Origin of the sequence: Dysgonomonas sp. PH5-45 (genome assembly GCF_029893235.1) — a bacterium.
GTDB lineage: Bacteria > Bacteroidota > Bacteroidia > Bacteroidales > Dysgonomonadaceae > UBA1309.
Window position 1 is genome coordinate 57,672 of record NZ_JARXWE010000004.1, and the last position, 57,671, is coordinate 115,342.

General features: G+C 41.3%; 47 protein-coding genes and 1 tRNA gene (2 of these 48 cut by a window edge). 24 read left to right on the forward strand and 24 right to left on the reverse strand.

Annotated elements, in window-relative coordinates; translation table 11 throughout:
* Both M2132_RS02675 and folD read left to right on the forward strand, forming a co-directional pair.
* On the forward strand, positions 1–1,047 hold the 3' portion of the coding sequence (locus M2132_RS02675; protein ID WP_280671084.1) for a winged helix DNA-binding domain-containing protein. 9 nt of this gene lie to the left of the window's left edge; the window shows 1,047 of its 1,056 coding nt (coding positions 10–1,056); the start codon falls outside the window, past its left edge; its stop codon occupies positions 1,045–1,047.
* 49 nt (positions 1,048–1,096) lie between these two features.
* Positions 1,097–1,978: a bifunctional methylenetetrahydrofolate dehydrogenase/methenyltetrahydrofolate cyclohydrolase FolD gene (gene folD / locus M2132_RS02680; RefSeq protein ID WP_280671087.1), complete on the forward strand. Its 882-nt coding sequence runs from the start codon at positions 1,097–1,099 to the stop codon at positions 1,976–1,978.
* 286 nt (positions 1,979–2,264) lie between these two features.
* Here folD and M2132_RS02685 read toward each other — a convergent pair whose 3' ends face one another.
* Positions 2,265–2,432: a hypothetical protein gene (locus tag M2132_RS02685; RefSeq protein WP_280671089.1), complete on the reverse strand. Its 168-nt coding sequence runs from the start codon at positions 2,430–2,432 to the stop codon at positions 2,265–2,267.
* Between the two features lie 621 nt (positions 2,433–3,053).
* On the opposite strand from M2132_RS02685, the gene M2132_RS02690 reads away from it, so the two are divergent.
* From M2132_RS02690 to M2132_RS02705, 4 genes are all read left to right on the forward strand, one after another.
* Positions 3,054–4,226, forward strand: coding sequence for a hypothetical protein (locus M2132_RS02690; RefSeq protein WP_280671091.1), 1,173 nt, complete (start codon positions 3,054–3,056; stop codon positions 4,224–4,226).
* Between the two features lie 29 nt (positions 4,227–4,255).
* Positions 4,256–5,365 carry a hypothetical protein gene (locus M2132_RS02695; RefSeq protein WP_280671093.1) on the forward strand — a complete coding sequence of 370 codons (1,110 nt, stop codon included), beginning with the start codon at positions 4,256–4,258 and terminating at the stop codon, positions 5,363–5,365.
* Positions 5,366–5,461: 96 nt separating this feature from the next.
* Positions 5,462–6,325 carry a BatD family protein gene (locus tag M2132_RS02700; protein ID WP_280671095.1) on the forward strand — a complete coding sequence of 288 codons (864 nt, stop codon included), beginning with the start codon at positions 5,462–5,464 and terminating at the stop codon, positions 6,323–6,325.
* A gap of 199 nt (positions 6,326–6,524) precedes the next feature.
* Complete coding sequence (locus tag M2132_RS02705; protein WP_280671181.1) at positions 6,525–8,831, forward strand: cation:proton antiporter; 2,307 nt, start codon at positions 6,525–6,527, stop codon at positions 8,829–8,831.
* A gap of 96 nt (positions 8,832–8,927) precedes the next feature.
* Here the strand turns inward: M2132_RS02705 and M2132_RS02710 are convergent, their stop codons facing one another.
* Positions 8,928–10,412 carry an acetyl-CoA hydrolase/transferase family protein gene (locus M2132_RS02710; RefSeq protein ID WP_280671097.1) on the reverse strand — a complete coding sequence of 495 codons (1,485 nt, stop codon included), beginning with the start codon at positions 10,410–10,412 and terminating at the stop codon, positions 8,928–8,930.
* A 271-nt stretch (positions 10,413–10,683) separates the two neighbouring features.
* On the opposite strand from M2132_RS02710, the gene M2132_RS02715 reads away from it, so the two are divergent.
* The 10 genes from M2132_RS02715 to M2132_RS02760 all read left to right on the forward strand — a co-directional run bounded on the left by M2132_RS02715 (position 10,684) and on the right by M2132_RS02760 (position 19,144).
* Entirely contained in the window at positions 10,684–11,784 is a 1,101-nt protein-coding gene (locus M2132_RS02715) for a PCMD domain-containing protein (RefSeq protein WP_280671099.1), read from the forward strand.
* A 30-nt stretch (positions 11,785–11,814) separates the two neighbouring features.
* On the forward strand, positions 11,815–12,567 hold the full coding sequence (locus M2132_RS02720) for a porin family protein (protein ID WP_280671101.1): 753 nt from the start codon (positions 11,815–11,817) through the stop codon (positions 12,565–12,567).
* A 14-nt stretch (positions 12,568–12,581) separates the two neighbouring features.
* Positions 12,582–13,049: a methylated-DNA--[protein]-cysteine S-methyltransferase gene (locus tag M2132_RS02725; RefSeq protein WP_280671104.1), complete on the forward strand. Its 468-nt coding sequence runs from the start codon at positions 12,582–12,584 to the stop codon at positions 13,047–13,049.
* Between the two features lie 360 nt (positions 13,050–13,409).
* Positions 13,410–14,765, forward strand: coding sequence for a tRNA (N6-isopentenyl adenosine(37)-C2)-methylthiotransferase MiaB (miaB, locus tag M2132_RS02730; protein ID WP_280671106.1), 1,356 nt, complete (start codon positions 13,410–13,412; stop codon positions 14,763–14,765).
* A 108-nt stretch (positions 14,766–14,873) separates the two neighbouring features.
* Positions 14,874–15,077 (forward strand): YtxH domain-containing protein, encoded by a 204-nt coding sequence (locus tag M2132_RS02735; RefSeq protein WP_280671108.1) that lies wholly within the window; start codon positions 14,874–14,876, stop codon positions 15,075–15,077.
* Positions 15,067–15,447, forward strand: a complete 381-nt coding sequence (locus M2132_RS02740; RefSeq protein ID WP_280671110.1) for a hypothetical protein — start codon at positions 15,067–15,069, stop codon at positions 15,445–15,447. Before M2132_RS02735 ends, M2132_RS02740 begins: the two co-directional genes overlap by 11 nt.
* Entirely contained in the window at positions 15,437–15,778 is a 342-nt protein-coding gene (locus M2132_RS02745; RefSeq protein WP_280671112.1) for a hypothetical protein, read from the forward strand. Before M2132_RS02740 ends, M2132_RS02745 begins: the two co-directional genes overlap by 11 nt.
* A gap of 566 nt (positions 15,779–16,344) precedes the next feature.
* The gene (locus tag M2132_RS02750) at positions 16,345–17,535 is read left to right on the forward strand and encodes a MalY/PatB family protein (protein WP_280671114.1); all 1,191 of its coding nucleotides are present in this window, start codon (positions 16,345–16,347) and stop codon (positions 17,533–17,535) included.
* Between the two features lie 132 nt (positions 17,536–17,667).
* A complete protein-coding gene (locus M2132_RS02755) occupies positions 17,668–18,246 on the forward strand; it encodes a peptidylprolyl isomerase (protein ID WP_280671115.1) in 579 nt (192 codons plus the stop codon).
* 160 nt (positions 18,247–18,406) lie between these two features.
* Positions 18,407–19,144: a porin family protein gene (locus tag M2132_RS02760; protein WP_280671116.1), complete on the forward strand. Its 738-nt coding sequence runs from the start codon at positions 18,407–18,409 to the stop codon at positions 19,142–19,144.
* 86 nt (positions 19,145–19,230) lie between these two features.
* On the opposite strand, the gene M2132_RS02765 is transcribed toward M2132_RS02760, so the two are convergent.
* The 4 genes from M2132_RS02765 to M2132_RS02780 form a co-directional block, all read right to left on the reverse strand.
* Positions 19,231–19,860: a hypothetical protein gene (locus M2132_RS02765; protein ID WP_280671117.1), complete on the reverse strand. Its 630-nt coding sequence runs from the start codon at positions 19,858–19,860 to the stop codon at positions 19,231–19,233.
* Positions 19,861–19,892: 32 nt separating this feature from the next.
* The gene (locus tag M2132_RS02770) at positions 19,893–20,585 is read right to left on the reverse strand and encodes a hypothetical protein (RefSeq protein ID WP_280671118.1); all 693 of its coding nucleotides are present in this window, start codon (positions 20,583–20,585) and stop codon (positions 19,893–19,895) included.
* Positions 20,586–20,664: 79 nt separating this feature from the next.
* Positions 20,665–20,737: transfer RNA gene (locus M2132_RS02775), tRNA-Met, on the reverse strand.
* 119 nt (positions 20,738–20,856) lie between these two features.
* Positions 20,857–22,263, reverse strand: a complete 1,407-nt coding sequence (locus M2132_RS02780; RefSeq protein ID WP_280671119.1) for a DUF3078 domain-containing protein — start codon at positions 22,261–22,263, stop codon at positions 20,857–20,859.
* A 210-nt stretch (positions 22,264–22,473) separates the two neighbouring features.
* Between M2132_RS02780 and M2132_RS02785 the strand changes: the two genes are divergently transcribed.
* Entirely contained in the window at positions 22,474–22,734 is a 261-nt protein-coding gene (locus M2132_RS02785; protein ID WP_280671121.1) for a type B 50S ribosomal protein L31, read from the forward strand.
* Between the two features lie 313 nt (positions 22,735–23,047).
* Here the strand turns inward: M2132_RS02785 and M2132_RS02790 are convergent, their stop codons facing one another.
* The 3 genes from M2132_RS02790 to M2132_RS02800 form a co-directional block, all read right to left on the reverse strand.
* Positions 23,048–23,545: a ClbS/DfsB family four-helix bundle protein gene (locus tag M2132_RS02790; protein WP_280671123.1), complete on the reverse strand. Its 498-nt coding sequence runs from the start codon at positions 23,543–23,545 to the stop codon at positions 23,048–23,050.
* A 26-nt stretch (positions 23,546–23,571) separates the two neighbouring features.
* Complete coding sequence (locus tag M2132_RS02795) at positions 23,572–24,825, reverse strand: PLP-dependent transferase (RefSeq protein WP_280671125.1); 1,254 nt, start codon at positions 24,823–24,825, stop codon at positions 23,572–23,574.
* Between the two features lie 94 nt (positions 24,826–24,919).
* Positions 24,920–26,674, reverse strand: coding sequence for a S41 family peptidase (locus M2132_RS02800; protein ID WP_407932409.1), 1,755 nt, complete (start codon positions 26,672–26,674; stop codon positions 24,920–24,922).
* Positions 26,675–26,912: 238 nt separating this feature from the next.
* Here M2132_RS02800 and M2132_RS02805 point away from each other — a divergent pair, with 238 nt between their 5' ends.
* From M2132_RS02805 to M2132_RS02815, 3 genes are read left to right on the forward strand one after another with little or no spacing between them, the layout of a single operon-like run.
* Positions 26,913–28,766 carry a 2-oxoacid:acceptor oxidoreductase subunit alpha gene (locus tag M2132_RS02805; RefSeq protein ID WP_280671129.1) on the forward strand — a complete coding sequence of 618 codons (1,854 nt, stop codon included), beginning with the start codon at positions 26,913–26,915 and terminating at the stop codon, positions 28,764–28,766.
* Between the two features lie 6 nt (positions 28,767–28,772).
* Positions 28,773–29,798: a 2-oxoacid:ferredoxin oxidoreductase subunit beta gene (locus tag M2132_RS02810; protein ID WP_280671131.1), complete on the forward strand. Its 1,026-nt coding sequence runs from the start codon at positions 28,773–28,775 to the stop codon at positions 29,796–29,798.
* Positions 29,799–29,813: 15 nt separating this feature from the next.
* Positions 29,814–31,139, forward strand: coding sequence for an MFS transporter (locus M2132_RS02815; protein ID WP_280671133.1), 1,326 nt, complete (start codon positions 29,814–29,816; stop codon positions 31,137–31,139).
* A gap of 161 nt (positions 31,140–31,300) precedes the next feature.
* Here the strand turns inward: M2132_RS02815 and M2132_RS02820 are convergent, their stop codons facing one another.
* From M2132_RS02820 to M2132_RS02835, 4 genes are all read right to left on the reverse strand, one after another.
* Positions 31,301–31,588, reverse strand: coding sequence for a hypothetical protein (locus M2132_RS02820; protein WP_280671135.1), 288 nt, complete (start codon positions 31,586–31,588; stop codon positions 31,301–31,303).
* A gap of 219 nt (positions 31,589–31,807) precedes the next feature.
* Entirely contained in the window at positions 31,808–33,715 is a 1,908-nt protein-coding gene (gene dnaK, locus M2132_RS02825) for a molecular chaperone DnaK (protein WP_280671137.1), read from the reverse strand.
* 191 nt (positions 33,716–33,906) lie between these two features.
* A complete protein-coding gene (locus M2132_RS02830; protein WP_280671139.1) occupies positions 33,907–34,953 on the reverse strand; it encodes a tetratricopeptide repeat protein in 1,047 nt (348 codons plus the stop codon).
* Between the two features lie 93 nt (positions 34,954–35,046).
* A complete protein-coding gene (locus tag M2132_RS02835; protein ID WP_280671141.1) occupies positions 35,047–35,538 on the reverse strand; it encodes a hypothetical protein in 492 nt (163 codons plus the stop codon).
* A gap of 291 nt (positions 35,539–35,829) precedes the next feature.
* On the opposite strand from M2132_RS02835, the gene M2132_RS02840 reads away from it, so the two are divergent.
* Both M2132_RS02840 and M2132_RS02845 read left to right on the forward strand, forming a co-directional pair.
* Positions 35,830–36,495, forward strand: coding sequence for a DedA family protein (locus tag M2132_RS02840; RefSeq protein ID WP_280671143.1), 666 nt, complete (start codon positions 35,830–35,832; stop codon positions 36,493–36,495).
* 82 nt (positions 36,496–36,577) lie between these two features.
* Entirely contained in the window at positions 36,578–37,903 is a 1,326-nt protein-coding gene (locus M2132_RS02845; protein WP_280671145.1) for an NAD(P)/FAD-dependent oxidoreductase, read from the forward strand.
* Between the two features lie 74 nt (positions 37,904–37,977).
* Here the strand turns inward: M2132_RS02845 and M2132_RS02850 are convergent, their stop codons facing one another.
* Positions 37,978–38,739 (reverse strand): zinc ribbon domain-containing protein, encoded by a 762-nt coding sequence (locus M2132_RS02850; protein WP_280671147.1) that lies wholly within the window; start codon positions 38,737–38,739, stop codon positions 37,978–37,980.
* Between the two features lie 194 nt (positions 38,740–38,933).
* Between M2132_RS02850 and recO the strand changes: the two genes are divergently transcribed.
* On the forward strand, positions 38,934–39,722 hold the full coding sequence (recO, locus tag M2132_RS02855; protein WP_280671149.1) for a DNA repair protein RecO: 789 nt from the start codon (positions 38,934–38,936) through the stop codon (positions 39,720–39,722).
* Positions 39,723–39,852: 130 nt separating this feature from the next.
* Here the strand turns inward: recO and M2132_RS02860 are convergent, their stop codons facing one another.
* The 9 genes from M2132_RS02860 to M2132_RS02900 form a co-directional block, all read right to left on the reverse strand.
* Positions 39,853–42,144 carry an NADP-dependent malic enzyme gene (locus tag M2132_RS02860; protein ID WP_280671152.1) on the reverse strand — a complete coding sequence of 764 codons (2,292 nt, stop codon included), beginning with the start codon at positions 42,142–42,144 and terminating at the stop codon, positions 39,853–39,855.
* Positions 42,145–42,300: 156 nt separating this feature from the next.
* A complete protein-coding gene (gene tpx, locus M2132_RS02865) occupies positions 42,301–42,801 on the reverse strand; it encodes a thiol peroxidase (protein WP_280671154.1) in 501 nt (166 codons plus the stop codon).
* A gap of 142 nt (positions 42,802–42,943) precedes the next feature.
* Positions 42,944–45,718: an excinuclease ABC subunit UvrA gene (gene uvrA / locus M2132_RS02870; RefSeq protein ID WP_280671156.1), complete on the reverse strand. Its 2,775-nt coding sequence runs from the start codon at positions 45,716–45,718 to the stop codon at positions 42,944–42,946.
* A 59-nt stretch (positions 45,719–45,777) separates the two neighbouring features.
* Positions 45,778–46,749: a lytic transglycosylase domain-containing protein gene (locus M2132_RS02875; RefSeq protein WP_280671158.1), complete on the reverse strand. Its 972-nt coding sequence runs from the start codon at positions 46,747–46,749 to the stop codon at positions 45,778–45,780.
* Positions 46,750–46,906: 157 nt separating this feature from the next.
* Positions 46,907–48,814, reverse strand: coding sequence for an ATP-dependent DNA helicase RecQ (locus tag M2132_RS02880; RefSeq protein ID WP_280671160.1), 1,908 nt, complete (start codon positions 48,812–48,814; stop codon positions 46,907–46,909).
* Positions 48,815–48,877: 63 nt separating this feature from the next.
* Positions 48,878–50,602, reverse strand: a complete 1,725-nt coding sequence (gene recJ, locus M2132_RS02885; RefSeq protein ID WP_280671162.1) for a single-stranded-DNA-specific exonuclease RecJ — start codon at positions 50,600–50,602, stop codon at positions 48,878–48,880.
* Positions 50,603–50,806: 204 nt separating this feature from the next.
* A complete protein-coding gene (locus tag M2132_RS02890; RefSeq protein ID WP_280671164.1) occupies positions 50,807–51,883 on the reverse strand; it encodes an LptF/LptG family permease in 1,077 nt (358 codons plus the stop codon).
* Between the two features lie 4 nt (positions 51,884–51,887).
* The gene (gene tgt, locus M2132_RS02895; protein WP_280671166.1) at positions 51,888–53,018 is read right to left on the reverse strand and encodes a tRNA guanosine(34) transglycosylase Tgt; all 1,131 of its coding nucleotides are present in this window, start codon (positions 53,016–53,018) and stop codon (positions 51,888–51,890) included.
* 29 nt (positions 53,019–53,047) lie between these two features.
* Positions 53,048–54,388, reverse strand: a complete 1,341-nt coding sequence (locus tag M2132_RS02900; RefSeq protein ID WP_280671168.1) for a hemolysin family protein — start codon at positions 54,386–54,388, stop codon at positions 53,048–53,050.
* Between the two features lie 213 nt (positions 54,389–54,601).
* Between M2132_RS02900 and M2132_RS02905 the strand changes: the two genes are divergently transcribed.
* Positions 54,602–55,489, forward strand: coding sequence for an alpha-1,2-fucosyltransferase (locus M2132_RS02905; RefSeq protein WP_280671170.1), 888 nt, complete (start codon positions 54,602–54,604; stop codon positions 55,487–55,489).
* A 20-nt stretch (positions 55,490–55,509) separates the two neighbouring features.
* On the opposite strand, the gene M2132_RS02910 is transcribed toward M2132_RS02905, so the two are convergent.
* Positions 55,510–57,671: the 3' portion of a glycosyl hydrolase family 95 catalytic domain-containing protein gene (locus M2132_RS02910; RefSeq protein ID WP_280671172.1), read on the reverse strand. It continues 289 nt past the right edge of the window; only the last 2,162 of its 2,451 coding nucleotides appear in the window; its start codon lies off the right edge, out of view — the gene reads right to left on this strand; its stop codon occupies positions 55,510–55,512.

Sequence of the window (57,671 nt, forward strand, 5' to 3'; positions counted from 1 at the left end):
ATAAAGAATATACGGACAGTCAGCCAGCAACTTAGCAATCAGAAATTCACCAATCCGAAAGATGTAGTTGCATGGATGGGGGCTATCCAAGCGCAAGAATACAATATGGCCAAATGGGCTGTGGGCATAAGAACAAAAAATGCAACATTGCAACTTGTTGACGAAGCCTTGAGCCGGGGTGATATCCTGCGCATTCACCTCTTACGCCCTACATGGCACTTTGTTACGCCCGAAAACATCAGGTGGATGCTCCAACTGTCGGCTCAACGAATCAAATCGGCCTTTGCCTCGTACAACCGGAAAATGGAAATAACAGAGTCGATGCTTATCCAAACCAACCGATTAATAGAAAAGCTACTTGAAGGCAATAAAAGCCTTACACGGGAGGAAATAGGGATTGAATTCAGCAAAACAGGAATAGAGGTCGATAACCCGCGAATGAATCACTTCATGATGTATGCCGAAACAGAAGGCATTGTGTGCAGCGGTATCGACAAAAATAAAAAGCCCACTTACTCCTTGCTCGACGAGAGAGTTCCACCTGCTGCCCCTCTGCACAAAGAAGAGGCTTTAGCTAAGCTGGCTTTAATCTATTTTCAAAGCCATTCGCCTGCCACGCCGCACGATTTTGTGTGGTGGTCGGGGCTGTCTTTAACCGAAAGCCGGCAAGCCATATCATCAATAAAAGATAAACTTATTGAAGAACAGATAAACGAACGAACCTTCTATATCCATGAGCATTTTGGCAAAATAACGGAAACGCCGCAAATAGCCCATCTCTTGCCCTCGTTCGACGAATATCTCATTAGTTACAAAGACCGTACAGCGGTTCTGGACATGGAGCATCACCCAAAGGCATTTACAAACTTTGGAATATTCTATCCTGTTGTTATGCACCGTGGGCAGATTATTGGCAATTGGAAGAAATCCGTCAAAAAAAATAGTATCAATTTAGACATAAAAACTTTTGAGCCGGATACCCCTGTTAATAAAAATATGCTCGAAAGTGCAAAAAATAAGTACCGAAAATTCATGCAGAATTATTAACTTTGGTTTCATAAATATATATCAATCCTAAAACCATAACGAATATATCATGCAAATAATTGACGGTAAGACGATTGCAGAGAAAATTAAAAAAGAGATCGCAACCGAAGTGGCTCAGATGAAAGCCAATGGAGGAAGAGCGCCCCACTTATCCGCCATCTTGGTAGGGCACGACGGAGGTAGCGAAACTTATGTAGCCAACAAAGTGAAGTCGTGCGAACAGGTAGGCTTTAAATCTTCTCTTATTCGCTTTGATGCCAATGTAACCGAAGAAGAATTGCTGGCTTGCGTTAATAAACTCAATAACGATCCCGATGTAGACGGATTCATTGTTCAACTGCCATTGCCTAAACATATTTCGGAACAAAAAATCATTGAAACCATCGACCATCGTAAAGATGTGGACGGTTTTCACCCAATAAACGTAGGACGCATGGCTATCGGCCTGCCTTGTTTCGTATCGGCTACTCCTGCCGGTATATTGGAGCTGCTGAAGCGTTACGAAATACCTACACAGGGAAAACATTGTGTTGTACTTGGCCGTAGCAATATTGTTGGGAAACCCGTTGCCAATTTGATGATGCAAAAAGGTTATCCCGGCGATTGCACCGTTACCGTTTGCCATAGCCGTACACCAAACATAAAGGAGATTTGTCTTGAAGCCGACATTATAATAGCCGCATTGGGTGTGCCCGAGTTTCTGAAAGGCGATATGGTGAAAGAAGGCGCTGTTGTGATTGACGTGGGTACAACCCGTGTACCTTCGGCCGATACTAAGTCCGGATTCAGACTGACAGGCGATGTAGCCTTCGATGAGGTTGCTCCTAAAGCCTCATTCATAACCCCCGTTCCGGGTGGCGTTGGCCCTATGACCATCATTTCCCTGATGCGGAACACACTACTTGCCGGAAAAAAAGAAATATATCAATAAAAAGCGTACTTCAGCTAAAATAAAAATAGAAGAGGCTATTTTCCTTGTTTTCAGAAATAGCCTCTTCTTGTCTTAACTCAAATTATTACATACAAACGAATGAGCTTGTGCGAAGCACTTTCGGTTTATCTTCAAAAAAAACATCGGTCCGGTTCAGGCTGAACACTAAAAGAATCGTCTCACAAAATTTATTTACACTACACAAAACAAGCGCATAATCAAAACCATACAAAACATGCCCTACACCGAACCAATGTTATTTCATTTCATTTTTCCTTGTGCGTACTTACTGTTCGCCAACATAGTACCCTCTGTTGTTTTCGCGGCCATCCACCAAAGCTTCTTCGTCCATGTGTTTTTCTTTATTTTCTTTGTGTAGTTCCTCGTAATCTCTTGTATAAAGAGCATTGGGAACAACATTCAGGTCGAACGAGATTTCGTGCTTATGTGCCAACTCCAGATTTGCGAAAATGGTTATATAAATACTCTATATAAAGCATATAAGAATATTGGAGAGAATAAACATATAAAAAATACAGCCACCCTTATTATAAAAGGAAAACCCAAGAAAGTATAATAAACATTATATAGATAATACTCTAAAAGCATATTTTTAAGTGTTAATTGTACATTAAACATAGTATAACAAATGTTACTATCGGAAGATTTGCTAAAACAACAAAACAGTAACTAAATAATTTATTCAACCTATTATTCTTTGAATTTCGATTATAAAAGTACATCAAGGCATTACGAAAAGAAAGTAAAAAGATACAAATGCGCCGTGACAAAACATCAAACACTGACAAAACATCAATAAAAATAACCTTTCTGCGGTTACGCTTCTGATTTATTGTTTATTACAGTTATTTGTTTTTTCTTGAAATCAATAAATTATTAGAAATAATTATTTAATTTTGTTCAACAATTATCTTAGTTTTGTTTTAATTTCGTTATTCAAATGCAGTGTATCTTATTTTCCGAGAACCACACCTGTATGATATGTGTCAGACAAAGCATTTAGGATATTTAAAAGCGAATTTTCCTTACGTAATTGTTTAAATTCTAAAACTTGATGAACATAGAGACAGTTATAAGACTTTTTTTTAGTGCAGTCCCCACCTTTTCGGCTTTAGTCTGTTTCATTATTCTATTTATGTCGTACCGGAGCAGCGTATCTGCTTCCGCACCGCCAACAGACATTCGCCTCAAAAAAATTATGCTCTGCTATCTGACGGTGTTGGCATTTACTTGGTTTTCGGTGATGTGCTATTTCTTCTTTATTTCGTTTTTTATACATATAATTCCTTTTTACTATTTTGCCTGCCTATGCGTTCCTATCAGCTTTTACCACTTTGTATATGTTATCACGCAAGACAGAGATGATAAAGGCTTTTCGCCGTTGCATTACCTGCCCCCGTTGTTGCTCAGTACTTGGTTTCTTATCTGGTCGTTGTTCATACCATTCGATGTACGTTTGGACTTGACCGAAAACAATAATATGGCAATAGTACCGGAATATGGCTATTTTTCTTTACTATCGGAGTCTACGCAGATTATCTGCTTCTTTTTCTCTTTTATTTATGCTATTCTCTCCATCAACAGGGTGCTGAACTATTGTAAGAAGGTTAAGATGCTCAACAAGAAAACTCCGCGTTGGTTTTTAATAGCAACACTGCTTATTACTGTTCAGACAATAAGCATCATCGTATCCATTTCTTTTTATTCCAATCATATAGTATTTACCTGTGTGTTCTTTTTTTCGGTTTTATTGCTGTTAGGACAGATAATTCTGATTGTTTTCAATATTATCAACAGAAACTATATACTCCTTAAGGAGGAAGTAAACAACATTCCTAAAACTGAAATAGACGAAACACAACCCCGTGCAAATCAGGAGTTATTATTGATAAGGCATGATGTGCACAGCAACAACAAGACGATTTTGACAAAAGAAACCTTCGAGAACGTTTTCCTGAAAAACAAGCTATACACCAACCCAAACCTGAAAATAACCGATCTGACCGATTTATTGAAAACCAACCGCACATACCTGTCTTCGTTTATTAACAACACGTATGGCATGAATTTTAAAAATTATACCAATCACTGCCGGCTAAAGGAAGTGGAGCGGCTAAAAAGACAGCCTTCGTCCGCAAATATCGAATTTACGGAAATTGTATCTAAAGCCGGATTTGGATGTTACAGGAGCTATCTGCGGTCAATAAAAGGAGAAAACGAAAAATGATAAACTTAACCTTAAATTAATATCAGAAAATGCACTCAATAAAGACGATATACGTATTGGTGTTTACAATACCGGCAATTACTTCGTTAATCTGTGCGCTTTTGTCCGTTCTCTATTATAATTCCAGAGAGAATAATGAATTATCCCACAAAGAGCTTTCCGTCAGGCTCATTCATTTTTATATTACTACCGGCTTTGGCTGGTTGAGTATGATATGCTATATAGCCCTGCCCAGCGTATTTATTTACCTTAATGCTTTCTCTTATCTGTCGGTATTGCTGACACAAGTTATTTTATACCACTTTGCATTTTGTTTAACTAAAATCAGCAGAAATGAAAAATTCACCTTTATTCATTATCTGATTCCTATTATAGTTTTTATTGCATTTTTGTTAGCTTCATTGTTGGCTCCATTCGATATTCAAAGATCGGTAGCGTATGGTAATAAAATAGACCATTGGTTTTTTATTTTTTCGTATTCCAAACTCCCGTTGTTCTTTTTCTACAACTTAATATACTCTATACTGTGTATTTATCGCATCAATAGGTTTAAACGGCAAGCAACAAAACAGCCCTCAAACAAAAGATATTTTTCTACTTTCTGGCTTTATTCGCTCATTCCTATTGTTTTATCGACCCTACCCCTACCCTTTGTATTATATTTTTTAGCAAAAGAACAGATCTTTAACATTATAATCATAATTATACCTATAACCATTACCATAGTAAAATATATTGTTCTGTGTTATAATACCATCGCAGGTAACTATGTTGTTGTGTATCCCGACGACAGAAAAAAACACCATGCCGAAGAACATCAAAAGCAAGGATTAAACAAAGAGCGGTTCGAAAAATACATGTGCGAAAACAAACCCTACCTAAATCCGAAACTAAAAATTGCCGATCTCATACTGCCACTCTATACCAACCGCACATACCTGTCTTCGTTTATCAATTGCAATTATGGCATGAGTTTCAATCAGTTTATAAACGCATGCCGGCTGCACGAATTTACACAATTGCGAAACAATCCCCTTTACGCCTCACTTAGCGAACAGGAGCTTGCCGAAAAAGCAGGTTTTTGCAATTACCGAAGTTATCTGAGAACTAAAACGAACCGCAGTAAAGAATGCAAATAGAATACAGAAAATAGCTCTTTCTTCCGGATTTTTGTTTTAATTTTAAAGCCAAAATCTGATTGTTGCATATAATTCTGTTTTATAAATTCAGTGATCATGAAAAAGATAATTTTGTATATCTGCCTTATTTCCTTTTCGTTGGCCTTAAAAGCCCAATCCGAAAAGATAGATTTTGCGATAGAAGTAGCAAGCCAGGAATTTGTGGTAGGCGATAAGATAAGCGTAAACTATATATTGACCGGAGCCCGGGGGAAAAACTTCAAACTCAAAACCAAAGAAATAAAAAACGCCGAAATTCTGTTCGGCCCCTCTATTTACACTTCAAGCCAATCGGCGCCTAATAAAAAAACAGGAAAAATAGAAACTTCCATAACCGAAAAATACACCTATATTATATTGCCATCGGCCAAGGGAACTATCGAACTGCCGGAAGCAACGATAGAAGCACAAGGGAAACAATATACCGCCAAGTCCATAAAAATAAAGGTATCGGGCAAGCAAGACAAAAAGGAAGCCAAACAGGAAAAACAAACGAAGAAAAAGAAAAAAGAAGAATACTTTGTTCGGGTTATTGCCTCTAAAAAAACAGCTTCGATAGGTGAGCCGGTAGAAATACTATACCGCCTCTACGCAACCAGCACCGAAGGGCAGATAGTAGATATAAACTATCCTTCGTTCAGAGGGTTTCGGGTTGAAGATAACAGTCGCCAGTTGAGCAACGATTTTTCGGAAGAAAAATACAAAGGAAAAAACTATAAGACATTCGACCTGAAATCATTTACTCTCTACCCCACAGATGCCGGAACATGGACTATATCTCCGCTGAAGATTACGATTGCCACCGAATCGGACGACGATAGCGAAGCCGAGTACGACTGGTGGGGCAGAAAACGCAAACACTACGAGCAGAACAATATTGAATCGGACGAATTGACCATCTCGGTGGGTATATCCATGTAAAAAACAATCCTATACAGAAAACCTTGTTTTTGTCAAAAAGCAAGGTTTTTAACTTTTTAATAACTTTCTTCTGGCATAAAGAAAATTAAACATTTAAAAAAGACGCTTTCTGATATAAAATATTTAATTTTGTAAAAACAATTAAATGGTGGGAGGTATAACCTACACACAACTTCCCCCTCAAATCAGAAAAAATAATATGGCTCATTTACCCGATTTCATTTCCGATCTGGCTCTAATTCTTATCACAGCCGGCGTTGTAACTATTCTGTTTAAGTGGCTGAAACAACCTGTGGTTCTGGGCTACATAGTTGCAGGCTTCATTGTGAGTGCCGGTTTTTCGGTTTTGGTGGGGCACGTAGAGTTTCTTGAACCTTACATCAACTACATACCTGCGGTTTCTGATATGGAAAACGTGAGTACATGGGCCGAAATTGGTGTCATCTTCCTGCTTTTTGCTTTGGGGTTGGAATTCAGTTTCAAAAAGCTGATGGATGTAGGAGGTACGGCCTCCATTGCAACCCTCATAAATCTGGGCTCTATGATTGTGATAGGGTACATTGCCGGGCTGCTGCTGGGATGGTCGCAAATGGATAGCCTTTTCTTGGGGGGAATGCTCTCTATGTCGTCTACCACTATTATCATTAAGGCTTTCAATGACATGAGTCTTTCAAAAAAGAAGTTTGCGGGAATCGTATTCGGGATGCTTATTGTTGAAGACCTTGCGGCCATATTGATGATGGTTTTACTTTCCACATTAGCCGTAAGCCAGCATCTGGAAGGCAAGGAGCTGCTGGACAGTACCCTCAAACTCATATTCTTTATGCTCATCTGGTTTGTTGTGGGCATTTATATGATACCTACTATACTGAAAAAACTGAAGAAATACCTGAACGACGAAACCCTGCTTATTGTTTCCGTAGGGCTTTGTTTGGGTATGGTTCTGTTTGCATCGGCAGTCGGATTTTCTGCCGCGTTGGGAGCTTTCATTATGGGTTCTATACTTGCCGAGACTATCGAAGCCAAGCATATAGAACACCTCATTGAACCACTGAAAAACCTGTTCGGAGCCGTGTTTTTTGTTTCGGTGGGTATGATGATAAACCCCGATATATTGGTCGAATATATAATACCTATCGTCATTCTGACAGTTATAGTACTCGTTTTCAGGGTTATTTTTGCTACAATAGGAGTCTTGGCCTCAGGGCAAGGACTCAAGGTTGCCGTACAGTCAGGGTTCAGTTTAGCACAGATAGGCGAGTTCTCGTTCATTATCGCTTCGTTGGGGATGAGTCTGGGGGTTATCAGCAACTTTCTTTATCCTATCATCGTTGCCGTATCGGTAATCACAACCTTTACCACTCCATACTGCATCCGCATTTCCGAGCCTGTTTACAGATTCTTGGAAAAACGGATTCCTGCAAAATGGGATAAACTGCTGACAGGATATGCTTCGTCAAACTACAAGAATATAAATACCCAAACAACGTGGAATAAACTTCTGAAAAGCATATTGGGCGTTGTTGCGGTTTATTTCTGCCTGTCGCTGGCAGTACTGTTTGTTAGCCAGCGGTTTTTCATGCCTTTTGTCTTGGACAAAATACCCAATGTATGGGGGCATATCATTTGTGCCATAATCACTCTGATACTGATGGCACCATTTATGCGGGCTATAATGATGCGTAAAAACAAATCGAAAGAATTCCGTGAATTGTGGGACGATAACCATTTCAATAAAGGTGCTTTGATTTCGCTCACAGTACTCCGCCTTGCCCTCTGTATGGTTTTGGCTCTGATGGTTTTGATTCCGCTTTTCCCCGAAGCCACTGTACTGATGTGTGTTATTGCCTTGGCTGTAATTATATTCATCATATTCTCGCAAGGATTTAAACGGCAGTCTAAAAAAATGGAAGCCCGCTTCTTCGAAAACCTGAATATGAAACAAAGTATAGAAGAGCGCAAGTCGCCACTTGATAAACAGTTTGCCGACGATTTGCTTTCTAAGAACGTTCACGTAGAAGTGTACGAAATACCTCAAACATCATCCATTGTGGGTAAAACCTTGCAGGAGATGAATTTTAAACAGAAAACAGGGGTTAACATTGTCCGTATAGTAAGAGGGAACATCAAAAACAATATACCAACCGGAAGCGATTGCCTCTATCCTTTCGATAAGATTGTTGTTGTAGGTTCGGACGACGAACTACAAAAGTTTGCCCTTATAATAGAAGAAAAACACAAAACGGCTGCCAATGCACAGGAATACGAAGAGGATATACAGATAGAAATGTCGCAATACGTAGTGACCGTCAATTCTCCGTTAGTAGGTAAATCGCTCCGCGATACCCAGATAAGAGAAAAAACCGAATGTATGGTAATAGGCATCGACCGCGACGGGCATTCCATAGCCGATTTTTCGGCCGATACGGTGTTTGAAGTGGACGACGTTTTGTGGCTTGCCGGCGAACCCGATAAACTCAGCGAATTTGATAAAAATATAGAGTAAACCCATCGCCATATATTTCATTCTATATATCAAAAGGGTTGTAAACGCGTATGCTTACAACCCCTTTTTGTATAAGAGAGAGATTCTCAAAGAATCTTACTTTTCTATTTTGGCGTTTTTCATGTCGCCAGTTTCCATCAATGCTTTGTGGAAAGCAAAAGTATTGTTCAGGTTAATTGGCGTGTGTCCAACAGGGCAAGATGCCAAATATTCCCTCAACAATGGGCGATAGTCTGGATGAACGCAATTATCTATTATACATTCGGCACGTTGTCTTGGCGATTTTCCACGAAGGTCGGCTATACCGTATTCCGAGATAATAACTTTCACAGAGTGCTCGCTATGGTCAACATGCGAAACAAAAGGAACAAAGGCACTGATTGCGCCGCCTTTGGCCACCGAAGGGGTCACAAAGATTGATACATAAGCGCTTCTTGTAAAGTCGCCCGAACCACCAATACCGTTCATCATCTTTGTTCCCAACACATGCGTAGAGTTGATATTACCAAAGATATCGGCCTCAAGAGCCGTATTTATAGAAATAAGCCCTAAACGGCGAACGATGCCCGGATTGTTCGAAAACTCCGAAGGACGAAGCACTACTTTTTCTTTAAAGAAATCCAGATTGTTGTAAATTTCGTTCAAAACAGGGTTACTTACCGTAAGCGAGCAACCGCTCGCAAACTTAACGCGACCTGTTTTCATCAAACCGATAACAGCGTCTTGAATTACTTCGGTATATACATTAAAGTCGGGGATATCCTTGTTGTCGCCCATTGCCGCCAACACGGCGTTAGCCACATTACCCACACCCGATTGTATTGGTAGGAATGTTTTTGGCATACGGCCTTCGGCCATTTCTTTAACAAAGAAGTTTGCTACGTTATCGCCAATCTTCGCTGTAACCTCATCTACTGGAGCAAAACCACCACCATCGTTAGGAGTGTCGGTTTCTACAACAACAATCTTTTTAGGATCTACTTTTATGCAGTCCGCACCGATACGATCGTCCGGTTTAAATATTTCGATGGCTTTGCGGTGAGGAGGGTCTTGAAACTCAACAATGTCGTGCATTCCCCTCATTGCTTTCGGATGGCAAGAGTTCAACTCAACAATCACGATATCGGCCAAGCGGCAAGCTGTTGGAGAAATACCTACACCGCAGGTAGGTACAATTTCGCCGGCTTCGGTAACCTCGCAAGCTTCTATAACAGCAACATTTATCTTACCGAAAAAACCATAACGTATTTCCTGAGCCAATTGCGAAAGGTGCATATCAAAATAAGCGACTTCCTCGTTATTGATAGCGGCACGCATGTCTTTGTTAGACTGGTAAGGCGTGCGGCGGCTCACAGCTTTTGCCCGAGACAATGCTCCATCAATATAATCGCCTGTCGAAGCACCCGTAAATACACTTATTTTAAATGGATTTCCTTTCGCATGTTCTTCTTCGGCATATTTAGCCAAAGCGGCAGGTACTACTTTAGGACAACCGGCCGCGGTAAAACCGCTGAAACCAACGTTGTCGTTGTTCTTAATAAGACGAGCAGCCTCTTCGGCGCTCATTGTTTTCAATGCCATTATTCTAACTGATTAGTTCGTTAATGTATATAAATTTTTTAATAGTTATTTTTCGCTTTATATGTTTTTGTTGTACTTTAACCTGTTGTTTCAATACATCCAAAAATATTTCTGAAAAAAACGATGCAAAGGTATAAATTATTGTTCTGACAAAATAGCTTTTCGCTATGAAAAAAGCACTGTTTTATAACCTTTTTTACAGGCTCATAATCACTGGGCTACTAATAAATAAGATTATACTATCAAACCGCAAACCATGAACCGAATAAACATGAAATTAAAACTACTGATAGCTTCAGTTTGTACACTGTTCGTTGTATCGTCCTGTATCAAAGACGAGCCTTTGAACAGGGAAGCCGATATCGTTTCTTTTACGTTTCAGAATATAGCGGAAGAACCCTATATAAAGGACGATGCGCAAAGAATAACCGTAACGTTGAACGATGCCGATATAACACGCCTGACACCTATCATAAAGGTTTCGGAGGGTGCAACCCTCAGTCCGGCTTCGGGTGTGGAGCAAGATTTTTCCGTGCCTGTGATTTATACCGTTACCTCGCAAGACGGGGAGTGGGTCAAGAAATATACTGTCGTTGTGTCTCTCAAAGATTCTGTTCCGCCGGTCGAGATGGACACCATTCGCTACGATTTTGACGACTGGTTGGAGATTAATGACGGATTCGTTTATCCTGCCATCAACGACGATCTTTGGGATAGTGCCAATCCGGGAATCGCCTTGGCAAAAATCGGCAACGTTGACTTCTACCCCACCCGTCCTACCACCGATTCGTATCACGGACCATACGCCGCCCTACTCGAAACCCAACGGGGTGGTACTTTCTGGAATAACCTTATACCTGTGTTTTCTGGTTCATTGTTTAGGGGAACGTTTAATATCAATATCTCAAATTTTGCAAAATCGGCCAAGTTCGGGCAACCGCATCCTAAGGAAAAAGGAAAGCCTGTTGAGTTCAAGGGATACTATAAATACAAGGTAGGAAGCCCTTTTTATGACGAAAACGATAATATTGTGGACGGGAAAATTGACGAATGTTCCATCTATGCCGTCTTGTATAAAGTAGCCAAAAGCAATGCGGGCAAAACCGAATATCTGGATGGCACAAATGTTATGAATTCTGACAAGGTTATAGCCAAGGCCGAACTTTCGGACCGTTCAGCAAGAAGCTCTTACACAGAGTTTAAACTCTCCTTTATATATACCGAAGAGCCCGACTACGATGCTTACGACTATAAACTGGCCGTTGTGTTCGCTTCGAGCAGGGATGGCGACCAATATCGCGGAGCAATAGGCAGCACATTGATTGTAGACAAAGTAGAAGTTATTTGCAGGTCTTATACCGAGAATGAGTAAGAAAGAAAATACAATAAACACTGCATTTCAATGAAAACCATAAAATATAGATTCCTTATCCTGATTATTACCCTCCCTGCTTTGCTGTGGGCTGAAGACAGATATGAGCATAAACTTGTTGCCGGATACAACCTTGGAGCTACGGCTCCCTCTAACATACCCGAAGAAATACGTAAAATAGAAGGTTGGTGGCCTCAGTTTACACCACGTTTAGGATATAATGCCACCTATAAGATAAACAACAATTGGTTTGCCGGAAGTGGCATAATGCTCGATTATAAAGGAATGGGCACGCGGGTACGCGCAAAATATATCCATACACGGGTTAGGCTGGAAAAAGGCGGGGAAGAACTGGAGGGGTATTTTGTAGGAAAGAATGAAACCCGTGTAAAACTGGCTTATGTTACCGTTCCCTTCTTTGTAGGATACAACATAAACCGAAATTGGTCTATCCGTGCCGGGGGATACGCATCGTATGCTTTCAGCACATCATTCAAGGGGTCGGTCTACGACGGTTACCTGCGAACACCAACTCCTACCGGAAAGAAAATTGAATTCACCGGCGATGATGAAGCCACCTTCGACTTTGGCGACGATATCCGTACCTTCGATTTTGGTTTTAATCTGGGAGCCGAATACAGGGTAAACGAACGGTTTGGCATATTCGGCAATCTCGACTGGGGAATACGCCCCATCTTCCCTAAAAAGTTCCGGGCAATGGATTTTAACATGTATAACATCTATTTTTCGGTAGGGTTAACTTATCAATTGCAAAAAACATAAACATTACATACCCCATGAGAAAATATTTTCAAACTTACCAGTCGCCTATCGGCGAAATGTATCTCTACGAGGAAGATGATTTTATTACCAAGTTAGTGTACCGAAAAACATCGGGCGATGGTTTTCAAGAAAAAGAGACTCCACTCTTAAAAGAAACCATAAAGCAGCTTCAAGAGTATTTCGATGGCAAACGTAAGACCTTTAAAGTTCCGCTAAACCTTAAAGGCACAGATTTCCAGAAACAGGTGTGGAATGCACTGCTCAATATACCTTATGCCGAAACACGCTCTTACAAAGATATTGCCGAAGCAATAGGTAACCCCAAGGCATCGAGAGCGATAGGCTTGGCCAACAACCGAAACCCTATTTCTATAATAATTCCCTGCCATAGAGTTATAGGGGCTAATGGCAGCTTAACGGGCTACGCCGGAGGCCTGAGTGCAAAACAAACCCTTCTGGATATTGAAAAACAATACAAATAAAAAAACTTACTCTAACACCACATGGAGCTTGCCCTTCACCGCAAAAGACGGCGACAGCATGTACACACTCTTTGTTGAAAAACAACAACAATTGGGGATCAAGTTTTGAAATTCCATGATTTTCAGATTACCGATACACTTATCATTAAATAAAGCTACCCCATCCGCAGAAAAGCGCATTGAGAATTTTGTCACCCTTAGCGTGAGCGTAGCATCTGTTTTGCTATACACAAGTATCTTCCTATCGTCAGCATGGCAGGAGGATACAAAAAGAATGATTATCTTTGTGCCATAGAAACTGTTTTATGCATCAATTTGCATAATCAAGATAAATAGAAACACTTAAAAAAATCTGAAGAAATGGACTTTAAATCCACGACTGACAACGAACAAAAAAAACTATTTATCGAAACTTATGGATGCCAGATGAACGTTGCCGACAGCGAAGTTGTTGCCTCGGTAATGGAAATGGATGGCTATACCATAACCGATAAATTGGAAAATGCCGATGCGGTGTTTGTAAACACTTGCTCGATTCGCGACAATGCCGAACAGCGCGTCATTCAACGGCTGGAGTACCTAAACGCCATAAAGCGGAAAAAGAAACGAAACCTTATAATAGGGGTTCTGGGCTGCATGGCCGAGCGTGTACGCGAAGAACTGATCGACAAACACCATGTAGACGTGGTTGTAGGCCCCGATGCTTATCTCGATTTGCCGAACTTGATTGGCGCAGCCGAACGGGGCGAAAAAGCCATCAACGTAACACTCTCCAAAACCGAAACGTACAAAGATGTAATTCCTCTGAAGATAGGGGGCAATCATCTGACAGGTTTCATCTCCATCATGCGGGGATGCGACAAGGTGTGTTCTTATTGCATTGTGCCTTACACTCGTGGGCGCGAACGCAGTCGCGAGCCTCAAAGCATACTGAACGAATTGGACGATCTGCGCAAAAAGAATTTCAAGGAAGTAACACTGTTAGGGCAAAACGTCAATTCGTATCGTTACGAAGAGGCAGACGGAACGGTGGTCGATTTCTCTAAACTGCTAAGCATGGTTGCCCAAGCCGCACCCGATATGCGTATCCGCTTCACGACATCGTATCCGACCGACATGACCGACGAAACGCTTGAAGTCATTGCCCGGTACGACAATCTGTGCAAATTTATACACCTGCCCGTGCAATCGGGAAGCTCAAAAATGCTGGACGTTATGAAACGTCGCTACAACCGTGAGCAATATCTGGAGCGTATCGCAGCCATCAAACGGATAATTCCCGACTGCGGACTGTCGACCGACATTATGTGCGGTTACCATTCCGAAACCGAAGAAGATCACCAAGAAACGCTTTCGCTTATGCGCGAGATTGTTTATGATTCAGCTTTTATGTTCAAATATTCGGAACGCCCAGGCACTTATGCCGCAAAGAAACTAACGGACGATATACCCGAAGACCTGAAGGTTAAACGACTGCAAGAGATAATTGACCTCCAGAACCAAATGTCGCACGAAAGTAATAAGCGCGACGTCGGAAAAACATTTGAAGTCCTGATTGAAGGTTTTTCAAAACGTTCCAAAGAGCAACTGTTCGGGCGTTCATCCCAAAACAAAGTGGTTATCTTCAATAAAGGCGATCACCGTATAGGGCAGCTTGTGAAGGTGAAAATAACCGATTGTACTTCCGCAACCCTTTTGGGAGAAGTAGAAGGCTGAACAAAAAAAACAGCACTCTATTAATCTTTTTTCGTTCTAAAACGTTATATTTGAAAACAGTTGAATATACATTATAACGAATAAACCAAAATATAAAAATAGATTATTATGAGTAAAACTACTACAAACCTGCTGTTTATGGCAGCAGGAGCGGCTCTTGGCGCTGCGGTTACCTATGTTGCAACATCCGACAAAAAAGAAGAATGGGTAAGAGAAATCAACAAAATTGTTGCTAAAATAAAAGGAGCCGTTGGCAATGCTGCTTGCGAGTGCGAAGAAGAACTGGAAGACCTTGTGGAAGATGAAGGATAAAGAACAACAACAGGATATAGACCTCGCAACCTTACTCGAATCTATCCGGAGTGAAGTGTTTGCCTATCTGTCTAAAAAGCTTAGTATATTTAAGCTTACAACTTACGAGAAAGGAGCCTTGGCCAGTGGGCATATCGTCTACCTTGCCATTATATCATTGCTGGTAATTGGTGCGTTCTCGTTAGGGCTTTTGAGCCTCGGGCTGTGGCTGGGCGAATGCTTGGATAGCTATGCGGCAGGATTCGGCATTTTGGTTGCGGTTGTGTTGCTCATACTGATTGTTGTTGTTGCTAATGCAAAACGCATAAGGAACAAGATTGCGAATAAAACAATTTCAATTATTAAAAAAGTGGAATCGAATGAAGAGTAGTGTATCTCCCTTAGAAGAGCTCAGAGCCGAAAGAAGCAAGCTTCAGACGGAGTGCGAAAAACACGAGGCCTACCTCAAAGAAGATCTGTTCTACCTGAGCGATAATTGGAGTTCGTTGTTGTTCCGGTCTATATTTTCGTTCAATTTATTCGGGAGCAACAATAATAATAGTAATAGCGCTATATCCGGCATTTCGAATATTGCAGGGTTGGCAGGAGACATCTTCCCCACTCTATGGCGAATAGCAAAACCGTATTTGATAGGAGTAGTAGTGAATCGGGTCAAAAATTCCTTGTTCGGCAGAAAAAAGAAAAAGAAGAAAGAAAAATAAATCCGGTTCTTTAGCAAGAGAAAACATTTATTGCGGCATGTCATATTGAGGGGGCTACGCTCCCCGGGCGTTGTTTCCGAACGAATGTCAAGGATATTCCTTTGGAGGCAGATTGCATGTCCTATGGCCAGTAGGGCAAAGCACAACAATTATTTTATGCTCAGCATAAAAAGCATTTTCTATTATTTACTTTCGGTAGGATAATTCTCCTTTTTTATCTGTTCCCTTTCAATTGATGTCGGGAAACAAAGTTGATAACATCGGTACTAATGAAAAAACGGTATATTAAAATATTGTTGTATTCCATTTCTGTAGTGGCAATGGTATTTGTCACCCTTGTTTTTTTGTTCTTCATGAAAACAGTTATGGACTATTTATACTTCTAATTTCATTTCTATCGGGTTAATACTGTCAGCATTAAGTAAATGGCAATTTCCTGTCACAATCTATAAATATTGTTTATTCAGCATTCCTTTTTATTTTTATCGTCTATAATTATTTATCTTTGTTTGCTAAAAGAAAATAGATTAAACCATTTCGGGGGAATACGATAAATAAGATAGAATATGCCTGTTTTTAATTTTGACGAAATAATTGACAGAAATGGCACCGATGCTTTGAAAACCGATTTTCTGGAGGAGAGATTTGGCCGCAAAGACCTGATTCCGCTATGGATTGCCGATATGGATTTTCCTGCCCCTCCGGCTATAGCCGAGGCCGTAACAGAAAGATGCAAGCATGGTATTTTCGGATACACTCACCACTGCGAAGGATATCACGAAGCTATAATAGACTGGCTATCGGAACAACACGGTTGGCCTGTCAAACAGGAATGGATAACATTTATCCCGGGCGTTGTTAAAGGTATAGCCTTTGTTATAGACTGTTTTACTACACAGCAAAACAGAATAGTGATACAACCACCCGTATACCAACCTTTCAGTACAATTCCGGCCCTGCACCATCGCCACATTGTAACCAATCCACTTATATTGGACGAAGGCAGCGGAGTTTACAATATGGATCTTGAGCATTTACGAAGCATTATCACACCCGAAACAAAACTTCTTATCCTTTGCAATCCACATAACCCCGGAGGAAGGGTATGGACACGGACCGAACTTGCCGAAATAGCCGAGATATGCTATCAAAACGATATACTGGTTATTTCGGACGAAATACATTCCGACCTTGCCATGCAAAACCATAAGCATATACCCTTTGCCAGCGTTTCGGAACATGCCGCTCAAAATAGTATAACACTGATGGCGCCGAGCAAAACTTTTAATATGGCAGGTTTTGTCAGTTCATTCGCAGTTGTGCCGAATCCGGAAATTCGCAAAAAGTTTTTTGCTTTCCTCGAAAGCAGCGAACTTAACCAAGCGCATTGTTTTGCCTCCATTGCCACTAAGGCTGCTTATCGCAACGGACTGCCATGGCTCAAGGAAGTGAAAGAATATATATGGCAGAATTGTTGTTTTGTAGATCAATACCTTAAAGAAAACATCCCACAGATAAAAGCTCTTAAACCCCAAGCATCGTTCCTGATATGGCTGGATTGCAGGGGCTTAAAACTTCCTCAAAACGAGTTGGCAGACCTTTTTGTTAAAGATGCCAAACTGGCGCTCAACGATGGAGCTATGTTCGGCAAAGAAGGCATAGGCTTTATGCGGATGAATGTAGGAACCCCACGCAGAATTCTGGAAGAGGCTTTAAGCAACCTTAAAATAGCGGTCGATAAATGCACAATTAAATAATTAAGCATCCATCGCTCTATGTTTTTAATAAAATCTATCTCAAACAAAAATACTGGTACGTTCTTTGTAGAGAAAGATAAACACTAAGAACGAATTAAATAAATTAATAACAATTAAATAAAACAGAAAACAATGAAAATTTCAACAAATAAATTTGTCTCTTTGACCTACGACTTGAATGTTGGCGAGGGTGCGGAACGCGAGTTGATGGAAAGAGCAACCGCAGAAAATCCTTTAGAGTTTATCTACGGAACCAACTCTATGCTCGAAGCTTTCGAGAAAAACATCGACAACCTATCGGAAGGCGATTCTTTCGAGTTCGCACTTACACCCGAACAAGCATACGGAGAGTACATAGACGAGCATGTTGTTGACCTACCACGCAATATATTTGAAGTTGATGGGAAGTTTGATGAGCAAGTAATATTTGAAGGAGCTACCGTTCCGATGATGGACTCGAACGGCAACCGTATGAACGGTTCGGTGGTAGAGGTTAAACCTGATGTTGTAACGATGGACTTCAATCACCCGCTTGCCGGCGAAACACTTCATTTTTCGGGTAAGGTTATAGGTGTAAGAGAAGCCACAGCCGAAGAGATAGCCGAGATGTTTGCCCCTCAAGGAGGTTGCGGATGTGGATGCGATGACTGCGGAGACGAAAAAGACGGTGCTTCCTGCGGAGGCAATTCCGGAAGTTGTGGATGCCACTAAAAGATTAGCTTTAAATTTAAAAAGATAAACCTTAGCGGTTTCGGTGAAATATCTACCGAAGCCGCTTTTTGCATATTTATTCTAAATAAAAACCAACTTTGATAAAGAAAAGTCTATATTTGTAATAATCATTATAGTCATTACATCACAAAGTAAAATTATGAAAACAATTTATAAAATAAGCCTGATGGCCATAGTATTACTATCGTCTATATCAGTTGCAAGAGCACAAGAAAACACCCTTGCATATGGGATAGAAGCAGGAGCAAACCTTTCTACTTTTGGCGGTGACGATGCCAACGACCTGGATGCAAGGTTGGGTTGGCGGGCAGCCCTTCATTTAGATTATAATATATCAAACAATTTTTACACCCAGATAGGAATAAACTTTCTGTCGAAAGGTGCAAACGGCAAATACTCCAAAATCATCACCCGTAACGACCTTGAACAGGCAGGATTCAGCGTTGACCAATACAGCGATCTAATCAGCGGGAATAAAAACGGACGTTTTGAAATTAATACTAACATGATTTACTTCCAGATGCCTATTCATGCCGGATACCGACTAAAATTGGGAGAAGGTGTGAACGCCGGAGTATTTGCAGGCCCTTATTTCGCTTATGGCGTAGGAGGCAAAACAACAACAAAGCTAACTACCAAGCAAGCTACAATACCGGGATATCCAACACAAGACCAAACCATAGAAAGCAAGATAGATACCTTCGACGACAATAATTACAAGGATTTCGATATGGGAATAAGTGCCGGAGTCAATGGCGAATACAATTCCTTCGTTCTTTCTTTGGGATACGAATATGGATTAACAAACATCTCGGACAAGAAAGACATTAATCTGAAAAACCGGAATGCTTATTGCAAGATAGGTTATAAGTTTTAAGTGTAAACTTATTTTAGGACGAGACAATTGATATAAACTAAAAAAGCAACCGAGAAATCGGTTGCTTTTTTCTTCTTATTCTTATCTTACATCAAATCATTCAGATCTTCTTTATCTCCCTTTAGTTTTTTCTTTGCTTTCTTTTCTGCTTCTTTTTTATGCCATTTAGATTCGGGAGCAACTCCGGTATATATTGTATAGGTATATACATTATAAGACTCATCGAAACTTTTAGCTGCGGCAAAAGTTCTACTTGTGGTCGTTTTTACAGAAACAAGTTCTATTGCCAATTCTACGGTATAGTCTTCATAATCGAATTTTTGCAATACCAATTTACCCGAATTTGTTTCGATAGGTGTTATATCATTTTCTACAATCCATGACGATATAGTATGATAAGTATCATCATTGTAGAACAGCACAGAAGTGAAAGCCGTTTTGTCTTCCGCCCCCTTTTGTATCACAATAGTATAGTCTTCTTTATGAGGTTTTATATCTGCAGTTGAACCACCTATGGCACTAAGGACATTCATAGTTTGGTTTGTTTTATTCGTTTTCGACATTTTATACTGATTCTTATTCGAATCGTACTTGAATTTCTTTTCTTTCAATTCAGCATTAGTCAAATCCATCATTTTAGCATACGGCAATTGTGCAAATATGCTTGTTGTAATAAAAAATAAGATAGCTCCTAATGCAATAATTTTCTTAGACATAGTGTTTTAAGTTTTCGTAAGTATTAAGTTAGTTAGTTATTCTTTAGTGGCGAATCAATAAAATCAGTAAAATACTGCGGCGTAGTTTTATAGAAGGAGTTATTATATAATTCTTCTTTACCTATGAATGTGTATCTGCCCAAATCAACTTCTTCTGTATTCAGCCCGGACAACATACAATTATCCGAAGAGTACAATTCGGTATAAAACAGAAATTTAACCGTAGAGTCTTGTAAAAACTTATATTGAAAAACAAAATAATCACGAGGAGTACTCAACAAATTTGAGACATTTAATCCTAATACATCATTTGTAACCAGTTCTTTTTTCTTGATGGTGACTTGATGGTGTTTAAGTATCGGAAACTTCAACAGCGTGTGTGTCTCCCATTTACTTATTTTTGTTACATAATCGTCATAGTCTAAAATGAATGTATCGAAAACCAGATTCGACTTTATTTTATACTCTTTGATTATCGCAACATAATTTCTGTTTTCGTCATGTAATGAGAGAATGTAATAACCATCGAATCTGTCAATACCTTTTATCTCATTTTCCTTAGTAATCCATTTATCCTTCTTAGAATCATAACTCCACCCATAAACAATAGATAGAGATGTAAACGAATCAACATCAGTCAGATTAGATCTTTCTATTTTATTCTGGGCTACAAGTTGTAAGGATAAAAGAATTACGAATATGACAGAAAACAGCCGGTTAATCATTTTGCAAAGTTCTTAATAATCAATCTATATGTTTTTCACATAAAAAGCAACCGATTTCTCGGTTGCTTTTCTTTCTGTGTTGCGGAGACCGGACTCGAACCGATGACCTCCAGGTTATGAGCCTGGCGAGCTACCAACTGCTCCACCCCGCGATATTTCGAATGCAAAGGTACATTTTTTTTATAGAAATCCAAATTAATAAGAGCTTTTATCCTTAAATATTTTTATCAAGGTGTTTGAATACGGATAGTACACTAAATCAAAATACTGGTTACCACTTATATGACAACCCAAAGCTTATAGATTCGTACCTTTGTAAATACCCCCAATCTCCATCTCTTTTGGCTCCTTCATTGTCATCGAACCGGGCATATATATGGATAGATGTTGATAAAAAGCGATTCAGAGCCATATCAAACCGGTTTTCCAGTTCAACTTCGGCCCTATGGTAATTGGTGAAATATTTGAACCGGGATGTGAGTTTTGCATTCTGGCTGAAGCTTATACTCATATCCGTATTGATGGTAGACCCAAATTCCCATTTTGTTTTCTTTCCTTCGTCCAATCCGAAACTGGTTTCGTCTACATCGTCGCTCCCCACATAAGTTAAGTTAACCGCGATTGGTGCAATATTCTGTGTTAAACTGAATGTACGGTGCTTGTTTTTCTTTGAGGTTGAGTTATGCGTATAACTCATACCAAAACCTAAGTTAGAATACAAGGGCGAGAATAGCGTCGTAGACTTCGCCTTTGAGTTTATCGGGAAGCGGTTGAACAATTGTGTTTTGGTTTCTAATTTTGCTGAATACGACCATTTTTTGAAAGCCGCTACTTCGAGGGTATTTTCCATCCGGAAAAGGTCGTCAGTTATACGTATGGAATGAACAGTATCGGCTTCTTCTTTCTGCAAATCGAGCTTCCATTCCCAAACGTTACGGAACTTAATTTTTTTACGCTCATAATTCAGAGTGAATTTATGGTAGTTCTTCACATAAAAATTATTGGAACCTCCTTTATACCAATTGTCCGAAATATAATTTTGAGCTATAGACAAAGCGTGTTCACCCGTTTTTGTCCAATAGATAATTTTGGGAACATATTTGTCTATATCAGTAGGTGGGGGAGCTATTGTCGGATCTTCGGTGGGCAATACATCTTTAAATACGCTGGTTTTCGCAGCCTCTTTCTCCTTCTCCGCATTTGTCTTACCAAATGAGAAAGCGTTATACTTAACCTTATCCGGATGGCTCATGTAATAGCTTCGGCGGATTTCATTTATTTTATCCCTTTTACTCAATAGGGGTACAAATGTACTGTCAGGATGTATCAACCTAAAAATGGGAGTCGTTTGATTAGTATTTGTGTTTGTAGTAAAAGATAAATCCGGCGACAAAATCTTTCCATCAAAAACAACAGGCAGCATAAATGCTTCTATTAGCATAGTGTCTTTAAAGGTAATGCGGTCAGAAAAAGGAGTCCATCCGCCACCGGGCATAATTATCAAACCATTACTCCCTCTTTGCAAAACAGGCAAAGTATTTTCGTACAGATTGTCCTTCGACTGCGACACGGAAACATTGTCATTCAAAAACGTTCTGCTTGTATTCTGCGCGGAAACATTAAACGCTAAAAAAAAGAGGACTAAAGTAACCGTTATTATCGAATGTATATTTTTCATTGCTTTTTTTACTTATTTATCACTGATTAAAGCCGTGCTAATAAGCTGCAAATATAAATATAATCTACATTAGTAAGAACTGTCTTGATTGCGGATAGATATTTTTGTGTTTTTAACCCTTACTTTATTTCTTTTTTTTCAGAAAAAGATATATCTTTGCCAACCGAAATTACCTAAGAGTAAAGAATAAATAGTAAAACATATATTGCAATGAAAAAAGGAATACATCCAGAAAATTATCGTCCGGTAGTTTTTAAAGATATGTCGAACGAAGAAATTTTTATCTCTCGTTCTACAATCAATGCTAAAGACACTATTGAAATAGATGGTGTTACATATCCGCTCGTGAAGCTTGAAATCACAAGTTCGTCTCATCCTTTTTATACAGGTAAACAAAAACTTGTGGATACAGCAGGACGTGTTGATAAGTTCATGAACCGTTATGCAAAACGCATGCAAAATAAGAAATAATAAAATTTCCGCTATAAGTAAACGAGGGTGTATCACAATGTGATTTCACCCTCGTTTTGTTTGAACACCTATCGGAGAACAAATCCGAATATTCAATTCTCAGAGACTTAATTTCTATTTTGAGACATTCAGCCTCTTTTTTATAACATCTGTCATTGAGTCACCCACGCTCCTCGAACGTTGTTTCTGAACAAAGTAAAGAATCTCTGTATTTAAGATCCTTCGTTGCACTCAGGATAACAAAATGGATATATGTTATTTTTCAGATAATAAGCTTTTATTTTCTAAAGACACCACGGATAGCTTTATATCTTTATTTTATATGCTTCTTCAGCTTTTTTATTGCCCAATCGTAATGGCTTGATGTAGCAGAAATGCAATAGCTCCCTAAGTTGGTTGTCCCTGTCCACGGGAAGTATTTCTTGATAAACAACTCTTCATCGGTAAAGGGTTCAATAAGTTTCATTACATCGGCATGACTTTCCTTTAAGAGTGTAACCGCGTCTTCTAAAGGGGTTGTTTGGTGTTTTTCCCAAAACTCTATATTCATTTTAGGATATGTTTTCCAGTTATAAGGTTCGGGCAAAAAGTTCACCGCATTCCCCGCCCGATTAGAACGGAGCCAATTCTGTAACAGCCGATGCCACTCATACAGATGTATTAACACATCGCGCAGATTCTTGTCTCTATCCTCAAAAGAGAACACAGCCAACTGCTTTTCTTTCGGCATGGAATCTATCAGTTTCCACAGCTTATCGAACTGGCTGTTTGCAGCCTCTATTAAGCCTTGTTTAGTTGTTGGTCTTGCCACATCATTAAAGTTTTAAGCATAATTTTTCACAGGGTATCCAAAGCGCTGATTATATCGTTCTTCAAATCGGCAACATCTTCAAGGCCAACCGACAAGCGCAACAGATTGTCTTCTATGCCCATCACGTCTTTCATTTCTTGCGAAAAAGTGCCATAAATTGTAGATTCGGGGTGTATAATCAGGGTTTTTATGTCGAACAAATTAGTGGCACGGCGAATAACCTGCAAACGATTCATAAACCGAAAACAAGCATCTTTATCTTTCAGACTGAATGTAAGCATAGCTCCGGGATTGCCGGTAAACAGCTTCTCGGAAATGTGTTTATAGGCCGAAGTAGGGAGTTTCGGATAATTCACTTTCGTCACAGAAGATTGTTCCGAAAGGAATAGAGCCAACTCGTAGGCCGACTGCGACATATGCTCGTAACGGAGTTGCAACGACTCCATGCCTAATGCCTGCAATGAAGCCGATTCGGCATCCATGCAAGCTCCCATATTACGGGCTATCTCACGCCTTAGTTTGAAGGTAAAACGGGCTGTTCCGGTGCATGATTCTATTTTTGCCAACTTACGGTTGTGTGCCCAATTGAATGTTCCATAATCAAGAATTGCCCCCCCAAGGCTGGTTGCGCCACCCGAAACATATTTAGTGGTAGAAACGATTTCTAAGTCCACACCAAAATCCTTTGCTTTAAATCCGCACCAGGGTATAATAGTAGTATCTACAATCATGGGAACGTTGCGAGCTTTCAGTATCTTAGAAATTTCGGGCAAGTCCGCAATTTCCATATGCGGATTGGTGATCAACTCACAGAAAAAGGCTACGGTATTGTCATCGACAGCCGCAGCTATTTCGTCCAGATTGTCGGTATCTACAAAACGAACCTCAACACCAAACTCGGTAAGGGTTGTTTGCAACAAAGAAAAAGTGTTTCCGAACAAGTGGGGCGAAGCCACAATATTACATCCGGCATAAGTAATGGTCAGAAACGTATTCGAAATAGCTGCCATCCCCGAACTTACGCACAGTACACCTTGGGCTCCCGATGCCGTTTTTATTTTCAGTTCAAGATTTTCGACCGTAGGGTTCGATATGCGTGTATAAGTATGAGCATTCAGTTTATTCTGAAAAGCATTGGCAATAGCCTCGGCCGATTCAAACTCGAATGCCGCGTTCCTGTAAACAGGCATACTTATGGCTCCATGCGCATCAGGTTTGCTAAACTTTGAAGCAATGACCCTTGTCGAGAATTTTTGGTTTCCACAATTACTCTTTTCCATATATTCTTTTTACTGTTTTTTTTGATAAAACATAGCCGATAAAACACTCGTGTTATACCGACTCCATTTATTTAATATTTTTATTGTTTTCCGCTTAGTTTTCTACAAGCTTTTCTGTTTCTTTGGGTTGTAGCAACTTCTTATATGCTTCTTGGTCTTTGAGCAGCTCTGCCGCTTGTTTAACCGTTTTATCATTTTTAAGGGATTCGAGTATTTCGCCCTTCCTGTAAAAATAGCGTTTTGCTATTTCAACATTAATGCTCTGTATTATTTTCTCTCTGAAAAGGTCTAAATCCCTGTCCAAATCAGGCACCAATTTAGCTTCCAACGCTTTAAACTCGTCGTCTGCCACATCTGTATAGCCCTCAAAGTCCATTACTTCTTTCAGTGCTTTCAGTGTTTTTTCGCTTCCTTGGTCGTATTTAAAGTCTTTTCCTTTCACAAAGATTTTGAAATCGTTGTAATCTTCGTCCGATATCGAAAAAGTATTTATATCCTCTATCGCCTTATGACTACCAACCCATTTTGTAGCATAATCGAAGATTATGTTTTCGGCCATCATATAGAGTATCATTGTCGGAATATTGTCTTCCTCTATTTTTACATCGGGAATTATCCCCCCTCCGTCGCGAACCTCTCTTCCGTTTGCCGTTTTGAAAACGTTGGTCAAACTATCGGGAATACGTGTCAGGCGTCCGCTTCCGTCACGATGTGTATAGTCTATCGCTTGCACGCAACGACCACTCGGAATGTAGTATTTCGATGTGGTAATTTTCAGACTTCCACCGTATGGTAATTCGCGCGGCATCTGCACCAATCCTTTTCCAAAAGTACGTTCGCCCATAATAACGGCTCTGTCCAGATCTTGCAAAGCGCCGGAAACTATTTCGGTGGCCGAAGCGCTTCCGTCATTAACCAGCACTACGATGGGCATGTTTAAGTCTATGGGGTCTTGCGTGGTGCGGTATGTCCTTTCGGCTTGCTTTATTTTGCCTTTTGTGCTCAGTACAACTTCGCCCTTAGGAACAAACATATTTGTAATTTGAACGGCCTCTTCCAACATTCCGCCACCATTATCGCGAAGGTCGAACACCAACGATGTCATACCCTTGTTTTTCAGGTCTAAAAAAGCGTCTTTCACTTCCTTTGCGCTCTTATTGGTAAATCCTGATGCTTGCAATATGGAAGGGTAAAGCGCTATATAGCCCACACCGTCTTCCAACAAGCCGTAATAAGGTACAGCGGGTACTTGTATTATCTCGCGGATGATTTTAAAATCTATCGGTTTCTTTGCTCCCTGACGGGCTATTTTAAGCTGCAATAAAGACCCTGCCTGTCCTTTTAGTTTTTCGCTTACATAAGCCGACAGGTCGCGCCCCTGTTTTTCTAACGAGCCTTCGCGCACCACATTTTCGCCGTCCACTTCAAGAATCACGTCTCCGGCCTTCAGCCCTGCTTTAGCGGCCGGCATGTTTTCGTAAGGGTCTGTCAGTCTTACGGCTATCTTTCCCTCATACTCGCACACGCTGATTACAGAACCTATACCCGCATACTCGCCTGTGGTCATGAAACGAAAATCTTTCATATCCTCTTCCGGTATATACTGCGTGTATGGGTCCAGCCCGGCAAGCATATTATAGATGCCCGTTTCTATGGTTTTTTCCACATCAAGGGTATCCACATAAAACATATCCAACTCCTTTACTATGGTGTTGAAGAGTTCTATATTCTTGTTTATGTCAAAATAATGCTTTTCGGCATTCGTTTTTTCCTGAGCATTAATAAATGCGCACGAAAAAAATAAGGCATATATAATGAGGGGTAGTTTTTTATATTTCATCAACTTCAAAATTATTATAAGTACCTGTTTGAATAAACCTTATATGCTTGCATAAGGAATAAAGCAAAACAAAGGAACAATTTTTTATAAAACAAAAGTAGATATTTTAGTTATAACTTTATAAAATAACAATCGCTCAAACTTGTTTTATTTATATTTTATTCATTATGTTTGTCTTGTTACATTCGTATTTACATTTACGAACATCTTCATCCTATTTTTTGTTTAGCTTAATAAAACACATGCCATGCATTTTCAAGAAAAAGTAACACCTAAGGATGTAAAAGATATTGTTATTCTTTTTTCCGGCGATTCGGGAGACGGAATGCAACTATCCGGAACAATTTTCTCCAATTTATCGGCCATATTGGGCGACGAGATAGCCACATTTCCCGATTATCCGGCCGAGATAAGAGCCCCGCAGGGTACTCTCAGCGGAGTTTCAGGCTTTCAGGTTCATTTAGGAACACATATCTATACGGCTGGCGACAAAGTGGACGTGCTGGTGGCAATGAATCCGGCCGCCCTTAAAGTAAACGCAACCCGGTTGAAGAAGGACGCGATAATAATTGCCGACCTCGACTCTTTTCAGCAGAAAGACTTAGATAAAGCCCTGTTCAAAACCGAAAACCCATTCACAGAAATGGGATTGAACGGTGCAAGGGTTATATCTATCCCCATAACTACCCTGACGAGAGACGGTCTGATTAATTTTGAGATGAGCCCAAAAGATCAGGCCAGATGTAAAAACATGTTTGCACTGGGACTTATTTGTTGGCTATTCAACAAACCTATCGACATGGCTAACCATTTATTAATAAATAAATTTTCCCATAAACCACTTCTGGCCGAAGCCAACATAAAAGTCTTGGCCGATGGTTTCAATTACGGACAGAACACCGACCTATCAGTACCGACATACCGTGTGGAAACAATGAAAACCCGCCCCGGCACCTATACCGACATAAGCGGTAATGTTGCCACCGCATACGGACTGATAGCCGCTGCCGAGAGTGCCGGAAAAGAGCTGTTTCTGGGCTCGTATCCCATCACTCCGGCTACCGATATTCTCCATGAATTGGTAAAAAGAAAAGAGCTTGGCGTGAAAGCCGTACAGATGGAAGACGAGATAGCCGGCGTATGCTCTGCCATAGGTGCAAGCTTTGCGGGAGACTTAGCCGCAACTTCCACATCGGGACCGGGTTTGGCACTGAAAAGCGAAGCGATAGGGTTGGCCGTTATGGCCGAACTGCCTTTGGTTGTTATTGATGTGCAGCGCGGAGGCCCGTCAACAGGATTACCAACAAAGACCGAGCAAACCGATCTTCGCCAAGCCTTATATGGGCGCAATGGCGAGAGCCCCGCCGTTGTAATTGCCGCATCCAGTCCTACAAATTGTTTCGATACAGCATATTGGGCGGCAAAAATAGCATTGGAGCATGTTACACCTGTCATTCTTCTGTCGGACGGATATATAGCAAATGGTTCATCAGCATGGAGAATTCCGGATATGGACGAGTATCCAAAGATTATTCCGCACGATGTTTCGCAATTTAAAGGTGATAGTTGGTCGGTGGGCGCTCGCGACAGTCAAACTTTTGCCCGGTATATTGCTCCTGCCGGAACAGAAGGCTACACTCATCGTATAGGCGGCCTTGAAAGGGATTACCAAACAGGAGCCATATCAACAAGCCCCGAAAATCATCAGAAAATGGTGAATACCCGTCAAGCAAAAATAGATGCGATAGCAAACTATATACCCCAACTAAATATCATTGGCAATCCCGATGCCGACCTTTTGGTTGTAGGCTGGGGAGGAACATACGGACATTTACGTGAGGCTATTGGCCGGATGAATAACACAGGAATGAATGTAGCATTGGCTCACTTTCAGTTTATCAATCCATTACCAAAAAACACAGCAGAGGTCCTAAGGTCGTTCCCTAAAGTTATAGTTGCCGAACAAAACAGCGGACATCTTGCCGGGCATCTTGCGTCTAAAATAGAAGGGATAGAATTTTCACGATGCAATAAAGTGGAAGGCCAACCTTTCTCGGTAGAGGCTCTCATTACAGAATTTACTAAAAAGCTGGAGGAATAAAAGATTATGGATACAAACTCAAAGCCTTATTTTCAGGCAAAAGATTATAAAAGCGACCAGAACGTCCGTTGGTGTCCGGGTTGTGGCGACCATGCAGTATTGAATTGTCTGCATAAAGCCATGGCCGAACTTGGTATCGAGCCTCACAAAACGGCAGTTATATCAGGTATCGGCTGCTCTTCGCGGTTGCCATATTATATGAACACATACGGATTCCATACCATACATGGGCGTGGTGCGGCTATTGCCACCGGGGTGAAGATAGCTAAACCCGAACTTTCGGTTTGGTTGGCAACCGGCGATGGCGACAGTTTGGCTATTGGCGGCAATCATTTTATCCATGCCATCAGACGCAATGTTGGCATTAACATCCTTTTGTTCAACAACAAAATATACGGCCTCACCAAAGGGCAATACTCACCAACCTCCAACAGGGGTAGTATAACCAAATCATCGCCCTTCGGTACGGTAGAAGACCCCTTCCGCCCCATAGAACTGGCCTTGGGTGCGAGAGGTACTTTTTTTGCCCGTTGCATTGATGTAGATCTGAAAAACACTACGGATATTTTTGTAAGCGCTGCTAAGCATAACGGTACGTCGGTTGTTGAGATACTGCAAAACTGTGTGATATTTAACGATAAGATTCACAAAAGTGTTACCGACAAAGATTTGAAAGACGACCATACCATCCTGCTGAAACATGGAGAAAAAATGATATTCGGCAAAGACAAAGACAAGGGCATAGTGATTGACGGGTGGAATTTAAAAGCCGTAACTATTGGGCAAGACGGATATACACTCGATGATGTCCTTACACACGATGCCCATACCCAAGACAATATTTTGCACCTGAAGTTGGGGCTGATGTCGCCCGAAGCAGGTTTACCTTTAGCTTTAGGTGTAATAAGAGACACCGAGGCTCTTGTGTACGAGCAGGAGTTGGAACGTTCGGTCGAGACAGAAAAGGCTCGAAACCCCATCCATACACTAAATGAGCTTTTAATGAGTGGAAACGTTTGGAAAGTAGAATAAAAAAACCTTAATAAAATGACACATATAGAAAGAAAAAATTATACGATTCCCATCATCATGATGATTGCTCTTTTTGCAATGATCTCGTTTGTCACAAATCTGGCTGCGCCGATGGGAGTTGTGCTGAAAAACCAGTTCAACCTGTCGAATGTTATGGGTATGATGGGCAACTTTGCCAACTTTGCGGCATACGCCTGCATGGGCATACCCGCAGGGCGGATGTTAAGCAAGATAGGGTATAAAAAAACGGCACTAACAGCCATTGTTGTCGGTTTTGTTGGTATAGGCATCCAATACCTTTCAGGCTATGCGAGCAGCAACATAAGCACAGAGATACTCACCCTGCCTTTCGGCTTTTTTGTTTACATACTGGGGGCTTTCGTTGCCGGATTTTCGATGTGTATGCTCAATACAGTGGTGAATCCGATGTTGAATACCCTTGGCGGTGGAGGCAAAAAAGGCAATCAGCTGATTCAGGTTGCGGCCACATTCAATTCCTTGAGTGGAACAATAGTGCCAATGCTTGTAGGGGCACTCGTTGGCGAAGTAGCAAAAGCTAATATTACAGACGTATATCCGGTAATGTATATCGCCATGGGCATTTTTGCATTGGTATTCATCGTATTGTCGTTGGTACAAATACCAGAACCTTATACCGAAAAAGCCGCATCAACAACGGCAAATGGTAAATACAGCGCATGGTCGTTCCGACACTTTATTCTTGGTGTGGTTGCCATTTTTATTTATGTTGGTATAGAGGTTGGTATTCCCGGAACATTAAACCTTTTTTTGGCCGATGCCAAAGCAGGTGGATTGAGTGCGGCAACAGCAGGTTTCGTGGTGGGCACTTATTGGTTTCTTATGCTTATAGGGCGTTTTGTTGGAGCATCGGTAGCGGGAAAAGTATCGAGCAAGGCAATGTTGGTTGTAGCTTCTTCCATAGGATTGCTACTTGTTGTTTTAGCGATAGTGAGTCCCGTGGAATCGAAAATATTGATGCCCATGCTGGAAACAGGGCCTACGGGCAAGCTTTCGTTTGGTGAGGCAAATGTTCCCATCAATGCCCTCTTCTTGGTTCTTTGCGGGTTTTGCACGTCTGTAATGTGGGGTGGCATATTCAACCTTGCGGTGGAAGGCTTAGGCAAATACACCTCCGCAGCCTCAGGCATATTTATGATGATGGTTTGCGGCGGGGGAATTCTTCCGCTTTTGCAGAACTTCATAGCAGACAACACAAGCTATATGACCAGCTATTGGGTAATATTTGTAGGGTTGGCATACATACTTTACTATGCACTGATTGGCTCAAAGAATGTAAATAAAAATATTCCGGTAGAATAAACACTGAAAATTCAATATTCAAATATAGCTAACAATAATATAGGACTCGTCCTAAAAAAATTAATGCAAATAAAAAAGTGTTTCTGCGGTGTCTGGACGACACTGGAGAAACACTTAGGGAACATAAGGTGGTGATATTTTGCTGTGGTTCCTAATATCTATCACGTTTCTTGTTTGAATTTAGGCGTCTGATTATAGCCTATCGCAGGATTGTTTGATTGATATTTTCTTATTAAGAAGATTTCTTTCTGATTCACTTCTGTATCGGAGGCTGAATTTGATTTCCAGATAATTTCTTTTCTGATAGTAAAATCTTGCCGCTCCTCTTCTGTAAAGTCTTTTTCAATAAGTTGACTACATGCACTTCCAAAATAATTTAGAGTATTCGTTAAATCTTTGCCGATATAGATTTTTCCATTGGGATAGGTGATTTTATAAACTACTTTCATCTTCGTACTCCATTTAGTAACTGTTTAAATTTTATTATTTAATTCTGTTCAACATAATTTTAATCATCGCCAATTAGCACGCAGAACAATTATGATACAAATATATGACGAAAACCATCAAAACAATAACTATCCACAAATTATCCTAAAACAAAAATACCTGTAAATCATCTATTTACAGGTATTTTCTATTGTTTATTGATTATTTCTAATCGTTCTTTATTTCACTTCTTCGAAATCAACATCGGTTACATCGCCATCACCACCTTGGTTGTCTGCTCCGTTTGCCCCTGCTTGCTGATTTGGGTCTGCTGCACCTTGTCCGCCTGTTTGATTGTACATTTGTTGGCTCATTTCGTGCAATAGTTTGTTCATTTCTTCCATTGCCGAGTCGATAGCTGCCAAATCTTGTGCTTTGTGAGCATCTTTCAATTTATTCAGCGCAGCCTCAATAGGAGCTTTTTGTTCGGCCGTAATCTTATCGCCAAGTTCGTTCAATTGTTTTTCTGTCTGGAAAATCATCGAGTCGGCCTGATTCAGCTTATCTATTCTTTCCTTCTCTTTCTTATCCGATTCGGCATTAGCTGCGGCTTCGTCTTTCATCCTTTGAATTTCGGCATCGCTCAAACCTGACGATGCTTCGATACGGATTGACTGTTCTTTGCCTGTTGCCTTATCTTTTGCCGAAACTTTAAGAATACCATTGGCATCAATATCGAATGTTACTTCAATTTGAGGAACTCCGCGTGGAGCGGCAGGTATGCCATCAAGATTGAAGACGCCTATCTGTTTGTTGTCCTTTGCCATTGGGCGTTCACCTTGCAATACATTGATTTGTACTGATGGCTGATTGTCGGCTGCCGTAGAGAATGTTTCGCTCTTGCGAGTAGGTATCGTTGTGTTAGACTCTATTAATTTTGTCATCACGCCACCCATTGTTTCGATACCCAGCGAAAGCGGAGTAACGTCGAGCAACAACACATCTTTTACCTCGCCTGTCAAAACAGCACCTTGTATGGCTGCACCAACAGCTACAACTTCGTCTGGGTTAACCCCTTTTGAAGGAGCTTTGCCAAAGAATTTTTCGACCTCTGTCTGAACAGCAGGGATACGAGTAGATCCTCCCACAAGTATTACTTCGTCTATATCCGAAGCATTCAGACTGGCATCGCTAAGAGCCTTACGGCATGGTTCTATACACTTGCGAACCAAGGCATCGGCCAATTGCTCGAATTTAGCACGGCTCAGAGTTTTAACCAAGTGCTTTGGAATACCGTTTACCGGCATAATATATGGCAGGTTGATTTCGGTTGAAGTTGTGCTCGAAAGCTCTATTTTTGCTTTTTCGGCAGCTTCTTTCAAGCGTTGCAAAGCCATTGGATCTTTGCGCAAATCCAAACCTTCTTCCTTTTGGAACTCTTCGGCCAACCAGTTGATTATTACGTTATCGAAGTCGTCGCCTCCAAGGTGTGTATCACCGTTGGTCGACTTTACTTCAAACACACCATCGCCAAGTTCAAGGATAGAGATATCGAATGTACCACCACCAAGGTCAAACACTGCTATCTTCATGTCTTTGTGAGCTTTGTCTAAGCCATAAGCAAGAGCAGCGGCAGTAGGTTCATTCACGATACGTTGTACTTTAAGCCCTGCTATCTCGCCGGCTTCTTTGGTTGCCTGACGTTGAGAGTCGTTAAAATATGCCGGAACGGTGATAACAGCATCGGTTACTTCTTGTCCCAAATAATCTTCGGCAGTTTTTTTCATTTTCTGAAGAATCATTGCCGATATTTCCTGTGGTGTATAAAGACGGCCATCAATGTCTACACGAGGTGTATTGTTGTCACCCTTCACTACTTTATATGGAACGCGTGTAACTTCGTCGCTCACCTGATCCCAAGTTTCACCCATAAACCGTTTGATTGAATATATGGTTTTTTCGGGGTTTGTTATGGCCTGACGCTTAGCAGGATCGCCCACTTTACGTTCGCCACCTTCAATAAAAGCCACAACCGAAGGTGTTGTTCTTTTACCTTCGTTGTTTGCGATAACGATAGGTTCGTTACCTTCCATCACGGCAACACAAGAGTTTGTGGTACCTAAGTCTATTCCTATTATTTTTCCCATAATGTTATATATTTTTTTATGATTTATTCTTTATCGTTGGTCTGATAACCCAAACAATTTCGTAATACAAATTCATCAAAAGGTGTGCCAAAAATCACAGAAGAAGCTATACTGACAACATGACAGAAAAAAACAGGCAGCAACGGTTCACCCGCCACTGCCAATAATATTCTCGAAATAAATAAATTCAGTTATTCTTTTGCATAAAAGTTATTAAACCATCCGACAAAGCTTTTTACTTTATCTTGGTTTTCATCCAACCATTTTTGGGCTTCTTCGTCGGTCGACTGGCGGATATAATAACAGAACGCTTCCATATGTTCGCTCTTGGCTAAAGCTTTAAATAAAGGAAAATAAACACTACGCCAGATATTTGTTTTCTTATCTTCCTGTTTATCGAGAATCACGACACTAAGCACCTCCGATATCTCTTTCTTAAATGATTCTGATTCGGACACAATACTATCCTTGCTTGAAACCTTACTTGCTCCAATCATAGAAATCATCATATCCACCATACTAAAGTCCGATTTATCATCTAAAATAATATGTACCACCGTTTTCCCACCCTCTTCTTCACTTATTTTAGGCGACAGGGTGAATCTCAATGTCGCTAAAGCCGTTTGTGCCCGTTTCCCTTGAGGCTCTAACATCAGAAAATATAAAAGAGGATAGACCGTATGCGTTGGCCGATTATATTTAGCCCCCAGCATCCCTAATTGATAGTTGCTACCCGGATGAAAAGGATTCAGTTCTATGGCTTTGATAAAAGCTTCCTCGCCCAACTTATCGTTCTTATCATTTACATAAGTACATCCAAGATTGAAGTGGAGCAGATAATAGTCGCCACATTCTTTTATACCCTTTTTATACACCTTTATGGATTCTTTTCTCTTACCCAATTCGTCCAAACAGTTGCCTTTCAATATATATGCCAATTGGTGACTTTGTTTTTCGCCATGTTTAAGAACGAGGTCGCAGTATTTTATTGCTTCTTTCTTATCGTTCTTCATAGAATAAGAATAAGCTATTTCATAATTAGCCATACCCGATTTCGGCTTTATTGCCAAGGCCTGTTTATAATAGTGGATAGCTTCGTCGTATGCCCCATTATCGTGACTATGAATACCATATTCCATCAGATTATCGAATTTCTTATCATCATCTTGAGCAGATGCGGAAACAGACAACAAGAATAAAAGAGGAATAAACAAAAAGTGCTTAACTGCGTTTTTCATGCTTGGTTATATTTAAAATTGCAACAATAACCAAAAGTATGTAAAAAAAATGAAATCCGATTTATTTTTTGAGGGGAAGGGAAAGAAAGAGTGCTACTCGTCATCTATATTTCGTCCGTAAACAGCTTTTATGATAGCTTTTGTTTTTGCCGACAGTTTTTTAGGCTCCCATCCTGTCAGGTTGAGGCCTCCAACACCACTCAATGTTCCCGCATTCGATACAGGATAAAAGTGACCACCCATATATACTGTTTCGAGCGATCCGGGAGGCATCAAATTCAGCGGAGTCGTGCCCTTATATGTATATAAGTCAGGATGGATTTTATATGGTGAATTTTCTTTCAATAAATCGTCCAAACCAACTAAGCGATACCTGTAATATGTTTTCGCATATTTGTTATCTTCGTACAAAGCGGTTTTTGAGGGCGACAGCAAAGAAGGGCTTTGTTGCAGCTTAAAAGATGTGGTTGAGTTAAGTAAAAAGCTCTTTTTTTCTTCATTAATCCCTATCTGGGCACGAAGGGATGCGAACCAGAAAACAGTGATTGTTATGGTAATCAAAAAGTATTTGCTTGTTTTGCACATAAGCTTAATGCTTCTTTTTTAACAAAACTATCAATATCCTGTATCCTCTTTAAATAATCAACGTTAATTAAACGTAATCTAAATATCTTTTAAGAAATAAGATTCTAAGAAAAAATGACATTGGCAGAGCCCTTAGTAGATAATCTACTGTATTGTAAAATCTTCGTCAATCCACAATCTTTATTTTACGGAACAATATATATACGGACAATAATAATTATATTTGCACAGCTTTTTTTGAGATAAAAGAGTTTAATTCAATCTGAATTCTAATAAATAAACTTTATAATTATGATAGAAGTATGGAACTTTCTTGTTGACCTGATTATGGAAACAGAAAGTACTCTGAAAATGCTTATCGAGACTTATGGCTTGTGGTTTTACGTCATTCTTTTCCTAATTATCTTTTGCGAAACCGGCTTAGTGGTAACCCCTTTCTTGCCCGGCGACTCCCTTTTGTTCGTTTCGGGGGTGTTGGTTCATTCCGATACAACAGGTCAGTTCAACATTTTGATGCTTAACGTTGTTCTTATAGTAGCAGCAATATTGGGCGATGCCTGTAATTATACAATTGGGCGCTTTTTCGGGGAGAAACTATTTAGCAATCCGAATTCTAAGATATTTAAACAAAGCTATTTAGAAAAAACGCACCATTTTTATGAGAAACATGGCGGAAAAACAATCATCATAGCACGTTTTGTGCCTATTGTCAGAACATTCGCCCCGTTTGTTGCCGGAATGGGAAAAATGACTTATCATCAGTTCTTCTCATTCAATGTTATAGGAGGCATCGCATGGGTAGCCATATTCACTCTGGCAGGATATTTTGTAGGTGAACTACCTTGGGTGCAAACAAACCTTAAGTTGCTGATTGTAATAATAGTTGTTGTTTCTATCTTGCCCGGAATATTTGAAGTGGTGAAGGCTAAAATAAAATCGAAAAAAGAATCGGTTTAATTTAGAAACATAGGAAAAACACAATCGGCACAAGGCTTTTTACAGAAAAATTCTGAAGTTAAACTATTATGTTTTTCCTATTATGAAAGTTATTACAAACATACCCGAGTGCAGTTCTAAAAAACGAATTGTTATTATTGGAGGCGGATTTGCAGGGTTGCATATAGCAAAGAAAATCGACTCTCGCTACTACCAAACCGTGCTGATAGACAAAGTTAATTTCTATCAGTTTCAGCCTCTTCTCTATCAGGTGGCATCAGGGGGGTTAGACCCCAGCTCAATATCGTACCCGCATCGGAAAACCTTTCAACAGAAAAAGGATTTTCATTACCGTATGTGTGTGGCGCAACGAGTGAAACCCGAAGAAAAGACTATCGAAACCAACATCGGTTACCTCAAATACGATTATCTGGTTATTGCTACCGGATGCGACACAAACTATTTTGGCAACGATAAGCTAAAGGACACAACCTATCCGCTTAAGTCTGTTTCCGAATCGTTGCTGGCCCGCAACCGTATTTTGCTGAGTTTTGAGGATGCCCTCAACGCAAAAGACGAAGACGAGCTGAAAGAAATATTGAATTTCGTAATTGTGGGTGGAGGCGCAACAGGCGTTGAGCTTGCCGGAGCCTTGGCCGACATGAAAAAGTCGATTCTCCCTAAAGATTATCCTGAACTCGATTTCTCGAAAATGGAAATCCATCTGGTCGATGCTTCGCCCCGGTTGCTGTCGGGAATGTCGCCCGAAGCTTCCGCCGCCGCAGCCGATACATTGTCTAAACGAGGTGTTATCATTCATCAGAATACTCCGGTAAAAGACTATGTGTATCCTTATGTAGAACTGGGTACAGGTGGAAAAATACGCTCACGCAATGTATTTTGGGTCAGTGGTGTAAAAGCTAACAGCTTGAAAGGACTTGCCGAAGAGGCTTACGGTAGAGGCGGACGCCTTGCCGTAGACGAGTATAACCGTGTAGAAGGATACGAAAATATTTTTGCGATAGGCGATACCTCGCTAATGGTTTCGCAGGCCAGCCCTAAAGGTCATGCCCAAGTGGCTCAGGTGGCTCTGCAAATGGCTGCTTGTTTAGCCAAAAATCTGAACGAGCAAGCACAAGACAACGAAAAGTGGCGCAAGTTTCGCTATTCGGACAAAGGCTCTATGGCTACTATCGGGCGTAATGCCGCCGTAGTGGATTTCGGAAAATTCCACATGAAAGGGCGCATAGCATGGTGGTTGTGGCTTCTTGTTCACATCCTGTCTATTGTAGGGATGCGCAATAAGATGGCTGTGTTTATAGACTGGGTATGGAATTACCTCAACTACGACGTTTCGTTGCGTTTGCTTATCAGACCTAAACACAACCCCATGTATCAGGGAATGGATAACAACACACCTGTTGAATAACCGATAATAAAACAAAATAAGGCTGCCATCATCACACTGAGGCAGCCTTATATAGATAATATTGATGCTTTGATTTACTTTTCTTCCAGACCAACAAGTTCGGGGTCAATCATCACACGTCCGCAATATTCGCAAACAATAATTTTCTTACCCATCTTAATATCCATCTGTTTTTGAGGTGGTATCTTATTGAAACATCCACCGCAAGCGCCACGTTCTATGCAAACAACAGCCAAACCGTTGCGAGTGCTTTTGCGGATACGTTTAAAGGCCTGTAAAAGGCGAGGCTCTATTTCGGCTTCGATGGTTTTCACATCTTCGCGGATTTGTTCTTCCTGCTGTTTTGTTTCCGAAACAATAGAGTCTAACTCTTCTTTTTTCTGATTGAGGTCGAGAGTCCGTTCCGAAAGGAGTTCTTTGTTTTTTTCTACCTGTTCGGCCAGATTTTTTGCCTCGAATGTGAATTCTTTAATTTTCTTTTCGGCCAATTCCACCTCAAGCGTTTCGAATTCTATTTCTTTGCTCAAATGATCGAACTCACGGTTGTTACGAACGTTGTCTAATTGCTCTTTATATTTTGTGATTTTCAGATTGCAGTTCTGTATTTTTTGACGTTGGTCGGCAGCTGCACCTTCGGCCTCTTTCATATCAGCTTCGTATTTACCGATACGGGTGTTCAAACCTTCAACCTCATCTTCAAGGTCGTCCACTTCGAGAGGAAGCTCGCCACGAAGGATTTTAATTTTGTCTATTTCAGACATTTTTTCTTGCAACCGGTACAGGGTTTTTAGCTTATCCTCGACCGTGATTTCTTTTTCAACTTGTTTTTTAGCCATAATTATTTTAATCTTATATATAACATTTCCTATTAACAAAAAATGCAGCAATCAGAAACCTTTCGATAATTCTGTTTACCACATCCACCACAACCGAACAGGAGTAAATCAAACCGCTCTTTGTAGCTTAAAATATTAAATTGCGAATACTTTTGCCATGCAAAGGTAACAAAATTACTTAATGGCAACAAATTATGCGAACACAGATACACCATCCTTCCCCTAAAAAAAGTAAATTTGTGTACCAAAACAACAATGGCGTGCAGCACAAAACCCGAGGAATAGTACTAAACACTATCAACTATAACGATAAATATATGCTTGCCCAGATATATACCGAACATCTGGGACGGGTTACCTATATGATTCCAAAATCGAAAGGGAAAGCCTCCAAAATGCACCGTAGCCTTTTTACTCCGTTATCGCTCCTTGATATGGAAGTAGAGCACCAAACCTCCAGAAGCATCCAGCGCATCAAAGAAGCCCGCATGGATATGTTGCAAAACAGCAATAGCAGCGATATGGCAAAAACAGCGATCGTGTTTTTCCTTTCGGAATTCCTTTCCCGCGTGTTGAAAGATATGGACGAAAACGCTTCCCTGTTCAGTTATTTGCGATATTCGATAGAAATTCTGCACAGAGCCGATAAAAGCATTGCTAACTTCCACCTTGTTTTTATGCTTAAACTGACCCGTTTTTTGGGTTTCTATCCAAATATGGAATCGTATTCCGAAAGGGCATATTTCGATTTGCTGAACGGCGAATTTGTCCGCAATCAGCCTCTACACAATCACTATACCACCCTCGAAGATAGTGTTGTTATGGCTCGCTTGGCACGTATCAACTACGAAAACATGCACCTGTTCCGGTTTTCGCAAAACGACCGCATAAAAATCATCGACCGTATGGTGGAATATTACCGCATACATTTGAATGACTTTCCTCCCTTAAAGTCGTTAGACGTACTGCACGAATTATTTTAAACCTCGCCCTTCATATTTATCATTCTGACCATAGAGAAGAATCTTTTTACCAAGTATAGAAATAAAAAAAGTAAGCGGGAACATTAAAAACATTCCCGCTTACTCATATCTGTTTTATAATCAATGCTGATTACATTTTACGTTTATCTGTTTTTTCGTGAACTATGGCATCAACAACCGCTACGGTTGTAAGGTTAATAATGTCACGCACCGATGTTTCGATATCGGTGAAGTGTACAGGCTTGTTCAATCCCATCTGGATAGGGCCTATACTATCGCCCGAGTATCCGAATTCGGTCAACACCTTGCTTACGATGTTTGCAGAAGTAAGGTTAGGGAATACAAGGGTGTTAACATCTTTTCCTTTAAGGCTGTTGAACGGATAAACTTCGTCTCTCAAATCTTTGTTCAAAGCAAAATTTATCTGCATTTCGCCATCTATCTTTATCTCCGGATTGTTTTCGTGCAAATATTTCACGGCATTCGATACACTAAGCGGACTACCTTTTTTGTCAGCTCCAAAGTTCGAGTACGACAGCATTGCCATAACGGGGTCGAACGAGAAGAACTTCACAGCCTCCTGTGTCAACTTAGCGATATCGACCAAAGTTTCGGTTGTTGGCCAACGGTTTATCAATGTATCGGCAAGGAAAAACGTTCCTTTCTTGGTCTGAAGAATATGCATCGCGCCAAAATGGCTATGTCCTTCGCGCACGCCGATAACGTCCATCGCCGTCTTTCCGAAGTCGTTATACTGGCTGTACACTCCTGTAATCAGAGAATCGGCTTCGCCTGTTTCGACCATCATCATACCAAAATAATTACGGTCGTTCATTTTTTCGAAAGCCTCCAAGAAAGTCCATCCCTGACGTTCTCTTTTCTTTGCCAAAATACGCGCATATCGCTCACGGCGGGCATCTTCGGCTACGCTACGGTTATCAATCACTTCAAGGCCCGATATATCCAAATCGTTTTCCTGAGCTATCCGCAACAACCGTTCTTTGTTTGCTATCAGAACAGGAATACAGATACCCTCTTTTTGGGCTGTTACAGCCGCCTTCAACATATTGATGTGGTTTCCTTCGGAGAAAACAATGCGTTTCGGATCAGATTTGGCAAGCCCTGTCAGACGTTTAATCAGACGGTTGCTGTATCCCATCATTTCGTTCAGCTTATTTTCGTAGGCCGACCAATCGTCTATCGTACGGCGGGCAACTCCCGAATCCATCGCAGCCTTAGCAACGGCCGACGATACTGTTGTTAACAACCGGGGATCTAAGGGTTTGGGTATAAAATATTCACGGCCAAAAACAATGCGATCCAAACCGTAAGCAGAGTTCACAACGTCCAGAACCGGCTGGCGGGCCAAATCGGCCAAAGCCTTAACAGCCGCCAATTTCATTTCTTCGTTTATGCTCTTTGCTCTCACATCCAATGCACCACGGAATATGTAAGGGAATCCCAACACATTATTCACCTGATTAGGATAATCCGAACGTCCTGTCGCAAAAATGATATCCTCGCGCGAGGCCATGGCCTCGTCATACGATATTTCGGGGTCGGGATTGGCAAGGGCAAACACTATCGGATTTTCGGCCATGGTTCTCACCATTTCCTTATTCACCAAATCGGCTGCCGACAGTCCCAAAAATACATCCGCTCCGTTCATAGCATCGGCAAGGGTTTTTACATCCTTGTCTACGGCAAATACTTTTTTTGCTTCGTTCAAATCTGTGCGGCGGGTTGTAATGGCTCCCTTGCTATCGCACATTATGATATTTTCTTTTCTCAGCCCCAAACTCATCATGAGTTTTGTACAGGCAACAGCCGAAGCCCCTGCCCCACTCACCACCAGAGTAACTTCTTCTATCTTCTTATCGGCAATAACCAATGCGTTAAGCAATGCTGCCGAAGATATGATAGCCGTTCCGTGTTGGTCGTCGTGCATAACGGGAATGTCAAGCTCTTCTTTCAGGCGTTTTTCTATTTCAAAACATTCGGGTGCTTTTATATCCTCAAGGTTTATCCCTCCAAAGGTGGGAGCAATGGCTTTCACCGTCTGGATAAATTTTTCGGGGTCTTTCTCGTCTACCTCTATATCAAAGACATCGATCCCTGCAAAGATTTTAAAAAGCAAACCTTTACCTTCCATCACAGGTTTCCCTGCCGAAGCGCCAATATCGCCCAAACCTAAAACAGCCGTACCGTTAGAAATAACGGCAACCAAATTCCCCTTGGCCGTATAATCGTAAACCGCTTCGGGGTGTTTTTCTATCTCTAAGCAAGGCTCGGCTACGCCAGGCGAATACGCAAGCGATAAATCGGTTTGTGTACTGTGTGGTTTGGTAGGTGTAACCTCAATCTTACCTGGCTTTCCTTTACTATGATAAAGCAACGCTGCCTCTTTGGTAATCTTTGACATATTAAGATATTTTAAGTTTAATTTTAATGTGCAAAAGTAATAGTATTTAAGCATCTATCACCCTAATTGCTGTATGTTTTACAACTGTGTTATAGAAATAAAAAAGTCCGCAAAATCACTTCGCAGACTTCTTTTCTTAACACAAACTTTACAAAACTACACAATGGAGTTGATTGCGGCCTGATAGTCAGGCTCATGCGTAACTTCAGGAACCAACTCCGTATACGTTATATTTCCTTCCGGATTTACCACAACCACTGCCCTTGCCAATAAGCCCTTCAAGGGGCCATCAACCATCAACACACCATAGTCTTTTGCAAACTCCGCATTACGGAACACAGAGGCCGGAATCACATTTTCAATTCCCTCGGCCGTACAAAAACGACCTGCTGCAAAAGGAAGATCTGCCGATATGGCAAGAACCACAGTATTGGGTAAACCTACTACTTCTTTATTAAATTTTCTAACAGACGCGGCACAAACACCGGTGTCTAAACTTGGAAAAATGTTTAACACTACATATTTTCCTTTAAAATCTGACAAGGACACTTCCGTCAAATCTTTTTTTACAAGTACAAACTTGGGCGCAAGACTACCATTTTCCGGCAAATTACCTGAAGTATTCACTTCATTCCCGCTGAACTTAATTTTAGTCATAATATTGTTATTTTTTGTCATAACAACGTGCTCAAGAATTACCTTTTACTCCAGCACAAAGTTATCTAATTATTTATTTATTCAATAATTTTTTCGCAATAATTCTTTCCTCTTTTGTGTAAAGTATGTTTTTTTAACATAATTAGTGTAAAAAACCTTCTTTCACAACCACTCCTCCGCCAAAACCGCCATCGGGGCCCATATCAATATTATAATCGACACATTTTATCACATCCTGGTTATGCTCTATCACAATAATAGTGTTCCCTCTGTCTACCAATCGGTTTAAAACATCAAGCAAAACACGTATATCTTCAAAGTGCAATCCTGTGGTAGGTTCGTCCAGTATATATAATGTATTGCCCGAATCTGTTTTGGAAAGCTCGGCTGCCAACTTGATCCGCTGCGACTCGCCTCCCGAAAGGGTTGTAGACGCCTGCCCCAGTTTTATATAGCCAAGACCTACTTCCTGCAATACCTTCAGTTTATTAAGCAGATTGGGCACATTTTCAAAAAACTCGACAGCCATATTGATTGTCATGTCCAAAACATCGGCAATAGACTTCCCTTTGAAGCGTACCTCAAGCGTCTCCCTGTTGTACCGCTTTCCGTGGCACTCTTCACATGGAACAAACACATCGGGCAAAAAGTTCATTTCAATTGTTTTATATCCGTTGCCCGAACAAGTTTCGCAACGCCCTCCTTTTACGTTAAACGAAAAACGCCCAGCCTTATACCCTCTTATCTTTGCTTCGGGCAGGTTTACAAACAAGTTCCGGATATCAGAAAATATACCTGTATAAGTGACCGGATTAGAACGCGGAGTCCGCCCGATGGGCGATTGGTCTACACTTATCACTTTATCAATATACTCGATGCCCTCTATCGACTTATAGGGTAGCGGATCGGTCAACGAGCGATAAAAATGCTGGCTAAGTATTGGCTGCAAAGTACCGTTTATCAGGCTCGATTTGCCACTACCCGATACCCCTGTCACACCGATAAACACACCCAGAGGAATATGTACGGTCACATCCTTCAGATTATTGCCGGTTGCTCCCCTCAATACAAGCTGATGGCCATTCCCTTTGCGCCTTTCTTTGGGTACTTCAATTTTGCGTACACCATTTATATAATCGGCCGTAATGGTATGGGCTTTGAGCATATCTTTGGGTGTACCGGAAAACACGATATCCCCGCCACGCCTTCCGGCAAGGGGGCCCATGTCGATAATATAGTCCGATTCGAGCATTATCTCCTCATCGTGTTCAACCACAATAACGGAGTTGCCCGAATCGCGTAGTTTTTTGAGCGATTCTATCAAACGCCTGTTATCCCGTTGATGCAACCCTATGCTCGGCTCGTCCAATATATAAAGAACGTTCACCAATTGCGACCCTATCTGGGTTGCCAGCCGTATACGCTGGCTTTCGCCCCCCGAAAGGGTTGCCGAGGCACGGTTGAGCGACAAATAGCTCAACCCCACATCGAGCAGGAATGCCGTGCGCGAAACTATTTCCTTACTTATCTCGGTGGCTATCTGCTTTTGTTTTTCAGATATATGCGTGTTCAAATCTTGCATCCAATCGTAAAACTCACGGATATCCATCCGGCAAAGCTCAGCTATATTCTTTTCGTTTATCTTATAATGCAAAGCCTCCTTGTTGAGGCGTTGCCCATTACAATCGGGACAGACGGTAGTTTTTATAAATTGGTTTGCCCACTTCTGTGCCGTTGCCGAGGCTTCGCTCTCTTGCTGCATATTGATGTATTTTGCAACCCCTTCGAACGAAACCATATAATTAGAACTACCCAACGACTCGTTCTTTATCTGCAAACGCTCGTCCGTGCCCGACATAATATCGTCTATGGCCTCTTCCGGTATATCCTTTATGGGTGTTTTTATGTTTACACCGTATTTTTCGCAAATGGCTTCGATCTGCCAAAAGAACAGCGAATTTTTATATCTGCCCAAAGGTGCTATCCCTCCGGCATAAATACTCAGGTTGGGGTTAGGCACAATCTTTTGCATATCAATCTGGTTGACCGTACCCAATCCCTTGCACTTAGGGCAAGCCCCTTGCGGAGAGTTGAACGAAAAGTTATGCGGAGCCGGATCGCCATACGAAAGCCCTGTGGACGGACACATCAACTGGCTACTGAAGTGACGCACTTCGCCTGCCTCCACATCCTGAATCATTATCAGCCCGTCGCCTTGCTTCATCGCCGTACGGACACTTGCTTTCAGCTTTTCGGCAAACTTGTTCGATACCGCAAGCTTATCTATCAGAATTTCTATACTGTGGTTCTTGTAACGGTCTACCCGCATGCCGGGCAGTATTTCGCGTACATCGCCATCAACCCGTACATTCAGATAACCTTTTTTGCGTATCTGCTCAAAGAGTTCCTTATAATGCCCTTTCCGGTTTTTTACTACCGGAGCCAGAATATATATTTTCTTGCCTATGTAGCGGGTCATTATCAGTTCAAGGATTTGCTCTTCGGTATATTTCACCATTTTTTCGCCCGTCAGGTAAGAGTATGCCTCGCCAGCACGGGCATAGAGAAGGCGCAGAAAGTCGTATATCTCGGTGGTTGTACCCACAGTGGAACGTGGATTGCGGTTTGTGGTTTTCTGCTCGATAGATATAACCGGGCTCAAGCCCGTTATCTTGTCTACATCGGGACGTTCCATATTACCCAAAAAGTTGCGGGCATAGGCCGAAAACGTTTCTATATAACGGCGCTGACCTTCGGCAAAAATAGTATCGAAAGCCAACGATGATTTACCGCTACCACTCAATCCGGTTATTACAACCAGTGAGTTACGCGGAATATCAACATCTATATTTTTCAGGTTATGGACGCGTGCGCCATACACGCTTATCTGTTCTGTTTGATCTACTTTTTGATCCATCTTATGGATAATGTGTTATTTCTTCTTCGGTATGTTATCACGGACTCTTAGATCCGTTTTCAGCTGCTAACCCACCGCGAATCGTGAACCTTTACTTTGCCTTTACTGTAATAAAGGAATTCTTCGGTAGGTATCTGGATGGTATAAGTTTTAGGTTTTTTGGGGTTGATTGTCAGTTTGCGTCCCCTCAACCACGAGTTCACGTCCTTCAACTGAGCGTAAGTTATTCCATTATTTTTTGCAAAAGTAGCTAAATCGGGGATAGATTCGCTCACTTCAACCGTTTTATATTGAAGAGGCTTGTAAAGTTGATGTGCTTTAACTACAAAGCCATACTTGGCAGGATTCTCAAACAGGTTTTTAATTGCAAGCATTCTGAAGTAATAACGGGAGGTTTCGTCAACCAACCATAAATCAAGCCCTTCTTCGGCTTGCTGCTGTCCAAGCTCACTACTGATGCGCCCCATTCCTCCGTTGTACGACATGGCTACACTCGCCCAATTTCCATACTTGGCGTAAGCAGTTTTCAGATATCGGCACGCGGCACGGGTTACTATCTCTATATTATAGCGCTCGTCTACCTCATCGGTCACTTCCAATCCGTATTGGGTTGCCGTTGCAGGCATAAACTGCCACATACCGGCCGCACGGGCGCTCGACAGGGCACGGGGGTTAAGCGAACTTTCAACAACTGCCATATACTTAAAATCGTCGGGCACACCGTTTTCCTTCAATATGGGTTCTATAACCGGAAAGTAACGGTTGGCACGCTTTAAGGTCAGGAGCGTTGTAGAATGAAAGTAGGTGAAACTGTTGATTTCGCGGTCGTACCGTTCGTACATATCATAACGGTCGAGCTTCACTTTTTCGCCGGCAAAGGTTACTTCTTTCGGAACCTCTACCGAAGCCGTCATTGACAGCACTTTGGGCGCATTACGCTCCGACCGTTCAATATCCATGTTGGACAATAATACAAATCCCAAGCAGAATGCCATTACGGTCATACTGCCCATTATTATATATTTTTTCATGTATTTCAAAATTTCAGTTTAGTTTGTAAAGATTTTCTTTATTCCATTAACATATCTTCTATAAAAACAAAAATACAAAAATCGAACCTAATTCGTTCATCCTATTATAGATTCTTTGCCTTCGGCATCGAAATATTAACTGAATTTAAACCCTTGGTCATTCTTTTTTCGGGCAAACCATACCATCCCTCAATTCCAACTCTCCACCGTCAGCAAGGAAACGAACAACCCTCACCACATCCTTGGGCTTAAACTGCTGAATGGTAGCAACTACCTCATCTACCGGCATTGCCCGCCCTGTTTGCAAAAGCATTTCCACCTCGTTCCGTATACGGTTGTAGAGATAGTTGGTGAGCCCCGACGTGTTTTTTGTTTTACACACATCGCACTGTCCGCAGTCTTTTGCGTTGTTTTCTCCGAAATAAATCAACAGCATGCGGCTACGACAGATATCGTTGCGTGTCACATAATCGGTCATTGCCGTTATCCGTTTTTCAAAACGTTCTTTTCGCTTCTCGTAAACAGCCTGTCCGATAGATAAATAGTGCCTATCTACACGGGGTTGGGTGTAAATAATGAACGGTGTTTTTTTGTGCGGAATATAATCTATTATACCACGTTTTGCCAAGAATTTCAGTATTTCATATACTTCTTTCCTTCCCTTTTTCAGATGAAAAGCCAGAGCCGACTCGTCTACATTCACATAATCGGCAAAAAGCCCCGTATAAAGGCGTAGCAGAGAGTGTATAACCTGCTCGCAATCCTTGTCGAAATCATATTTATATAGTTCGTCACGATACACAACAAACTTCAGCCGGGAGCGGTTGTCCGTCTCGTCGGTATATTCTATGTACCCCGCAAGTTCCAACATCTTCAAGGCATTGTGCGCTTGCGATAGAGGAAGTTTATAGACCGAACAGAAATGCGACAAATTGAAGTCGTAAGCCATTTGCAAGCCTCCCCCCACAGCTACTTGCAGAAAATAAGCCAATTGGTCATAAACCTGCTTAATAAAATCCCGTTCGGGATATTCGTCCTTAATGCGTTTTTTTAGCTTCGTGCTGTCGGTTTTATTATAAAGCAAGACAGCGTATGCCCGCTTTTCGTCGCGTCCTGCACGCCCTGCCTCCTGATAGTATTCTTCGAGCGAGTTGGGCAAATCCATATGAATCACCACCCGTACATCGGGTTTGTCGATACCCATACCAAAAGCATTGGTCGAAACTATGATGCGGCACTGCCCGTTCTTCCACTCGTTTTGTTTACGGGTTTTCTCTTCGCTGCTCAACCCTGCGTGATAGAAATCGGCCGAGAAGCCCATCTTTGCAAGTTCCTCAGCAATTTCCTTTGTCTTCAGCCGGCTACGCACATAAACGATTGCCGTGCCCGGCACTTTCTCCAAAATACGGATAAGTTCCTCCATCTTGTTTTCGGTATCACGAACCACATACGAAAGGTTTTTCCGCTCAAAGCTTTTCCTGAAAACATTCTTTTCCTTGAAATGCAAACTTTGCTGAATGTCGTACACTACGTCCTTCGTAGCTGTTGCCGTTAAGGCCAAAACCGGTATGCCGGGTAAATATTCACGGATAGAGGCAATGTTCATGTACGACGGACGGAAATCGTAGCCCCATTGCGATATACAGTGCGACTCGTCTACCACGAGCAAGCATATATTCATGCTTTTCAGCTTAGTCAGAAATATATCCGAATTTAAGCGTTCGGGCGAAACGTAGAGAAACTTATAATCGCCCAGCACGGCATTGTCGAGCGTTGTCATGATTTCGCGGTGCGACATTCCGGAATAAACGGCAAGAGCTTTTATGCCCCTCTGCCGCAGGTTATCCACCTGATCTTTCATCAAGGCTATAAGAGGTGTCACAACAAGACAAAGACCTTCCATTACCATTGCCGGTACCTGAAAGGTCAGAGATTTTCCGCCACCCGTAGGCATCAGCCCAAGAGTGTCTTTTCCGTTATAAACCGAACGGATAATGTCTTCCTGCAAAGGGCGGAAAGAAGTATATCCCCAATATTGTTTCAGTGTTTCGTGAAAAATATCCATCGGTTCTATTCTGTGGCAGCACAAACCAGAATACAGCTCCGGCCGCCTGATTTTTTTATCTTATCAGAACTGCCCTGTATCGATATCTTTTACATACAGTTGTATGTTCTTTTTACCTTTGTGAATGTTGTCTTCGAGGGTATAGCAAATATCGAAAGGCTTGCCGCTTTTTACCAGATCGAAGCTTTTTTTCTGACGGAAAGCAATACCATGAAACGGATATACCGTTTTGCGGTCGGTCATCTCCAATTTTATATGCATCAGGTCCTTGCCCACAAGTTTGCTTGTTCCATAATCAAAAACATTTCTGGTCATAAAAATCGGATTCAAATTGTCCGGGCCAAACGGCGCAAAACGAGCCAAATCGTTCATAAAGCGCGGGTCTATATCCTTAAAGGCCATTTCGGCGTTGATGTCGATTTGAGGCTTCATCATTTCGGGAACAATCATTTTTATGGTTTGCTCCTCAAACCGCCTTATAAATTCCTGTAAGTTTTCTTCTTTCAACGATAAACCTGCGGCGTAAGTGTGTCCGCCAAAGTTTTCGAGAAGGTCTTTGCACTCTTCTATTGCCTTATAGATATCGAAACCCATTACGGAACGGGCAGAGCCGGTCACCAAATCGTTCGACTTGGTAAGTACCACCGCCGGACGAAGGTATTTCTCGGTAAGGCGCGAAGCCACAATACCTATCACCCCCTTGTGCCACGCTTCGTTATAGACTACTATACTGTTTTTAGCATCCATATCGAAGTGCTCGTCAATATAATGGTTCGCCTCGTCGGTTATCCGTTTGTCCAGTTCGCGACGATCCTCGTTATACTGGTCTATGTGTTTGCTTTTTATATCGGCATCCTCAACCGTACTTGCCAGCAGTAGGTCTACGGCTTCTTTCCCGTTCATCATACGCCCCGATGCATTGATGCGAGGCCCTATTTTAAATACAATATCGCTTACGGTTAAATACTTGTCAGTAAGCCCGCAAATATCAATAATGCCTTTCAAGCCTATTGTAGGGCTTGAGTTGAGCTGGCGCAGTCCGTAATGAGCCAAGATACGATTTTCGCCCGTTATGGGCACAATATCGGAAGCTATGCTGACAGCAACCAAATCGAGCAAATCGTGAAGTTCCGAAAAATCCATTCTGTTGCTTTGAGCTATGGCCTGAACAAGTTTGAAGCCTACTCCGCAACCCGACAAATGCTCGTAAGGATAAACCGAATCCGTGCGTTTGGCGTCGACAACGGCAACAGCATCGGGCAGAGTTTCGTCGGGCATATGATGGTCGCAAATAATAAAGTCGATACCTTTACTTTTGGCATAAGCAACCTTCTCTATGGCTTTTATACCGCAATCTAAAGCTATAATCAACTTCACTCCCGTTTCGGAAGCATAATTTATACCTTGTGAGGATATTCCGTAGCCTTCATCGTAACGGTCGGGAATATAATAATCCAGATTGGTTGTAAACCGCCTAAGGAATTTAAACACCAGTGCAACCGCAGTTGTACCATCAACATCATAATCTCCATACACCAAGATACGTTCTTTCTGTCCCAAAGCCTTTTCTATACGCTTTATGGCTTTATCCATATCGGGCAAAAGAAAAGGGTCGTGCAAGTCTTTCAGACTTGGGTAAAAGAATTTTTGCGCTTCATCGGCAGAGGTTATCCCCCGTTGCACAAGGAGCTGACACAGAACAGGGTTAAGTCCTAAAAGCTTAACCAGTTCATCGCGTTTCTTCGCATCTTCTTGTTTTAGAGGTTCGTAGTTCCATTTGTAAATCATTATATATTATTTTTCTTTTTCTCTCTCGCAGGATGTTCGAGCCTGCTTCCTTAAAAGCATGTCACTAACTCAAACAGGATTATATACACAACAAACCCGAAGATAAAACACTACTTCAGGTATGTATATAAATCATGTAAAGATAACATTTATATAGAAAAGAAAGATATAGATTCAAACTTTTATTTACAGAAAAAAAACAAATCAGTTTGGTGCTTTCCGATAAACAAAAGCCGCAACAAATGCAAAAACGAAGTTTGGAAACCATGCCGCCACCAAAGGGCTCATCAACCCCGAAACAGCAAAGGTAGAACTTATAGTCATAAACAGGATGTACGATACGCTCAACAATAGCCCGATACCTATATTCAAGCCCATTCCACCCTTTATTTTACGTGACGACAAAGACGCCCCTATGATGGTAAGTATAAAAGCCGAAGCAATGGAAGCAAAACGCGAGTGAAATTCAATTTCGAACGACTGTACATTGCCAATACCTCTATCTTTTTGCTTCTTTATGTGTTGGTATAACTGCGGAGTTGTCATTTTTTCAAAATCATTCACAGCTATTAAAAAGTCTTGTGGAGTAACCTGTAAGGTAGTATCCAGATGTTTGCCATTGATTATTGTTTCGCGCATACCCACAAAATTGCGGATAGAATAATCTTTTATCACCCAATGGAAACCCGAATCGTATTCTATGGTTTTTGCCGTAAGACGCGACACAAGTTCTTTATCGTCAAACTTATCTAACGAAAAATTCCGCCCACTGCCTTCTTTATTGTCGAAAGTTTCCATAAAAGCAATAACGCCGGGCTCTACCTGTATTTGTATCTTCGAGCCCCAGTCCACACTTTTGTCTTTTATGTATTTATTCTGGAAATCAATACGTTTTGCATTAGCCGGAGGTATCACAAAACCACTCATCAGGAAACTGACAATGGAAATTATGGCTGCCGAAATCATGTAAGGTTTCATCAGGCGTTTAAAGCTCATTCCGTTCGAGAGCATTGCTATTATCTCCGAATTATTTGCCAATTTGGATGTGAAAAATATTACGGAAATAAACACAAACAACGAACTGAACAGGTTGGCAAAGTAGGGAACAAAGTTTACATAATAGTCAAAAATAATGGCGGGTAGCGGCGCGTCTTTTTTCAAAAACTTATCGAGCTGCTCATTTATATCGAAAACAACCGCTATGGATATAATAAGTGCTATTGAAAACACGTATGTCCCCAAAAACTTTTTTATAATATACCGGTCAAGAATCGAAATCATATGCTTATATCCGTCTCGAAATATCTTCTATTATAGATTTTTTCCACACCACAAAATCGCCAGCCATAATGTGTTTACGGGCTTCGCCCACCAACCACAAATAGAAAGCCAAGTTATGTATCGACGCTATTTGCAGGGCAAGAATTTCGTTAACGATAAATAAGTGGCGCAGATACGCTTTACTGTATAATGTATCCACAAAAGATGTACCTTCCGGGTCGATGGGCGAAAAATCGTTAGCCCACTTCAGATTGCGCATGTTCAGTATCCCGTTGCGGGTAAAAATCTGTCCGTTGCGCCCGTTGCGGGTTGGCATAATGCAGTCGAACATATCCACGCCACGCTCTATGGCTTCCAGAATGTTGGCGGGTGTACCCACCCCCATCAGGTAGCGAGGTTTATCTTTTGGCAGAATTTCGTTAACTACTTCCACCATCTCGTACATTTTTTCGGTAGGTTCGCCTACGGCAAGTCCTCCTATGGCATTCCCGTCTGCACCTTTGGCAGCAACGTTTTCGGCCGAACGACGGCGTAAGTCGGGATACACACAACCTTGCACAATCGGGAACAACGTTTGCCGGTAACCATAAGGGCACTCCGTTTCGTTAAAGCGGGAGATGCAACGGTCGAGCCAACGCTCTGTCAGATTGAGCGATTTTTTTGCATAGGCATAATCGGCATCGCCGGGGGTGCATTCATCGAAGGCCATTATTATATCGGCTCCTATGGTGCGTTGTATATCCATCACACCTTCTGGCGTGAATACGTGCTTAGAACCATCTATGTGCGACCGGAAAATAGCTCCTTCTTCGGTCAATTTACGGTTTTCGGCAAGAGAAAACACCTGAAATCCACCGCTATCGGTCAATATAGGTTTGTTCCAACTATTAAATTTATGCAAACCACCCGCCTGACGCAGTATTTCCAAACCGGGGCGGAGATACAGGTGATAGGTATTACCGAGTATAATCTGAGCTTTGATGTCGCTCTCCAATTCCGTCATATGCACGGCCTTTACTGAGGCTTGTGTGCCTACCGGCATGAAAATAGGGGTTTCTATCTGCCCGTGGTCGGTCGTTATTAGTCCCGCCCGCGCATCCGACTGGGTATCGGTATATTGAAGTTCAAAATCCATTTAGCTGTATTATGTGGCTGGCAATTTCACTATTTAGAAGACATAGCTTCAACTTCATCGGTTTCCAAGTCTTTGAGCTGAACCAAGATTATCGATGTTTTATTTTTTTTCAGTACGGTAAATTCGTAACCTTCGTCCTCCAACTTGTCGTGCACCACAGGTATGCGTCCAAACTTATCGATAAGATAGCCTGCCAAGGTGTCGTACTGCTTAGCTTTATCTATTGGGTGAGGCAACTGGTCATTAATATCAGAAATAGCTGCTGTGGCAATAACTGAGTAAGTATCATCGGAAACTTGCTCAACAAAAGGTATCTCGTTGTCCGTTTCGTCTTGTATCTCGCCTACCAGCTCTTCAAGAATATCTTCCATTGTGATGATACCATCAATACCGCCATATTCATTCAGCACCATTGCTATTTGCTGGTGTTTAACCTGAAATTCTTTCAGAATCTGCCCTATACGTTTTGTTTCGGGTACAAACGAAACAGGACGTACAATAGAGCGGATATCAACCTTTCCGTTCTGGCGCATTTTTTTCAGAATATCTTTCAGGTGAACAATCCCTATTATATTATCTATACTGTCTTCGTAACACGGAATACGCGAATATCCATCCTCGATAACCATTTCGAGAGTCTGTTCGTCATAATCGTTAAGGTCTATGGCCAACACCTTTGTACGGGGCACCATGACCTGACGGGCGGTACGCTCCGAAAAATCGAATGCGTTTTTTATTATATCGTAATTGTCGTCTTCTATATCGCCGCTTTCACGAACCTGATCGACCAAATACCGCAGTTCGTCACTGCTATACGATTCCGATTCGGAGGCCGCATGCAGACCTATCATCTTCAGGAACAAATTGGCTATACCGTTTAGAAGCCAAATGGCAGGACGTGCCAGCCAATAAAACCCTTGCAGGGGATATGCCACAAACATAGTCGTTTTTTCCGACCGTAAAATAGCAATCGACTTCGGAGCTAACTCCCCAAAAACAATATGAAGGATGGTAATGATAAGGAAGGCCGTAATCAAGGATATGCTGTGTATGGTTATGGTTATACCCAAAACCTGAAAAGAATCGCCCGTTATCCCGAACGCTCCCAAAATAGACAGTAGCATTTTTGAAACAACAGGCTCACCAATCCAACCCAAGCCAAGGCTGGCAAGTGTTACCCCAAGCTGGGTAGCCGCCAGATACGCATCTAAGTGGCTGACTATATGTTTCGAAAGGATGGCCAGACGGTTACCGTCTTGTGCCTTCATTTCCAACTGCGAGGCCCGCACCTTAACTATCGCGAATTCGGCCGCAACAAAAAAGCCGTTCAGAAAAACCAGAAGAAAAGTTATTAAAATGTTCGTAAACATATTTGAACTTAAAGATGATTTAGCAAAGATAATATAATTGTGTGTTTTCTGAGAATCGTTAAACAAATAAAAACACGAAATCATTTATTCGGTAGTTCTATTTTGGGTCTGATACTTCAAAAACATTTAAATGCTATTTGTTTCCTGTAAGGTTTTAGTAAATGGATTTTATATGTTTTCTTTGCACAAAATAACTGTATAAACAACCCTCAGATGAAATATGTAGTTATAGCCGAAGGATTGGGCAACCAAATGTTTCAGTATGCCTTCTGTCTGGGCATACGCGCTAAGAGGAAACGATGTTCGCTCATTATTCCACTCCGTAAAAAAACATTTACCCACAATGGCTACGAACTCAAAAAACTTTTTACCATAACAAAAGACGAAACTCTGTTATCGGCACTGAAAAGCGGATTTGTGAGTTTTTTCCGTTTGGCCACCCGTTCATTTTCGGCACAAGGGCAAGAACGGTTATATTCATCAATAGGAATACACATTGTGAGCGATGAAAACAAAAATTTCCTTTTTAACGCCGATATAGCTCAAGATGACAATAAAAACGAACTTTTTATCGGCACATGGCAAAGCGAAAAATATTTCACCAATGCCCAGAATGAAGTAAGAGAAGCTTTCCGCTTCAAAGAAGAACCGCTTTCCGGACAAACCAAAGCTCTCCGTAACGAAATACAGGTATGCAACAGTGTGTCCATTCATATCCGACGGGGCGATTATATGACTCCTCAATACATATCCCTGTTCGGAAACATTTGTAACGAGCAATACTACCAACAAGCCATAGCACATATAAAACAGAATGTAGAGAATCCCCGCTTCTACATCTTTACCGACGATAAAGAATGGGTGAACTCCAATTTCAAACTGGACGACGCCCAATACGTGAACTTCAATACAGGGAAAAACTCTTGGCAAGATATGTTCCTGATGAGCCAATGCAAGCACAACATCATAGCCAACAGCACATTCAGTTGGTGGGGAGCATGGCTCAACAGCAATCCTTCTAAAATAACGATTGCTCCAAAAAAATGGAGCAACGCGTTCGAAAAAGACGATATCATACCCGATTCGTGGATAAGGTTCTGACAACGGCTTATATACACAGATTACTTAACTATCAGCTTTACGTTTTTCTTTGTTTTGCCTTTACTTAAAGTTAGCACATAAAGTCCCGAAGGCAAAGATATGGGGATTTCGCTTTTTTGCACTTTAAGAGGCTGAATCAAAAATGTTTTTCCAGATAAATCGGAAATTGTTATTTTATCGTACATCCTCTCATTGTCCTCTATAAATAATTTATCCTTTACGGGGTTAGGGTAAATTCTCAGATTAGCTTCTTCACCAATAATAGAATCTTTATCGCCTTGATGCAAGAAATATTTTTTCCCTACTTCCGTAGTAAAGGTGTATTTTTCGCCATTGCGGATAAGATCAATCAAATCTCCGGTTTCGTCCATAACCACAAGTCCATATCCCTGCCATGGATTTAAAACAGCACAGATATTACCTCGCTCACTTATTAACGACACATCACTGATTATTCCATTGTTATACTTAGCCGAAACCAAGAATGCTCCTTCCGTCCTGAAATCACGAAAGGCTATATTTTTCCATTTATCAGGCACAGCAGGGTATATCCGTACCACTCCACCCCAGCTTTGCAGAAGCATATAGTTTATGCTTTCTACCACCGACAAGGGAGTTTCTACAACAGTCCCACCACTTTCTCTGTACATAGTATTAGGCTGCGTTAATTTTTTAGACCGCATGTAGTTAAGGGTACTCAATGCTTTATTACCATCTCCTAAAACCGCATACATAGAACAGCCACCGGAAAATGTGTATCCCTGATAACCTGAATTCAATGTTAATGATTGCCAACGATTCAAGGATGTTTTGATAAGATTCCGGGCATATGTGCCTTGTTCCGGGTTAAGCGTGTGATAGGGATATATTGCCAACAGGTGTGAATAATGCCTGTGCCCTTGCTTAAATCCTTGATCTTTATTTACACGCAATCCGTTACTATCAATGGGATAATCGGCAAGATTATCTAAGTGGTCTTTCCATGTTTGACTCTGTTCGTCATTATAACCAAACTCTTCGTTCATTTCCAAAAGAGTTTGCAATACCCATCTAATAGACATCAATGCATAGTTTGCATCACGATGTAGTGATTCAGAATACTCCGGCGATCGGGATGGGACTACATGATACCGTCCGTCCTGCTCTTTTTCTAATATTGACATCAAAAAAACAGCATTATCTTTCAGCATCGGATATAAGTCTTTAGCTATCTCATTGTCACCCGAATATTTCCAATACTTCCAGTAGCAGTGAAGCACCCACGGCAAGTTGCCAAATTCGTCACCCCACTGTCCTGCACCATCGTAGATTGTACCTCTTGGTAAAGTTATTCCTACTCCTTTTGCATTTTCATGGAGAACTCCCGATTTATATATCCTATTCATCCCGTTAATTAACGACCTACCCGCGTCCAGCTTATTACTGCTGTACATTGGCATGTATGACAATTGTACATTCAGATTCCACCAAATGGCAGCCCACGAACTTTTGTACACCCAAGGCCCTTGAGTATCAATTATAAAATCGGATATTTGTGACGATGCACTTGCAAACTTGTAGATTTGCAACCACCAATATTGTTGCCAAAAAGAGTCTTCTTCTATTTCCAACGAACTTGTCTGATAGTAACTATGCCACCAATCCCTATGACGCTCTATAATAGCCTTATACCCTTCAGCCGAAGCAGCCTCCACACGGGCAATTGCATCTGCCTGCGCTTCTTTGGTTGCTTTATTCAAATCGGAACTATCGTCAACACCGATTGCCACATACAAGATTTGAGTTCCATCCTGCTCTTTTTGCAACTTGGAAGCAACAACATGCGCCCCCTTTGTTTTCATTTTATTGATAACGATATCTACATCACCCACCTTGCTTAATACAGGCTTAGGAGGTATATGCTCCGAAAAATTATAAGGATCTATATTTTGTAAATAAAACGTAGGAGATATGCCCCACTCCTCACGTACTTTGAGGGTTGCATTGGCTTCCTGTCCGCTACCCTTCATTACAACAACAAAAACAAGGTGTTTGCGGTCGTCAATAGCTTGCCATGTTATTTTATCCGTTTTTTTTGTAGTTAAAACTCCGCTTGCTTCGCCATCCCAAAGATTAAGGCGCATATCCTTTGTTGTAACCTTCGAAACAGGCGAGATGGTTATACTACCAGCATAAACTCTCG

Coding starts and splice junctions, on each gene's coding strand:
- M2132_RS02765 (WP_280671117.1), bottom strand. CDS start 19,860: ATGTCTAAGAAAATTATTGCATTAGGAGCTATCTTATTTTTTATTACA.
- M2132_RS02715 (WP_280671099.1), top strand. CDS start 10,684: ATGAAATTAAAACTACTGATAGCTTCAGTTTGTACACTGTTCGTTGTA.
- M2132_RS02770 (WP_280671118.1), bottom strand. CDS start 20,585: ATGATTAACCGGCTGTTTTCTGTCATATTCGTAATTCTTTTATCCTTA.
- M2132_RS02875 (WP_280671158.1), bottom strand. CDS start 46,749: ATGAAAAAATATATAATAATGGGCAGTATGACCGTAATGGCATTCTGC.
- M2132_RS02830 (WP_280671139.1), bottom strand. CDS start 34,953: ATGAAAAACGCAGTTAAGCACTTTTTGTTTATTCCTCTTTTATTCTTG.
- M2132_RS02695 (WP_280671093.1), top strand. CDS start 4,256: ATGCACTCAATAAAGACGATATACGTATTGGTGTTTACAATACCGGCA.
- M2132_RS02690 (WP_280671091.1), top strand. CDS start 3,054: ATGAACATAGAGACAGTTATAAGACTTTTTTTTAGTGCAGTCCCCACC.
- tpx (WP_280671154.1), bottom strand. CDS start 42,801: ATGACTAAAATTAAGTTCAGCGGGAATGAAGTGAATACTTCAGGTAAT.
- M2132_RS02785 (WP_280671121.1), top strand. CDS start 22,474: ATGAAAAAAGGAATACATCCAGAAAATTATCGTCCGGTAGTTTTTAAA.
- miaB (WP_280671106.1), top strand. CDS start 13,410: ATGGACTTTAAATCCACGACTGACAACGAACAAAAAAAACTATTTATC.
- uvrA (WP_280671156.1), bottom strand. CDS start 45,718: ATGGATCAAAAAGTAGATCAAACAGAACAGATAAGCGTGTATGGCGCA.
- M2132_RS02900 (WP_280671168.1), bottom strand. CDS start 54,388: ATGTTTACGAACATTTTAATAACTTTTCTTCTGGTTTTTCTGAACGGC.
- M2132_RS02845 (WP_280671145.1), top strand. CDS start 36,578: ATGAAAGTTATTACAAACATACCCGAGTGCAGTTCTAAAAAACGAATT.
- M2132_RS02705 (WP_280671181.1), top strand. CDS start 6,525: ATGGCTCATTTACCCGATTTCATTTCCGATCTGGCTCTAATTCTTATC.
- tgt (WP_280671166.1), bottom strand. CDS start 53,018: ATGGATTTTGAACTTCAATATACCGATACCCAGTCGGATGCGCGGGCG.
- M2132_RS02890 (WP_280671164.1), bottom strand. CDS start 51,883: ATGATTTCGATTCTTGACCGGTATATTATAAAAAAGTTTTTGGGGACA.
- M2132_RS02840 (WP_280671143.1), top strand. CDS start 35,830: ATGATAGAAGTATGGAACTTTCTTGTTGACCTGATTATGGAAACAGAA.
- M2132_RS02810 (WP_280671131.1), top strand. CDS start 28,773: ATGGATACAAACTCAAAGCCTTATTTTCAGGCAAAAGATTATAAAAGC.
- M2132_RS02760 (WP_280671116.1), top strand. CDS start 18,407: ATGAAAACAATTTATAAAATAAGCCTGATGGCCATAGTATTACTATCG.
- M2132_RS02780 (WP_280671119.1), bottom strand. CDS start 22,263: ATGAAAAATATACATTCGATAATAACGGTTACTTTAGTCCTCTTTTTT.
- M2132_RS02700 (WP_280671095.1), top strand. CDS start 5,462: ATGAAAAAGATAATTTTGTATATCTGCCTTATTTCCTTTTCGTTGGCC.
- M2132_RS02755 (WP_280671115.1), top strand. CDS start 17,668: ATGAAAATTTCAACAAATAAATTTGTCTCTTTGACCTACGACTTGAAT.
- folD (WP_280671087.1), top strand. CDS start 1,097: ATGCAAATAATTGACGGTAAGACGATTGCAGAGAAAATTAAAAAAGAG.
- M2132_RS02820 (WP_280671135.1), bottom strand. CDS start 31,588: ATGAAAGTAGTTTATAAAATCACCTATCCCAATGGAAAAATCTATATC.
- M2132_RS02735 (WP_280671108.1), top strand. CDS start 14,874: ATGAGTAAAACTACTACAAACCTGCTGTTTATGGCAGCAGGAGCGGCT.
- M2132_RS02750 (WP_280671114.1), top strand. CDS start 16,345: ATGCCTGTTTTTAATTTTGACGAAATAATTGACAGAAATGGCACCGAT.
- M2132_RS02880 (WP_280671160.1), bottom strand. CDS start 48,814: ATGGATATTTTTCACGAAACACTGAAACAATATTGGGGATATACTTCT.
- M2132_RS02850 (WP_280671147.1), bottom strand. CDS start 38,739: ATGGCTAAAAAACAAGTTGAAAAAGAAATCACGGTCGAGGATAAGCTA.
- M2132_RS02795 (WP_280671125.1), bottom strand. CDS start 24,825: ATGGAAAAGAGTAATTGTGGAAACCAAAAATTCTCGACAAGGGTCATT.
- M2132_RS02860 (WP_280671152.1), bottom strand. CDS start 42,144: ATGTCAAAGATTACCAAAGAGGCAGCGTTGCTTTATCATAGTAAAGGA.
- recJ (WP_280671162.1), bottom strand. CDS start 50,602: ATGATTTACAAATGGAACTACGAACCTCTAAAACAAGAAGATGCGAAG.
- M2132_RS02745 (WP_280671112.1), top strand. CDS start 15,437: ATGAAGAGTAGTGTATCTCCCTTAGAAGAGCTCAGAGCCGAAAGAAGC.
- M2132_RS02725 (WP_280671104.1), top strand. CDS start 12,582: ATGAGAAAATATTTTCAAACTTACCAGTCGCCTATCGGCGAAATGTAT.
- M2132_RS02835 (WP_280671141.1), bottom strand. CDS start 35,538: ATGTGCAAAACAAGCAAATACTTTTTGATTACCATAACAATCACTGTT.
- M2132_RS02805 (WP_280671129.1), top strand. CDS start 26,913: ATGCATTTTCAAGAAAAAGTAACACCTAAGGATGTAAAAGATATTGTT.
- dnaK (WP_280671137.1), bottom strand. CDS start 33,715: ATGGGAAAAATAATAGGAATAGACTTAGGTACCACAAACTCTTGTGTT.
- M2132_RS02710 (WP_280671097.1), bottom strand. CDS start 10,412: ATGGCATTGAAAACAATGAGCGCCGAAGAGGCTGCTCGTCTTATTAAG.
- M2132_RS02905 (WP_280671170.1), top strand. CDS start 54,602: ATGAAATATGTAGTTATAGCCGAAGGATTGGGCAACCAAATGTTTCAG.
- recO (WP_280671149.1), top strand. CDS start 38,934: ATGCGAACACAGATACACCATCCTTCCCCTAAAAAAAGTAAATTTGTG.
- M2132_RS02720 (WP_280671101.1), top strand. CDS start 11,815: ATGAAAACCATAAAATATAGATTCCTTATCCTGATTATTACCCTCCCT.
- M2132_RS02740 (WP_280671110.1), top strand. CDS start 15,067: ATGAAGGATAAAGAACAACAACAGGATATAGACCTCGCAACCTTACTC.
- M2132_RS02815 (WP_280671133.1), top strand. CDS start 29,814: ATGACACATATAGAAAGAAAAAATTATACGATTCCCATCATCATGATG.